At 61.5% G+C, this 56388-nt stretch carries 54 protein-coding genes (2 of these 54 cut by a window edge); 26 read left to right on the plus strand and 28 right to left on the minus strand.

What is annotated here, in order from left to right; all coding sequences use genetic code 11:
• The 3 genes from CO671_RS06080 to CO671_RS06090 form a co-directional block, all read left to right on the plus strand.
• Positions 1–1179, plus strand: partial view of a HAMP domain-containing methyl-accepting chemotaxis protein gene (locus tag CO671_RS06080; RefSeq protein WP_097605192.1) — the 3' portion only. It extends 699 nt beyond the left edge of the window; only the last 1179 of its 1878 coding nucleotides appear in the window; the start codon falls outside the window, past its left edge; it ends in the stop codon at positions 1177–1179.
• Between the two features lie 59 nt (positions 1180–1238).
• A complete protein-coding gene (locus CO671_RS06085; protein WP_097605193.1) occupies positions 1239–1820 on the plus strand; it encodes a hypothetical protein in 582 nt (193 codons plus the stop codon).
• Between the two features lie 342 nt (positions 1821–2162).
• A complete protein-coding gene (locus CO671_RS06090; protein ID WP_097605194.1) occupies positions 2163–3230 on the plus strand; it encodes a 3-deoxy-7-phosphoheptulonate synthase in 1068 nt (355 codons plus the stop codon).
• Positions 3231–3463: 233 nt separating this feature from the next.
• Here the strand turns inward: CO671_RS06090 and CO671_RS06095 are convergent, their stop codons facing one another.
• A complete protein-coding gene (locus CO671_RS06095) occupies positions 3464–4030 on the minus strand; it encodes a hypothetical protein (RefSeq protein ID WP_097605195.1) in 567 nt (188 codons plus the stop codon).
• Between the two features lie 404 nt (positions 4031–4434).
• Between CO671_RS06095 and CO671_RS06100 the strand changes: the two genes are divergently transcribed.
• On the plus strand, positions 4435–4890 hold the full coding sequence (locus CO671_RS06100) for a hypothetical protein (protein WP_245424953.1): 456 nt from the start codon (positions 4435–4437) through the stop codon (positions 4888–4890).
• 60 nt (positions 4891–4950) lie between these two features.
• On the opposite strand, the gene CO671_RS06105 is transcribed toward CO671_RS06100, so the two are convergent.
• Both CO671_RS06105 and CO671_RS06110 read right to left on the minus strand, forming a co-directional pair.
• Positions 4951–5781, minus strand: coding sequence for a TolB family protein (locus CO671_RS06105; protein ID WP_097605197.1), 831 nt, complete (start codon positions 5779–5781; stop codon positions 4951–4953).
• A 64-nt stretch (positions 5782–5845) separates the two neighbouring features.
• On the minus strand, positions 5846–7525 hold the full coding sequence (locus tag CO671_RS06110) for an NAD+ synthase (protein WP_097605198.1): 1680 nt from the start codon (positions 7523–7525) through the stop codon (positions 5846–5848).
• A 190-nt stretch (positions 7526–7715) separates the two neighbouring features.
• On the opposite strand from CO671_RS06110, the gene CO671_RS06115 reads away from it, so the two are divergent.
• On the plus strand, positions 7716–8246 hold the full coding sequence (locus CO671_RS06115) for a DUF1003 domain-containing protein (RefSeq protein ID WP_097605199.1): 531 nt from the start codon (positions 7716–7718) through the stop codon (positions 8244–8246).
• Between the two features lie 99 nt (positions 8247–8345).
• Here the strand turns inward: CO671_RS06115 and CO671_RS06120 are convergent, their stop codons facing one another.
• A complete protein-coding gene (locus CO671_RS06120) occupies positions 8346–8744 on the minus strand; it encodes a GFA family protein (RefSeq protein ID WP_097605200.1) in 399 nt (132 codons plus the stop codon).
• Between the two features lie 295 nt (positions 8745–9039).
• On the opposite strand from CO671_RS06120, the gene CO671_RS06125 reads away from it, so the two are divergent.
• Positions 9040–10875 (plus strand): ABC transporter ATP-binding protein, encoded by a 1836-nt coding sequence (locus CO671_RS06125; RefSeq protein ID WP_097605201.1) that lies wholly within the window; start codon positions 9040–9042, stop codon positions 10873–10875.
• 438 nt (positions 10876–11313) lie between these two features.
• Here CO671_RS06125 and CO671_RS06130 read toward each other — a convergent pair whose 3' ends face one another.
• Positions 11314–12687, minus strand: coding sequence for a 3-deoxy-7-phosphoheptulonate synthase class II (locus tag CO671_RS06130; RefSeq protein ID WP_003579666.1), 1374 nt, complete (start codon positions 12685–12687; stop codon positions 11314–11316).
• A gap of 227 nt (positions 12688–12914) precedes the next feature.
• Here CO671_RS06130 and CO671_RS06140 point away from each other — a divergent pair, with 227 nt between their 5' ends.
• Positions 12915–14198, plus strand: coding sequence for a pilus assembly protein TadG-related protein (locus CO671_RS06140; protein ID WP_097605202.1), 1284 nt, complete (start codon positions 12915–12917; stop codon positions 14196–14198).
• Between the two features lie 11 nt (positions 14199–14209).
• Here the strand turns inward: CO671_RS06140 and gor are convergent, their stop codons facing one another.
• Entirely contained in the window at positions 14210–15595 is a 1386-nt protein-coding gene (gene gor / locus CO671_RS06145) for a glutathione-disulfide reductase (protein WP_097605203.1), read from the minus strand.
• A gap of 228 nt (positions 15596–15823) precedes the next feature.
• On the opposite strand from gor, the gene CO671_RS06150 reads away from it, so the two are divergent.
• A complete protein-coding gene (locus CO671_RS06150; RefSeq protein WP_097605434.1) occupies positions 15824–16042 on the plus strand; it encodes a hypothetical protein in 219 nt (72 codons plus the stop codon).
• Positions 16043–16092: 50 nt separating this feature from the next.
• Here the strand turns inward: CO671_RS06150 and CO671_RS06155 are convergent, their stop codons facing one another.
• The 3 genes from CO671_RS06155 to rpiA all read right to left on the minus strand — a co-directional run bounded on the left by CO671_RS06155 (position 16093) and on the right by rpiA (position 17736).
• Positions 16093–16374, minus strand: coding sequence for an acylphosphatase (locus CO671_RS06155; protein ID WP_097605204.1), 282 nt, complete (start codon positions 16372–16374; stop codon positions 16093–16095).
• A gap of 90 nt (positions 16375–16464) precedes the next feature.
• Positions 16465–17022: a DUF2059 domain-containing protein gene (locus CO671_RS06160; RefSeq protein WP_097605205.1), complete on the minus strand. Its 558-nt coding sequence runs from the start codon at positions 17020–17022 to the stop codon at positions 16465–16467.
• Positions 17023–17037: 15 nt separating this feature from the next.
• Positions 17038–17736, minus strand: a complete 699-nt coding sequence (gene rpiA, locus CO671_RS06165) for a ribose-5-phosphate isomerase RpiA (RefSeq protein ID WP_012484046.1) — start codon at positions 17734–17736, stop codon at positions 17038–17040.
• Between rpiA and CO671_RS33655 the strand changes: the two genes are divergently transcribed.
• Positions 17735–17887: a hypothetical protein gene (locus tag CO671_RS33655; RefSeq protein WP_170964936.1), complete on the plus strand. Its 153-nt coding sequence runs from the start codon at positions 17735–17737 to the stop codon at positions 17885–17887. The genes rpiA and CO671_RS33655 overlap by 2 nt on opposite strands.
• 82 nt (positions 17888–17969) lie before the next feature.
• The gene (locus CO671_RS06170) at positions 17970–18680 is read left to right on the plus strand and encodes an HAD family hydrolase (RefSeq protein WP_097605206.1); all 711 of its coding nucleotides are present in this window, start codon (positions 17970–17972) and stop codon (positions 18678–18680) included.
• A 156-nt stretch (positions 18681–18836) separates the two neighbouring features.
• On the opposite strand, the gene CO671_RS06175 is transcribed toward CO671_RS06170, so the two are convergent.
• Positions 18837–20744 carry a murein L,D-transpeptidase gene (locus tag CO671_RS06175; RefSeq protein WP_097605207.1) on the minus strand — a complete coding sequence of 636 codons (1908 nt, stop codon included), beginning with the start codon at positions 20742–20744 and terminating at the stop codon, positions 18837–18839.
• 75 nt (positions 20745–20819) lie between these two features.
• Positions 20820–21056, minus strand: a complete 237-nt coding sequence (locus CO671_RS33280) for a hypothetical protein (protein ID WP_141514336.1) — start codon at positions 21054–21056, stop codon at positions 20820–20822.
• 91 nt (positions 21057–21147) lie between these two features.
• Between CO671_RS33280 and fumC the strand changes: the two genes are divergently transcribed.
• Positions 21148–22539, plus strand: coding sequence for a class II fumarate hydratase (gene fumC / locus CO671_RS06180; RefSeq protein WP_097605208.1), 1392 nt, complete (start codon positions 21148–21150; stop codon positions 22537–22539).
• 347 nt (positions 22540–22886) lie between these two features.
• Here fumC and CO671_RS06190 read toward each other — a convergent pair whose 3' ends face one another.
• Positions 22887–23714 (minus strand): VCBS domain-containing protein, encoded by an 828-nt coding sequence (locus CO671_RS06190; protein ID WP_097605210.1) that lies wholly within the window; start codon positions 23712–23714, stop codon positions 22887–22889.
• Between the two features lie 253 nt (positions 23715–23967).
• Between CO671_RS06190 and CO671_RS06195 the strand changes: the two genes are divergently transcribed.
• Entirely contained in the window at positions 23968–25575 is a 1608-nt protein-coding gene (locus tag CO671_RS06195) for a fumarate hydratase (RefSeq protein ID WP_097605211.1), read from the plus strand.
• 33 nt (positions 25576–25608) lie between these two features.
• On the opposite strand, the gene CO671_RS06200 is transcribed toward CO671_RS06195, so the two are convergent.
• Complete coding sequence (locus CO671_RS06200; RefSeq protein ID WP_097605212.1) at positions 25609–25788, minus strand: hypothetical protein; 180 nt, start codon at positions 25786–25788, stop codon at positions 25609–25611.
• A 349-nt stretch (positions 25789–26137) separates the two neighbouring features.
• Between CO671_RS06200 and CO671_RS06205 the strand changes: the two genes are divergently transcribed.
• Positions 26138–27205, plus strand: coding sequence for a GGDEF domain-containing protein (locus CO671_RS06205; protein ID WP_097605213.1), 1068 nt, complete (start codon positions 26138–26140; stop codon positions 27203–27205).
• Positions 27206–27211: 6 nt separating this feature from the next.
• On the opposite strand, the gene CO671_RS06210 is transcribed toward CO671_RS06205, so the two are convergent.
• Positions 27212–27823, minus strand: a complete 612-nt coding sequence (locus tag CO671_RS06210; RefSeq protein ID WP_010034875.1) for a pyridoxamine 5'-phosphate oxidase family protein — start codon at positions 27821–27823, stop codon at positions 27212–27214.
• Positions 27824–27860: 37 nt separating this feature from the next.
• Positions 27861–28832: an alpha/beta fold hydrolase gene (locus CO671_RS06215; RefSeq protein WP_097605214.1), complete on the minus strand. Its 972-nt coding sequence runs from the start codon at positions 28830–28832 to the stop codon at positions 27861–27863.
• Positions 28833–28877: 45 nt separating this feature from the next.
• On the opposite strand from CO671_RS06215, the gene CO671_RS06220 reads away from it, so the two are divergent.
• Entirely contained in the window at positions 28878–29348 is a 471-nt protein-coding gene (locus tag CO671_RS06220; RefSeq protein ID WP_010034872.1) for a MarR family transcriptional regulator, read from the plus strand.
• 2 nt (positions 29349–29350) lie between these two features.
• Here the strand turns inward: CO671_RS06220 and CO671_RS06225 are convergent, their stop codons facing one another.
• Together CO671_RS06225 and CO671_RS06230 are read right to left on the minus strand one after the other, a co-directional pair.
• A complete protein-coding gene (locus CO671_RS06225; protein WP_097605215.1) occupies positions 29351–30541 on the minus strand; it encodes a low temperature requirement protein A in 1191 nt (396 codons plus the stop codon).
• Between the two features lie 30 nt (positions 30542–30571).
• Complete coding sequence (locus tag CO671_RS06230; RefSeq protein WP_010034859.1) at positions 30572–30946, minus strand: DUF971 domain-containing protein; 375 nt, start codon at positions 30944–30946, stop codon at positions 30572–30574.
• Positions 30947–31125: 179 nt separating this feature from the next.
• Between CO671_RS06230 and moaA the strand changes: the two genes are divergently transcribed.
• Positions 31126–32172 (plus strand): GTP 3',8-cyclase MoaA, encoded by a 1047-nt coding sequence (gene moaA, locus CO671_RS06235; protein ID WP_097605216.1) that lies wholly within the window; start codon positions 31126–31128, stop codon positions 32170–32172.
• 263 nt (positions 32173–32435) lie between these two features.
• Here moaA and CO671_RS06240 read toward each other — a convergent pair whose 3' ends face one another.
• Positions 32436–33221, minus strand: a complete 786-nt coding sequence (locus CO671_RS06240) for a methyltransferase domain-containing protein (protein ID WP_097605217.1) — start codon at positions 33219–33221, stop codon at positions 32436–32438.
• A gap of 115 nt (positions 33222–33336) precedes the next feature.
• Between CO671_RS06240 and CO671_RS06245 the strand changes: the two genes are divergently transcribed.
• Genes CO671_RS06245 through CO671_RS06255 form a run of 3 tightly spaced genes read left to right on the plus strand, consistent with a single transcriptional unit; the run spans position 33337 to position 36296 of the window.
• Positions 33337–34473 (plus strand): ABC transporter substrate-binding protein, encoded by a 1137-nt coding sequence (locus CO671_RS06245; protein WP_097605218.1) that lies wholly within the window; start codon positions 33337–33339, stop codon positions 34471–34473.
• A gap of 6 nt (positions 34474–34479) precedes the next feature.
• Positions 34480–35550, plus strand: a complete 1071-nt coding sequence (locus tag CO671_RS06250) for an iron ABC transporter permease (protein WP_097605219.1) — start codon at positions 34480–34482, stop codon at positions 35548–35550.
• A complete protein-coding gene (locus CO671_RS06255) occupies positions 35544–36296 on the plus strand; it encodes an ABC transporter ATP-binding protein (RefSeq protein ID WP_097605220.1) in 753 nt (250 codons plus the stop codon). Before CO671_RS06250 ends, CO671_RS06255 begins: the two co-directional genes overlap by 7 nt.
• Positions 36297–36405: 109 nt before the next feature.
• On the opposite strand, the gene CO671_RS06260 is transcribed toward CO671_RS06255, so the two are convergent.
• From CO671_RS06260 to CO671_RS06275, 4 genes are all read right to left on the minus strand, one after another.
• Positions 36406–37356 carry a sugar-binding transcriptional regulator gene (locus tag CO671_RS06260; protein WP_097605221.1) on the minus strand — a complete coding sequence of 317 codons (951 nt, stop codon included), beginning with the start codon at positions 37354–37356 and terminating at the stop codon, positions 36406–36408.
• A gap of 21 nt (positions 37357–37377) precedes the next feature.
• Positions 37378–38844 carry an FGGY-family carbohydrate kinase gene (locus CO671_RS06265; protein WP_097605222.1) on the minus strand — a complete coding sequence of 489 codons (1467 nt, stop codon included), beginning with the start codon at positions 38842–38844 and terminating at the stop codon, positions 37378–37380.
• A gap of 70 nt (positions 38845–38914) precedes the next feature.
• Positions 38915–39871: a transketolase family protein gene (locus CO671_RS06270; protein WP_097605223.1), complete on the minus strand. Its 957-nt coding sequence runs from the start codon at positions 39869–39871 to the stop codon at positions 38915–38917.
• Positions 39871–40680 carry a transketolase gene (locus tag CO671_RS06275; protein WP_097605224.1) on the minus strand — a complete coding sequence of 270 codons (810 nt, stop codon included), beginning with the start codon at positions 40678–40680 and terminating at the stop codon, positions 39871–39873. The genes CO671_RS06270 and CO671_RS06275 overlap by 1 nt, the downstream gene beginning before the upstream one ends.
• A 209-nt stretch (positions 40681–40889) precedes the next feature.
• Between CO671_RS06275 and CO671_RS06280 the strand changes: the two genes are divergently transcribed.
• From CO671_RS06280 to CO671_RS06300, 5 genes are all read left to right on the plus strand, one after another.
• On the plus strand, positions 40890–41870 hold the full coding sequence (locus CO671_RS06280) for an ABC transporter permease (RefSeq protein ID WP_012484068.1): 981 nt from the start codon (positions 40890–40892) through the stop codon (positions 41868–41870).
• A gap of 116 nt (positions 41871–41986) precedes the next feature.
• Positions 41987–42916, plus strand: a complete 930-nt coding sequence (locus CO671_RS06285; protein WP_097605225.1) for a sugar ABC transporter substrate-binding protein — start codon at positions 41987–41989, stop codon at positions 42914–42916.
• 134 nt (positions 42917–43050) lie between these two features.
• Positions 43051–44529, plus strand: a complete 1479-nt coding sequence (locus CO671_RS06290) for a sugar ABC transporter ATP-binding protein (protein ID WP_097605226.1) — start codon at positions 43051–43053, stop codon at positions 44527–44529.
• 22 nt (positions 44530–44551) lie between these two features.
• Positions 44552–45340, plus strand: coding sequence for an SDR family oxidoreductase (locus tag CO671_RS06295; protein ID WP_097605227.1), 789 nt, complete (start codon positions 44552–44554; stop codon positions 45338–45340).
• Between the two features lie 231 nt (positions 45341–45571).
• Positions 45572–46354: a glucose 1-dehydrogenase gene (locus CO671_RS06300; protein ID WP_097605228.1), complete on the plus strand. Its 783-nt coding sequence runs from the start codon at positions 45572–45574 to the stop codon at positions 46352–46354.
• On the opposite strand, the gene CO671_RS06305 is transcribed toward CO671_RS06300, so the two are convergent.
• From CO671_RS06305 to CO671_RS06325, 5 genes are all read right to left on the minus strand, one after another.
• Positions 46344–48101, minus strand: a complete 1758-nt coding sequence (locus CO671_RS06305) for a biotin carboxylase N-terminal domain-containing protein (RefSeq protein ID WP_097605229.1) — start codon at positions 48099–48101, stop codon at positions 46344–46346. The two genes, CO671_RS06300 and CO671_RS06305, sit on opposite strands and share 11 nt — an antisense overlap.
• 10 nt (positions 48102–48111) lie before the next feature.
• On the minus strand, positions 48112–49743 hold the full coding sequence (locus CO671_RS06310) for a 5-oxoprolinase/urea amidolyase family protein (RefSeq protein WP_097605230.1): 1632 nt from the start codon (positions 49741–49743) through the stop codon (positions 48112–48114).
• A 7-nt stretch (positions 49744–49750) separates the two neighbouring features.
• Positions 49751–50557, minus strand: a complete 807-nt coding sequence (locus tag CO671_RS06315) for a putative hydro-lyase (RefSeq protein ID WP_097605231.1) — start codon at positions 50555–50557, stop codon at positions 49751–49753.
• 20 nt (positions 50558–50577) lie between these two features.
• A complete protein-coding gene (locus tag CO671_RS06320) occupies positions 50578–51342 on the minus strand; it encodes a 5-oxoprolinase subunit PxpA (protein ID WP_097605232.1) in 765 nt (254 codons plus the stop codon).
• Positions 51343–51467: 125 nt separating this feature from the next.
• On the minus strand, positions 51468–52724 hold the full coding sequence (locus CO671_RS06325) for an NRAMP family divalent metal transporter (RefSeq protein ID WP_097605233.1): 1257 nt from the start codon (positions 52722–52724) through the stop codon (positions 51468–51470).
• 417 nt (positions 52725–53141) lie between these two features.
• Between CO671_RS06325 and CO671_RS06330 the strand changes: the two genes are divergently transcribed.
• On the plus strand, positions 53142–53804 hold the full coding sequence (locus CO671_RS06330; protein ID WP_097605234.1) for a GntR family transcriptional regulator: 663 nt from the start codon (positions 53142–53144) through the stop codon (positions 53802–53804).
• 141 nt (positions 53805–53945) lie between these two features.
• Here the strand turns inward: CO671_RS06330 and CO671_RS06335 are convergent, their stop codons facing one another.
• Positions 53946–54713: an SDR family oxidoreductase gene (locus tag CO671_RS06335; protein WP_097605235.1), complete on the minus strand. Its 768-nt coding sequence runs from the start codon at positions 54711–54713 to the stop codon at positions 53946–53948.
• A 341-nt stretch (positions 54714–55054) separates the two neighbouring features.
• Between CO671_RS06335 and CO671_RS06340 the strand changes: the two genes are divergently transcribed.
• Both CO671_RS06340 and mobA read left to right on the plus strand, forming a co-directional pair.
• Positions 55055–55963, plus strand: a complete 909-nt coding sequence (locus CO671_RS06340; protein WP_097605236.1) for a DMT family transporter — start codon at positions 55055–55057, stop codon at positions 55961–55963.
• A gap of 9 nt (positions 55964–55972) precedes the next feature.
• Positions 55973–56388, plus strand: the 5' portion of a protein-coding gene (gene mobA / locus CO671_RS06345) for a molybdenum cofactor guanylyltransferase MobA (RefSeq protein WP_097605435.1). Its footprint extends 214 nt past the window's final position; 416 of the gene's 630 nt are visible here — the first part of the coding sequence; the start codon lies at positions 55973–55975; its stop codon lies off the right edge, out of view.

Here is a 56388-nt window from a genome sequence, read left to right on the forward strand (position 1 = left end):
GGCTTTCTCGCGCGGGCGCTGGAGGTCTTCCGTCACGAGGCGATCGCGAAGGTCGAAAGAGAGCAGGCCGCTGCCGAGCAGAGCGCCTCGTTCGACGCCGAACGGGCACGCAACGCATCATTGACGGAAGAAGCCAGCAACCGGCAGCGGCTAGTGATGACCACCCTAGCCAATGCATTGGAAAAGCTCGCCGCCGGCGACTTCTCGGTCCAGCTTGCCGATCTCGGTCCCGAATTCGATAAGTTGCGGCAGGATTTCAACAACATGGTCCAGGCCGTTGCGGCCGCGCTGACGGAGATCAAGATCGCCTCTGTCGCGGTTGAAGGCGGATCGAGCGAACTGGCCTCCTCCGCAGATCAGCTCGCCAAGCGGACCGAGCAGCAGGCGGCAGCACTCGAGCAGACCGCCGCTGCACTGGATGAAGTGACCACGACGGTCAAGACATCATCGCAGCGCGCTGAAAAAGCCGGAGAATTGGTCGAAGAGACGAAGCGCAGCGCCCACGTATCGGCGACAGTCGTGCGCGACGCAATCGGAGCGATGGACAGAATCCAAACCTCCTCCAGCCAGATCGGCCGCATTATCGGCGTCATCGATGAGATTGCATTCCAGACGAATCTGCTGGCGCTGAATGCCGGCGTCGAGGCGGCGCGCGCCGGCGAGGCCGGCAAAGGTTTCGCGGTTGTCGCCCAGGAGGTTCGTGAACTCGCGCAGCGGTCGGCGAATGCGGCAAAGGAAATCAAGAACTTGATCAATGTGTCGGGCCAGGAGGTTGCCGCCGGCGTCGGACTGGTGAACGAGACCGGCGATGCCCTTCTGAAGATCGAGGAACAGATCAACCGCATCAGCGACAGCATCGCTTCCATTGTTCAGTCCTATCGCGAACAGGCGACGGGATTGCAGGAAATCAATGGAGCGATCAACCAGATGGATCACGCGACCCAGCAGAATGCGGCGATGGTTGAGGAAACCAATGCCGCCTGCCAGGAACTGCTCTCGCAAGGCCGCCAGCTGCAGGATTCGGCCGGCAGGTTCGTCGTCGCTGCGTCTGCGGCAAGCCAGGCCAGGCCCGTTTCCCCAAGTGCTCGTCACTCTCGCCCCGAGCCGAGAGCCGTCGCGCCGCGGCATGCAGGAAATACCGCCGTCGCCACCGCTCCCGGCGCCTGGGAGGAATTCTGACGTCATCCGCGCCGACAAGCTTTATTTCTCAACAACTGAATCACAGGAAGGGAACAGTTATGAAAAGAGTTGTGACCGCATTGCTTTTCGCCTCTGCCGCATTCACCGTGCCCATGGGCGTATCCATGGCCGAGGATGCCAAGCTTGCTCCGATCGCCGATTACGTGAAGAGCGACGTCAAGCCCTGGCTCAACGATCCCGCCATCATCGAGGCTATCAAGGCGCAGGACGCTGCGAATGCCAAGCTGAGCGAAGCCGACATCGACGCCCTCGATAAGAAATGGCGCGCCGAAGTCGATGGCTCCGATCACGCGATGATCGACGGCGTTCTTGGCAATGCGCTGTCGAAATTCCTTCAGGAAAAGAAGGAGTCCTCAGGCGGCAAGATTACCGAGATCTTCGTCATGGATGCAAAGGGGCTGAATGTCGGTCAGAGCGACGTCACCTCCGACTACTGGCAGGGCGACGAGGCGAAATTCCAGAAGTCCTTCGGGGCCGGCAAGGATGCCATTTTCGTCGACGAGATCGAAAAGGACGAGTCGACCCAGACATTGCAGTCGCAGGCAAGCGTCACCATTTCCGACGATGCGGGAACGCCGATCGGCGCCATCACGATCGGCGTCAACGTCGACGCCCTGTGATCGCAGAAGCGGCCTTCATTTTGCGGCAATTTGGACTTGTCGCCCAGAAGCTGCGTGCTTCGGGCGACATATTTTAAGCCCGTCTCCCGCAGAAGCGATGGCCGCCCTCCGGGATGTCCGATTTCAGGCAGAAAATTCTGCGTGACAACAGACAGCCGCGACGCTACATACGCCTGATGTCGACGACTTCAATCCACGCCTCGCGATTTTATTGGTACCGCTGCTCCCAGCGGATGCGGGTCCATGCGTAACTGAAGTCGACGCGACGACAACCCGAACAGCCGCTAGTCTACCTGGCGGCTTTTTTGTTTCCGCACGGTATGACCAAACAGGAGCCACACCGTGTCCGATACCATCGACGATCTGCGTATCCTCGAGATCACCCCGCTGACCAAACCCGCAGATATCATCGCGGAAATCCCCCGAACCGCTGCTGTCAGCGAGACGGTGACCAGCAACCGTCATGCAATCCATAAGATTCTCGAGGGAGACGACGACCGCCTGATCGTCGTCATCGGTCCCTGCTCCATCCACGATCCTGCTGCGGCGCGCGAATATGCCGAGCGGTTGGTGCAACAGCGGCAGCGCTTCTCCGGTGATCTCGAAATCGTCATGCGCGTCTATTTCGAAAAGCCCCGCACCACCGTCGGCTGGAAGGGTCTGATGAACGACCCGCATCTCGACGGCAGCTACCGTATCGAGGAAGGGCTGCGGATTGCCCGGCGCCTGCTGCTCGACGTCAATGCGATGGGCCTGCCCGCCGGCGTCGAATTCCTCGAGACGATCACGCCGCAATACATTGCCGACCTCGTCAGCTGGGGGGCGATCGGCGCGCGCACGACCGAAAGCCAGATCCATCGCCAGCTCGCCTCCGGCCTCTCCTGCCCGATCGGCTTCAAGAACGGCACGGATGGCGGCGCACGCGTCGCGCTCGATGCCATTCTCGCCGCCTCGCAGCCGCATCACTTCCCCGCCGTCACCAAGGACGGGCAGGCTGCCGTCGCCTCAACAAAGGGCAACGAGGACTGCCACATCATCCTGCGCGGCGGCAAACAGCCGAACTATGAAGCGGCCGATGTCGAATCTGTGGTCGGCGAAGCCGTCAAGCTTGGCGTGACCCCGCGCATCCTGATCGATGCCAGCCATGCCAACAGCAGCAAGGATCCGATGAACCAGCCGCGCGTCGTCAAATCCGTGGCCTCGCAGATCGCCGCCGGCAATCGCCACATCAAGGGCATGATGATCGAGAGCAATCTCGTCGCCGGCCGCCAGGACCTCGTTCCCGGCAAACCGCTGGTCTACGGCCAGTCGATCACCGACGGCTGCATCGACTGGGACATGTCGGTCGCCGTACTGGAAGACTTGGCGAAATCCGCCCGCGAGCGGCGCAAGGCAGCCGTCGCAGCCTGATAGACAGCATCAAGCGCGGCGGGCAGACACCCGCCGCCCAACAGGGCGGTGGGAGCCAACCCGGTTATCTCACGGGTACGCCTACCGGATACGGCTTCATAACTCACGCCCGGATGATCCATCCAAGTTCCGATTTGAAAACTCGTACGAGCAACGTGGGGTTACTAACCCACCGCCCCGCCATCATGGGTGGAGCCCGGGCCGGATCACCAGCACGTGGAATACGAGCAGATTTAATAGCGCAGCCGTGGATCCATTGAATCGGGCTCGTGTTCAGTCGCGACCCTGTAATAGGTACGCATATCGTCGCGCTCTTTTTCGTAAGTCCACTTCAAGCCCCATCTGCATTCGTCCGTCATGCACTCGCGGCTCTTCGATTCGAACATATCGAGTTGAAATGCCTCCCCATTGATTTCGCCGGTAATCGAGCCGGTTTTCCCCTTATCCTTCGATATGAGTTCAAACACCCCTGCTCGACCATCCAGACAGTAGATCTTCCCGCGATAGATTCGCTCGCCGGTCTCCAGCTTCCAGAAATTTGTCTTCACCTGCGATACGCTGTAGCGCCCCTTGCATTGCTGCCTTTCGGCCGAGCCGATCTCAATCGTTCCCCCCATCTCCTCACTCTCGTTCCTCGCAGTCACCTTTCCGAGCACCGGAGTACCCGTTGCGAGGTAGCTTCCCTCGACACCACGGACAAAAATATATGAACATCCTGCAAGCGCGAAACCCATTGCCACTACGGAGCCGGCGATCGTGAAACCACGCAGCGTCCACGCACATCTCAAGAGAGCCAGCAAGTCTATACCTCCAGGTTCATCTTCATGTTTGCGGATGCCAAAAGAGCGAGCAGGAGCAGTGGGCGACCAGTCGTTACCAGCCAGAAGCACTGATATTCAGGTCACAATATTTCCCCACAACGAGGAAGATGAATAAATGCCACAGCTCATCTTGAAATAGAATACCCCGTCCGCTTCGGCGAGGTGCACGGAACTGGAGGCAGCTGCTGCAATCAAACCTTGGCAGTCCCCTAATCAACCACCCCTCAAAAGCGTGCGCATCAGCAATTCGAAGATGAGGCTTGGCGCGACGTTGTCACGCGCACTTTGACGTGCAATCCTGCCGAATAAGCTTTTAGATAGGGGGCGCATGCCTAGAAACTCTTCCATCTCCACCTTGGTGGAGAGTAGCGATTGCGTTGATCGTGGTTCCCTTAATCGCGTCCTTCGCATACGCTCTTTACAGCCCGCTGTATCAGGGCCTGCCGGATATGACCGAGCGCGTTATCCGAACAACTCAGGCCGTCGCGCTCATTGGTGCGTATCCGCCAACTGCTGTGTTGGGGATTCCATTGCTATTCTATTTCAGGCGACGTGTAGGGCCGTCCCTTGCAAATTGCGCGATGGTTGGGGCCTTTGTTGCGACGTTCCCCTGGATGTGCCTAGTTGCATTTTTCGGCCCTGACGAAGCTTATACTGGTGACCACATCACTTACCAAAACGGCATGATGACATGGTGGGGATTGCTGGAGACCCTCAAATTCCTCGCAGTGACAGCTGTATTCGGCTTTGCTGCTGGTGGACTGTTCTGGCTAATGGCCGCCGCTGGCGTTAAAAGACAGCCCGTTTCTGAAACGGTTCCCAGCAAGGTGTTCGAGTAGGCGGTCTCTCGATATCATCAGATGCCCACCACACGATCACAAAATGGCGGTGCGTCGCTCTCAAGAGTTCACCGGGAAATACCGCACATAGGCAAACTCGTCACCATCTGGTGACCAGCAGGGCACGTTGATCGTGCCCTGCCCACCGAACAGCTCGAACAACGTCTTCAGATTGCCGCCATCCATGTCCATCAGCCGCAGCCGCACATCGAGATCGCGCGGATGGTCGAAAACCGAGGGGTCGTAGGACAGGATCAGCACCTTGTCGTTCCTGGGCGACGGATGGGCGAACCAGTTGCCCTGATTGTCCGACGTCACCTGCTCCAGCCCGCTGCCATCGGGATGGATGCGCCAGATCTGCATCAGCCCGGTACGGCTGGAATTGAAATAGATCCATTGCCCGTCAGCGGAATAATCCGGCCCGTCGTTACGGCCCTCGCCATGCGTCAGCCGTGTTTCGACACCGCCGTCGACCGAGATCGTGTAGATGTCGAAGAGATCATCGCGGATGCCGCAATAGGCGAGCTGGCGCCCATCCGGCGACCAGCCGTGCCAATAGGAGGGCTGATTTTCCGTAACGAGCCGCGGCGTGCCGCCTTCGATCGGCAGGATATAGATCGCCGACTTGCCGAACTCGGTCTTGTCGGAAATGACGATCTCGGTGCCGTCAGGCGAGATGCCGTGATCATTGTTGCAGTTGACGGCAAAGCCGGTATCGACCTGAACAACCTCGCCGCCATCGAGCGGCAGCCGATAGAGCAGCCCGTCGCCATTCAACAGGAGATAGGAGCCGTCGGGAGCAAAATTCGGCGCTTCCACCAGCCGATCCGTCTGCCACACCTCACGTGCCCTGCCCGTCCTGACATTGTAGATCTCGACCGAGCTGCGCATCGATGTTCCTCCTGACATCTCGATCGCCTCGGCGATCTCGATTGTGCTAGCGATCTCGATCGCTTCAGCGATCCCGGAACCGGTTGGTGATGGGATAACGCCGGTCGCGCCCGAAATTCTTCTTGGTGATCTTCACGCCCGGCGCCGACTGCCGGCGCTTGTATTCGGCGAGATAGAGCAAGTGCTCGACGCGGTGAACGGTGGCGACGTCATGGCCGTGCGCGACGATCTCTTCGACCGCCATCTCCTTCTCGACCAGGCATTCTAGAATATCGTCGAGAACAGGATAGGGCGGCAGCGAATCCTGGTCCTTCTGGTCGGGGCGCAGTTCTGCCGAGGGCGCCTTGTCGATGATATTCAGCGGGATCACCTCGCCCGACGGCCCCAGCGCAGTCGGCGGCACGTTTTCGTTGCGCCAGCGGGCCAGCGCATAGACCTGCATCTTGTAGAGGTCCTTGATCGGGTTGAAGCCGCCATTCATGTCGCCATAGAGCGTGGCGTAACCGACCGACATTTCCGACTTGTTGCCCGTCGTCACTACCATCGCGCCGAACTTGTTGGAGATCGCCATCAGGATGACGCCGCGCGCGCGGCTCTGCAGGTTCTCCTCGGTGATGCCGCTCTCCGTACCCTCGAAGAGATCGGAAAGCGCGCTGCTGAAGCCCGTCACCGGCTGCTCGATCGGCACGATGTCGTAGCGGCAGCCGAGCGCCTTGGCGCAATCGGACGCGTCCTTCAGCGAATCCTCCGAGGTATAGCGGTAGGGCAGCATGACGGTGCGCACCCGCTCCTCGCCGAGCGCATCGACGGCGATGGCCGCGCAGATTGCCGAGTCGATGCCGCCGGAAAGGCCGAGTACGACCGTCTTGAAGCCGTTCTTGTTGACATAATCGCGAAAGCCGAGCAGGCAGGCGCGGTAATCAGCCTCCTCACCCTCGGGGATACGCGCCATCGGCCCTTCGGCGCAGTGCCAGCCGCTTTCGCCGCGCTTCCACGTCGTCACCGCAAGCGCCGTCTCGAACTCGCTCATCTGGAAGGCAAGCGACTTGTCGGCATTGAATGCGAAACTCGCGCCGTCGAAGACGAGCTCGTCCTGGCCGCCGAGCTGGGCGGCATAGATCAGCGGCAGACCGGTCTCGATCACCTGCTTCAGCACCACCTGATGACGGATATCGACCTTGCCGCGGTAGTAGGGAGACCCATTCGGCGACAGCAGGATTTCCGCGCCGCTTTCGGCCAGCGTCTCGCAGACGCCGAGCTCGCCCCAGATATCCTCGCAGATCGGAATACCGAGCCTCACTCCGCGGAAATTGACCGGCCCGGGCATGGCGCCCTGATGGAAGACGCGCTTCTCGTCGAACTCACCGTAATTCGGTAGGTCGACCTTGTCGCGCACCGCGATGACTTTGCCGCCGTCGAGCACGGCGACGGAATTATAACGCCCGTTCTCGTCCTGCCGGGGAAAACCGATGATGACGCCCGGCCCGCCATCGGCAGTATCGGCGGCCAGGCTCTCGACCGCCTTCCAGCAGGCGCGGATGAAGGCCGGCTTCAGCACCAGATCCTCCGGCGGATAGCCGGAGATGAAAAGCTCGGTCAGGACGAGCAGATGCGCGCCCTCCCGGGCGGCATCGGCGCGCGCTTCGCGGGCCTTGACGAGATTGCCGGCGACGTCGCCGACCGTCGGGTTGAGCTGGCCGACGGCAATGCGGAAGATATCAGAGAGAGCGTTTTCCTGTGTCATGTCATTTATTTAGCTTGCAGCATCCGCAACGGCAACATGTTCGCGACGAAAGCTGCATCCTGCGGTGACGAAATTTTCATGACCGGACGCGCCGCGGCCTCGCGGCATAGACACTCATTGCAATTTGCCGGAGGAGCGGAATACTGCGCCAAAAGGCGACTGCATCGATAACGGACACCGGAAACAGGCCATGTCTAATATTTCGAACTTCATGCACCATCATTTCGACAAGCCGGCCGATGAACTCGGCGACATCGAAAAACGCGTGCTGGCGAAGACCCATGAGCGCAAGGTCATCTCGACCGACGTCAATGCCGCCTTCTCCGCCGAAGCTTCGTTCGGCGAGCGTGTCGCCGACGGCATCGCCCGCGTCGGCGGCTCCTGGTCCTTCATCATCGCCTTCCTGGCATTCCTCGCCGTCTGGACGATAATCAACACCATACTCCTGGCGACCAGCGCCTTCGACCCCTACCCCTTCGTCTTCCTGAACCTGATCCTGTCGATGCTCGCCGCCATCCAGGCGCCGATCATCATGATGTCGCAGAACCGCCAGGCCGAGCGCGACCGCTTCGAGGCCGCAAAGGATTACGAAGTCAATCTCAAGGCCGAACTCGAAGTGCTCTCCCTGCATCAGAAGATCGATATGCACGTGCTGACCGAGTTGACGGCGTTGCGCGAGGACGTAGCCCGCCTCAGCGCCGCGCTTTCCGCCAGAAGCTAAAGCGTGTCGCGATCTTTCAGATTCGCTTTCACGCTTTAGGTCTTTGTTTTTACGCATGTCTTTATCGCAAAACCGCTACACACTTTTGCGAGACATGCTCTAGACAGGAAACCTGTCATATTGCGGCAGGCCATCCGTGATCTCGTAGAAATCGCCCTTGTCAGTGCAGTAAATGTGGTGACTGAAGGAAAGGCCGGTCGGCTCGTCGAAGCTTCCGGCCAGGACCGAAACCTCCGGCGATTCGTCGCCCTGCCAGAACAGTGCCGAGCCGCAATTCCCGCAAAAGCCGCGCTGCGCCTCGCCGCTCGACCGATACCAGCGGACCGCTTCGGCGCCCTCCACCGAAAGAGCGCCACGCGGCACGTTGGCCGCGGCATAATAAAACCCCGTCTGCCGCCGGCACTGCGAGCAATGGCAGCCGACGACAGGTCCGGGCTTGCCCGCAATCGAATATCGCACGGCGCCGCAAAGGCAGCCGCCTGTATGCCGTTCGGTCATCACCACTCCTCCATTTCGCAGGAGGTTGCCGCCGATCGCTGCGGGCGTCAAATCCATTCCGTTCAACGAGAGATCAGAAAACTTGAAGCACGCTCGCTTCGCATGGACATGGCCGGCACGACCTTCCGCTGTTGCCTGTCGACAACACCGACCGATCTCCTCACGTCACCAAGTTGAATTGATCCGGCTTCTCGGCGATACTGAGGGTTCAATTCATTCAACCCTGGGGAGACTGTCATGAGAGCGATCCTGTCCAAACAGAAAGGAAACATCGCCCACAAGGACATTCTGCCTCATGAATATTCCGTTCTCCCGCGCGAGGAAAAACGCGCGACGCCATAACGCCTTCCTCACATTCTTCCTGGACGACCCCGCCGCTGACCGCGGCCGGCGCTGGTCGCGCATGCGAAAATTTCTTTCCTACTACCGCCCGCATCTGCCTCTGCTGCTGGCGGATCTGCTTTGCGCTATCCTCGTTGCCGGCACGGCGGTCGCCCTGCCGCTCTGCGCCAATATCGTCACCAGCCGCCTTCTGGCCCTGCCCGATGCGCCGCAGGCCTTCACCCAGATCCTGGTGATGGGCGGCGTCATGCTGGCCGTTCTGGCAGTCCAGATCGCCGCGATCTTCTTCGTCGATTATCGCGGCCACGTCATGGGCGCCCGTATCGAAGCGACGGTGCGGCAGGAACTCTTCGAGCATTGCCAGAAACTCTCCTTCAGCTTCTACGACCGCCAGCGCACCGGCCAGCTGATGAGCCGCATCACCAACGACTCCCTCTGGCTCGGCGAACTCTTCCACCACGGCCCCGAGGATCTTGCCATCGCCGTGCTGAAATATGCCGGCGCCATGCTGGTGCTCTTCTTCATCGACCCGCCCTTGGCAACCCTGATCCTGCTGCTCACGCCGGTCGCGGTCGCTTATGCGCTCTATTTCAACCGGCGGATGAACCGCGCGCTCGAAGCCAGCAAGCGGCAGATCGCCGCCGTCAACGAGCGCGTCGAGGACGCTCTGGCAGGTATCCGCGTCGTCCAGTCCTTCGCCAACGAGGCGCTGGAAAGGCAGCGCTTCGACGAACAGAACCAGCGCTTTCTGCAAAGCCGCGCGGAGGGCTACCGAAGCGAAGCCTGGTTTTCGGTCGGCACCGAAACCTTCGCCCAGCTCGTGACGATATTGGTGATCATCGTCGGTGGCCTGCGCATCCTGTCAGCGGATCTCACCGTCCCCGATATGCTGACCTTCCTGCTCTGTGTCGCCGTATTGGTCGATCCGGTGCAGCGGCTCGCCAATTTCGTGCGGCTCTGGCAGGAGGGCTATACCGGCTTCATCAGGGCTATGGAAATCCTGGAGATCGCGCCCGATATCACCGATCGGCCGGACGCCCGTCCGATGCCCGTGCCTAAGGGCGAGATCAGCTTTTGCGACGTCGCCTTCGGCTACGAGGCCGATGGCCCCAGCGTTCTGGAGCGGCTGTCACTGACCATCGCCCCCGGAGAGTTCGTCGCTCTGGTCGGCCCCTCCGGCGTCGGCAAGAGCACGCTCTGCGCCCTCATCCCGCGCTTCTACGATGTCGCGGCCGGGGCGATCCGGATCGACGGCACCGATATTCGCGACGTGACACTCGCCTCGCTTCGGCGCCATGTCGGCGTGGTTCAGCAGGATGTCTATCTCTTCGCCGGCACAATTGCGGAAAACCTGCGCTACGGTAGGCCGGACGCGACCGATGCCGAGCTCGAAGCGGCTGCCCGCGCCGCCAATGCGCACGATTTCATCATGGCCTTGCCCTATGGCTATGACACCGATATCGGCCAGCGCGGCGTAAAACTTTCGGGCGGCCAGCGCCAGCGCATCACCATCGCCCGCGCCTTCCTCAAGGATCCTGAGATTCTGATCTTCGACGAGGCGACCAGCGCGCTCGACAATGAGAGCGAACGGGCGGTGCAACAGGCGCTGCTGAGCCTGGCGAACGGCCGAACCACCCTGGTCATCGCCCACCGCCTGTCGACCGTCCGACATGCCGACCGCATCCTGGTCCTGACGGGCGACGGCATCGTCGAACAGGGCACGCATGACGATCTGATGGCGCAAGGCGGCGTTTACGCCAACCTGCACAGCGTTCAGGCCAGCATTTGAGTGCAGCAAACGGCTGTCGGGGAGAAAGCGTATGCCGCATGCCTCTTCGTGCCGCGTACGCTTCTCATCCGGGCCACCTGCATTCGGCATGTTATGCCGATCTGCCCGGTGGAGGATCTGGCGAAAGCGTCCTCACACACTCCCTCATTCCTGTGCCTGTCACAGGAATCCAGCCACGGCGCGTCTGCGCCGTGATTGAATCAATACCCAAGGAAAAGAGTCTTTCGCGCCCAAGGACTTGGGCGCACTGGATTCCTGTGACAGGCACAGGAATGAGGGAGAAGATAAGCAGCGGGCATACGGCACCGATCTGCTTTGCCGAGGACACGTCCCATTTCCCGCAAGGGAGTACCCGCAGGAAAGCGCAAGACGAGTAGACCAACTGTCAACAAAAAAGCCCGGGCGAACCGGGCTTTTCTCCATCCATATCAACCGGCCTCAGCCGTTGGCGACCATGCGCTTCTCGTCGCGGCCGCCCTTCATGCGCTCGGCAAGCAGGAAGGCGAGTTCGAGCGCCTGGTCGGAGTTAAGGCGCGGATCGCAATGGGTGTGGTAGCGATCCTGCAGATCGTCGGCGGTGACGGCGCGGGCGCCGCCGGTGCATTCCGTCACGTCCTTGCCGGTCATTTCGACATGGATGCCGCCGGGATGCGTGCCTTCGGCGCGGTGGATCTGGAAGAAGCTTTCGACTTCCGACAGGATCCGCTCGAAGGGACGGGTCTTGTAGTTGTTGAGCGTGATCGTGTTGCCGTGCATCGGGTCGCAGGACCAGACGACCTTGCGCCCCTCGCGCTCGACGGCGCGGATGAGGCGCGGCAGGTTTTCGGCGACCTTCTCATGGCCGAAACGGCAGATCAGCGTCAGCCGCCCGGCTTCGTTAGCCGGATTCAGGATATCGATCAGCTGCAGCAGATCGTCGGCCTGCAGCGATGGGCCGCATTTAAGCCCGATCGGGTTCTTGATGCCGCGGCAATATTCGATATGCGCATGGTCGGCCTGGCGCGTGCGGTCGCCGATCCAGATCATGTGACCTGATGTGGCGTACCAGTCGCCCGAGGTGGAATCGACGCGGGTCAGCGCTTCCTCGTAGCCGAGCAGCAGCGCCTCGTGGCTGGTGAAGAAATCGGTCTCGCGCAGGCTCGGGTGGTTTTCCGAGGTGATGCCGATCGCCTTCATGAAATCCATGGTTTCGCTGATGCGGTCGGCCAGCTTGCGGTACCGCTCGCCCTGTGGGCTGTCCTTGACGAAGCCGAGCATCCACTGATGCACGTTTTCGAGGTTGGCGTAGCCGCCCATCGCGAAGGCGCGCAGAAGGTTGAGCGTCGCGGCCGACTGGCGATAGGCCATGGCCTGGCGTTCCGGGTTCGGGATGCGCGACTCCTCGGTGAATTCGATGCCGTTGATGATGTCGCCGCGATAGGCCGGCAGCGTCACGTCGCCCTGCTTCTCGACGTTCGATGAACGCGGCTTGGCGAACTGGCCGGCAATGCGGCCGACCTTGACGACCGGCAGCTGCGCGCCGAAGGTCAGCACGACGGCCATCTGCAGGAAGGCGCGGAAGAAGTCGCGGATATTATCGGCGCCGTGTTCGGCGAAGCTTTCGGCGCAATCACCGCCCTGCAGCAGGAAACCGTTGCCTTCGGCGACATTGGCGAGATGCTTCTTCAGCCGGCGCGCCTCGCCGGCGAAGACGAGCGGCGGATAGCTGGCGAGCGTTGCTTCCGTTGCCGCCAAAGCGGCTGCATCCGGATATTCGGGAACCTGCAGGATCGGTTTCTGCCGCCAGCTGCTCGGGGTCCAATTCTCTGCCATGTCACTCACCTGTTCTCGCCCCAGTTCCTGGAATGCGGCCTAGCCTTGATAATCCGGCGGCTTATAGACCTTTAGATCCGGCTTGCAAAGATCAATCGCCCAAAGCGTCTCGTCTGGCCGCCGCAGTCGGCCAGTGCCCGGTTAAACCGGCATATACCATGTCGATTTCCCCATATTTTAGACTTTGAATGTAGAACCGGAAAGAGTTTCAACATCGGGGACATGGCATGGCGATCCTTCCGCCCGGTTTCATATCGGACCGCTCGGGCAATTTCGGCATCATGACGGCATTGCTGATGGTGCCGCTTGTCGGGACGGCAGGCATGGCGGTGGACTTCGCCCATGCGCTGAGCCTGAGAACCCAGCTCTATGCCGCAGCCGACGCCGCCGCCGTCGGTTCGATCGCCGAAAAATCCAGCGCGGTCGCAGCCGCGATGGCGATGAACGGCAACGGCACGATCTCGCTCGGCAAGACCGACGCGCGCAACATCTTCATGTCCCAAGTGTCGGGGGAACTGGCCGAGGTTCACGTCGATCTCGGCATCGACGTCACCAAGACCGCCAACAAGCTGAATTCGCAGGTTTCCTTCACAGCGACGGTGCCGACGACCTTCATGCAGATTTTTGGCCGGGACTCGATTACGATCTCCGGCACGGCGACTGCCGAATACCAGACCGCCGCCTTCATGGATTTCTATATCCTGCTCGACAATACGCCCTCCATGGGCGTCGGCGCGACGCCGAGCGACGTTTCAAAGCTGGAGGCCAAGACAGGCTGCGCCTTTGCCTGCCACCAGATGGACAAGAGCACCAACAACTATACCATAGCCAAAAGCCTCGGTGTCGCCATGCGCATCGACGTAGTGCGCCAGGCGACCCAGGCGCTGACCGATACGGCCAAGACCGAGCGCATCAGCAGCGACCAGTTCCGTATGGGCGTCTACACTTTCGGCACCAAGGCCGAGGACGCCAAGCTGACGACGATCTCCGGCCTCACCTCCGACCTGACGAAGGTGAAGAACTATACCGACGCGGTCGATCTGATGACCATTCCCTATCAGAACTACAATAACGACCAGATCACCAACTTCGACAGCGCCATGACGCAGATGAACACCATCATCGACCCGGCCGGTGACGGCACGTCGAACACCAGCGCCGAAAAAATCCTGTTCTTCGTATCCGATGGCGTCGGCGACAGCTACAAGCCGTCCACATGCACCAAGAAGACGACCGGTGGCCGCTGTCAGGAGCCGATCGACACCTCCTTCTGCAAGCCCCTGAAGGATCGCGGCGTCAAGATCGCCGTGCTCTATACCACCTATCTGCCGTTGCCGAGCAACAGTTGGTACAATACCTGGATCAAGCCCTTCCAGAGCGAGATCCCGACGAAAATGCAGGCATGCGCCTCGCCCGGTTTCTATTTCGAGGTGTCGCCGACCGAAGGTATCACCGATGCGATGAAGGCGCTTTTCCTCAAGGTCATCCGCGCGCCACGGATCACCAGCTAAAGAACTGGGACTTAGACGCGCTTTCCCTCGCGAATCCGATAGCTCGGCGCATACATGGTGACCAGCTCCTCGGCTGCCGTCGGATGCAGCGCCATCGTCTGGTCGAAATCATCCTTGGTGCAGCCGGCCTTGAGCGTGACGCCGAGCAACTGCGCCATTTCCCCGGCATCGTGGCCGAGGATGTGGGCGCCGACCACCTTCCGGCTCGCCGCATCGACGATCAGCTTCATGATCATCCGCTCGGACCGGCCCGAAAGCGTGGCCTTCAGCGGCCGGAACTGGGCACGATAAACCTCAAGCTCGCCGTAACGCTTGGCCGCCTCCTCTTCCGAGAGACCGACGGTGCCGATCTCCGGCTGCGAGAAGACAGCGGTCGGGATCAGCTCGTAGTCCGGCCGCGTCGGATTGTTCTTGTACTCGGTTTCGATGAAGCACATTGCCTCGTGGATCGCCACCGGCGTCAGCTGTACCCGGTTGGTGACATCGCCGAGGGCATAGATGTTTTCGATGTTGGTACGGGAATAGTCGTCGACGATGATGGCGCCGCGCTCGTCGACAGCGACGCCGGCCGCCTCTAGACCGAGCCCCTCGGTGTTGGGATCGCGCCCGAGCGCCAGCAGGACGACGCCTGCCTGCAGCGTGCCATTATTAATCGTCTCGAGAGTGAGCCCGTCCTCGCCTTTGGAGACCTTCTGCAGCGTGTCGTGGCAGAGAATGCGTATGCCCTTGGCGACCATCGCCTCGTGCAGCCCGCGCCTCAGATCCTCGTCGAAACGCGACAGGATTTCAGCGCCGCGATAGATCAGCGTCGTCTCGACGCCGAGACCATGGAAAATATTGGCGAACTCGACGGCGATATAGCCGCCGCCAGCGATCACGATCGATTTTGGCAGCTCTTCGAGATGAAAGGCCTCGTTGGAGGAGATGCAGAATTCGTGACCGGGAAGGGCCGCATGCGGGTTCGGCCTTCCGCCGGTGGCGATGATGATGGTCTTGGCCGTCACCGTCTGTCCGGTTTTCATCAGCCGGACCGTATGAGCATCGACCAGTTCGGCGCGCGTTTCCAGGATGTCGGCATTGGCGCCGCTGAGGCCCTTCTTGTAGAGGCCTTCCAGCCGCGCGATCTCGGCATCCTTGGCCGCGACCAGCTTCTTCCAGTCGAAGCTGCTTTCGCCGACCGTCCAGCCAAAGCCCTCCGCATCCTCGAAATGTTCATGAAACTGCGAGGCATAGACGAAGAGCTTCTTCGGCACGCAGCCGCGGATGACACATGTGCCGCCATAACGATATTCCTCGGCGATCGCCACCCTCTTGCCGAGCGAGGCGGCAACGCGGGCGGCGCGCACCCCCCCGGAACCGCCGCCGATGACGAAGAGGTCGTAGTCGTAGGAAGACATGAGGAACTCCGGAAGGGAATCGCAGGAAAGGACGTTCCTGATATAGGGGCGATCCTCATGAAAACAAAAGCCCCGCCCCTGCCTCTTCCCGCTCTCCATTGCCGAATCTTGATCTGAACCCTCGCTCACCGTTTACGGTTGAGCACGGTCACCGTTTCCGGTTGACCCGGCCAGCTGAGGCTGGCAGGGCAATGGTTGTTGAGACGGAAAAGGATGCCGGAGCAAAAGATGGATCAAACTCTGTTCGCGAAGCTGTGCAAGGCCGGCAAATTCAAGGAGGCGCTCAATCTCGCCATCGAGGGCCACGAAGACGAGAAATTCACGCCGAGCCGCTTTGCGATGGACAAGAAAACCGGACTGCCGATTTTCTACCGCGGCAACAAGCGCGTCGAGCCGGACGAGACAGGCGCATGGCAATTGGCCAAGACCTCGAAGGATTGGGGCTGAGCGTCAGGCGCATCGGCATAAGCCCGTCCCTTGCCGGATTACCGCTGTCATCAGGTGATGCGGAAATCTGTCGGCATCTTCTCAAGCCGGGTCGCTTCCGTCTCCACGCCAGAAACCGATGCTCCTGCAGGCCCGCGTCTCAAGCGCTCGATCATCGTCGAGATCGCATTGTCCGGCCCTGCGACCAAGGCAGCGACGGATCCGTCCGCCTCGTTGCGCACCCAGCCGGTCAGCCCGAGCCGCAGCGCCTCATCGCGCGTCCACATGCGAAAACCCACCCCTTGGACCCTGCCTGATATTCGTACTCGCACAGCCTCGTAACGATCGGACATATCTGCCTCACCTTCGGCATCATGCTCTGGTGCATCATAACAAAAAAGCCCGGACGATGCCGGGCTTTCGCGAATTCTGGCGGGCAGTCGTTACTGCTGGGCGGCCGGTGCCGGAGCAACCGGGCTGTCGGTTGCCGGCGGCGGTGCCTTGATAACCTTGGAAAGCTCGGCGTTGCTCTGCTTTTCCAGATCGCGGGAAATGCCCTGACCCCAGATATCGGCGGCCTTCCCCATCTCGCGCAAGGCGACCGGGCCGTCACGCAGCAGCTTCTTGCCGACGTCGGAATTGTAGAAATCGGCGATCGTCTTCAGCTCTTCGAGAGTGAAGGTCTTGGCATAGATAAGTGCGGCTTCCTTCTCGAGATCGCCGCGACGCGGCGCCAGTGCCAGCGCCTGCGCATCGACCGTCGACGAGATGATGTCCTGGTAGTTCGGCGAGTCCTGAATCAGGCCGGCCTTCAGGCGCTCGGCCAGACCCGGCAGGATGTTGTCGAAGGCGGCGGTGGCGCCGATCGAAGTGACAGCGGCGCGCGCGGCCTTCAGCTGCTCGTCGGAAACCTCCTGCGCCTTGACGGCGGAGCCGAAGGCAAGCCCGGAAAGAACGATGGTCGCAGCGGCAAAACGGCCAAGACCTGCAATGTTCATCATGAGTGTATGCTCCTGTTATCTGTTTGCCTGCAGCGTGCGCGCACCCGCAGGACCGGCAATGATCGCAAGTGCCGCCATATTGATAAAGAGCCCGTGTTCGACGACGCCGGGTATGGAATTCAGCTCGCTCGAAAGCGCCTCTGCATCAGGAATGCGGCCAAAAGATGCATCGATGATGTGATGGCCGCCGTCCGTGGTAAACTCTCCGTCACCCGACTGGCGCAGGCTGAGTTCGCCGGAAAGGCCGAGCCGGGCCGCGACTTTCTCGATCGCGATCCGCGTCGAGACGAGGCCGAACGGATTGACTTCGATCGGCAGCGCGTAGGCGCCGAGCGTATCGACCAGCTTGCTTTCGTCGGCGATGACGATCATCCGCTCAGAAGCGGCGGCGACGATCTTTTCGCGCAGCAGTGCGCCGCCGCCACCCTTGATCAATCTGAGCGCCGGATCGACCTCGTCGGCACCGTCGACCGTCAGATCGAGCGCCGGCAATTCGTCAAGCGATTTCAGCGGCACGCCGAGTTCGACACAGAGCCGCGCGGTTCGTTCGGACGTCGGAACACCTTCGACCCTGAAGCCGCCCGCAACCTTTTCCGCCAGCAGCCGGACAAACTCTTCCGCCGTGCTGCCCGTCCCGATCCCGAGGCGCATCCCGTCTTCGACATGGGCGAGTGCGGCCTCGGCGGCCTTGATCTTCATTTCGCGGGCATCCATGCGCCGCCAGCTCCGATTTATTGCGTTGGATGTGCTGTTTACACGGCTCGCCTGGCAAACGAAAGTCAAAATCATCACGGAAAATGAAAAGCCGAAACAAATGCCTGCGGCCGCCCCCGGCCATCACAGGACGTTGCTTTCCGCCGCGTGATCGCCTACCTCAGGCACGATCCCTCGTCCCCGGGCGCGACCCGTCGCCTTCCGGAAGACCCATCGCTCAAAGAGGCAAGCCCTTGACCCCTGCCCCCGTTCGCCCGGCGCTCATCGTCTTCGATCTCGATGGCACGCTTCTCGATACCCATGCGGACCTGGTCGAAAGCCTGAACTATACGATCGCAGCCCTCGGCCTCGAGCCGGTCAGCTATGACGACCTCACCCATCTCGTCGGCCAGGGCGCGCGGGTGATGATCGAACGCGCCTGCCGGCTGCGCGGCCATCCGCTCGAAAGCGACGCCGTCCCGCCGCTGGTCGAACGTTTCGTCGCCCATTATGCCGGCAACATGCCGGGCCACACCGAACCCTATCCCGGCCTCGTCGCCGCAATGGACCGGCTGAAATCAGCCGGCTACCGCCTCGCCGTCTGCACCAACAAGATGGAAAGCTTGGCCTTCGGCCTGCTCGACAAGCTCGACCTCGCCGGCTATTTCGATGCCATCACCGGCGGCGATACTTTCGAATACCGCAAACCCGACGCCCGCCATCTCACCGGCACCATCGACCGCGCCGGCGGCGACATCGCCCGCACCGTGATGATCGGCGACAGCATCAACGACATCGCGGTGGCGAAGAATGCCGCCGTCCCGTCGATCGCCGTTCCCTTCGGTTACTCGGATGTGCCGGTTTCAAGCCTCGATCCGGATGTGATCATCATGCATTACGATGAGTTGATGCCGGAGCTGGTGGAGCGGTTGTTGCGAGAGTATCCGGAGAAAGTCGCGGTCTGAGGAGTCCGCTCATTTCTCCCCCTCATTCCTGTGACGTGCAAAGGAATGAGGGACGAGTTTGTGGCGCCAGTCTGCCAAACTCAACACTCCGCTACTCGCCCCAAAACAAAACGGGCGGCCCGAAGACCGCCCGTTCCAAAACCCGTAAAACCTGCGTCAGATCTGCGCGCCGCGCGCCTTTGTCGTCGCGTCGAAGGCCTTTTTGACATAGGTGTCGCGGCCGTAGACGTCGTCAAAATATTCCACGACGCCGTCCTTGTTCGGCCAGGCGGTGAAGTAGGACACGTAAACCGGGACCTTCTGCGGCACCTTCACCGCATGGTTCTGCCCGTTGGCGATCTGCTTGGCGACATCGTCGACGGTCGTGCCGAGCACGGCCGCTGCCATCGCGCGCGGATTGGAAAGACGCACGCAGCCGTGGCTGAGAGCGCGCATATCACGCTTGAAGAAACTCTTCGACGGCGTGTCGTGCATGTAGATCGCATGGCTGTTCGGGAACAGGATCTTGAGTTCGCCGAGGGCATTGTCGCTGCTTGGCGGCTGGCGGACCGAAACATTGTCGGTCGAGCCGTACCAGTCGACGCTGGACGAGGCGACGGCATGGCCGTTCACCTCAACCTCATAGCCGAGCTGGTCGAGATAGTTCGGATCCGAGCGCAGCTTCGGCAGCATTTCATTGATAATGATCGACTGCGGCACGCCCCAGAACGGGTTGAACTCCACCGTCTCGATCTCGTCGTTGAAGAAATAGGTCTGATTGTTCTTGCCGCCGACGACGACACGCATCGACAGCTGTTCCTTGCCGTCGTTGTGGTAGTAGGCCATGTAGGCCGGCTGGTTGATCATGACATAGCGCGAACCGAGATCTTCCGGCAGCCAGCGCGCCTGTTCCATGGCGACGGCGAGCTTGTCGATTTTCGAGGCATTGGTGTCACCGCCGGTCATGGCGCGCACCGTCGCCTGACCGATGACGCCGTCGGCCTTCAGCCCGCGCTCCTTCTGGAAATCCTCCACCAGCGCGACGATATCCGGCGAATAGTCGCTGCTGCCCGCGTAGGCTGCAAAGGTCGCGGCGTGATCGGTCCTCAGCGTCTCGGAACCGTGCTTCTGGACGGCCTTGACGATATTGGCGATCTCGGGCGAGCTGTCGCCGGGCTTCAGCAGGCCGCTGAGCGAAACCACGATCTGCTCCTCGTTGCCGCCATCGGCGGCGTGAAGCTTGGCAAGCTCCGCCTTCAGCGCCTCGAACTGCGGACTATCGGGCGAGCGGCTGGCGATATAGGCGCCGGCATCGGGGCTCATGCGGGCAAGCTTCAGGACCGGCGCCAGATTGACCACCTTGCGCTGGAAATCGTGATAGCCGGAAATCTTGTTCGGATCGATGCGGCCGCGCACCGTGTCCTGCACGAAGGCCAGCACCTTGGCCGAGAGTTCGAGTTCGAACTGGGTCAGCGCCCGGTCGCGGACGGCCGGATCGGGATTGGCCGGATCAATTGCCGGTGTCTGGATGGCGTAATCGGCGGGATCGAGGCCGACGGAGGCCGCATCGGCAAGTGCGCCCATCACCGATTTGGCGCGCTCGTTGATTCCATTGCCTTCGACCCAGACGAGCGGATTGCGGCTGTCACCGTAATAGGCCTCGAGCGCCTTGGCGACGTCGGCATTGGCGCGCACCTTGGCCTGCGCCAGCAGGCGGCGCTGCACGACCGGTTCGGCGCCGGCCTCACCGCTCGGCGAAACCTCGGCGACCGCGCCGGTGACGACGGGATCGGCAAACTTGCTGGTGTCGACGAACTGCAGCGTTTCGGCTTTATAGGTGTAGTAACGCGGACCGCTGACCTTCGGCAGCGGCGCCTCCGGATCAAGCCCGCCGAGCGAGCCGCCGGCGGCGCCACGCGGCACCGGTCGGCCCGGCGCCTGATCCATGAAGATGGTGCTCTGGCTCCGCTGCCTGTCGCCCCGCAGCATATCCATCAGCGTGTAGGCATGTGCGGGAGCGGCCATCACTGCCAGGCCGCAGGAAACTGCCAATGCGGATACCGCGCTTTTCAAAACGAACGTCATATATATTCCAGTCCCGATGTCATGCTGTTCTCAGCTCAAATCCCGCGAAACTCACGCAGCGTAGGGCCTCATTGATCAGAAACCGGCCTTCGCCGCCAGCGCCGGCGGACTCACTTCTCTGTGACGGAAATGCTGCACGGCGCCGCCCAGCAGTTCACACAAAATTATGAAATTATTAGTTAATTTTTTACTGAATTTTTGCCGCCAGACCAGTGCGGCAAAAACCTGCCGATGCATAATATTTTCAAAGTGGCCGAAAAAGCACGGCCGCCAGCCGGCGCAAACCTGACTGGAATTTTCAATATTTCGCACGGCATCCGGTTTTCTTGTCCTGGTTTCCCACCTATAAAACCTCATCTTTCGAAAATGCCCGAAACAGCATGTGACAGGAAGGCAAACCCCAATGACCGCAACCCGCACCGAAACCGATACTTTTGGCCCCATCGACGTCGCCGCCGACCGATATTGGGGCGCCCAGGCCGAGCGTTCGCTCGGCAATTTCAAGATCGGCTGGGAAAAGCAGCCGCTCTCGATCGTGCGCGCACTCGGCATCGTCAAGCAGGCCGCGGCACGCGCTAACATGGCGCTTGGCCAGCTCGATCCTGGCCTCGGCAAAGCCATCGTTGATGCGGCCCAGGAAGTGATCGACGGCAAGCTCGACGACCATTTTCCGCTGGTCGTCTGGCAGACCGGCTCCGGCACGCAGTCGAACATGAATGCCAACGAAGTCATCTCCAATCGTGCCATAGAAATGCTGGGCGGCGTCATGGGTTCCAAGAAGCCGGTGCATCCGAACGATCACGTCAACATGAGCCAGTCGTCCAACGACACCTACCCCACGGCCATGCACATCGCCTGCGCCGAACGTATCGCGCATCACCTGCTGCCGGCCCTGAAACACCTGCATGCCGCTCTCGACATGAAGGTCACGGAATTCAGCCACATCATCAAGATCGGCCGCACCCACACCCAGGATGCGACGCCGCTGACGCTCGGCCAGGAATTTTCCGGTTACGCCGCCCAGGTCGGCTCCGCCATCAAGCGCATCGAGATGACTTTGCCCGGCCTCTGCGAGCTCGCCCAGGGCGGCACCGCCGTCGGCACCGGCCTCAACGCGCCGGTGGGCTTTGCCGAAAAGGTTGCCGGCGAGATCGCCGCTATTTCGGGCCTGCCCTTCGTCACCGCGCCGAACAAGTTCGAGGCGCTTGCCTCACATGACAGCATGGTCTTTTCCCATGGTGCCATCAATGCCGCAGCGGCCGCTCTCTTCAAGATCGCCAACGACATTCGTCTCCTCGGCTCCGGCCCGCGCGCCGGTCTCGGCGAACTGGCGCTGCCGGAAAACGAGCCCGGCTCCTCGATCATGCCCGGCAAGGTCAACCCGACCCAATGCGAAGCGCTGACGCAGGTCTGCATCCACATCTTCGGCAATCACGCCGCCCTGACTTTCGCCGATAGCCAAGGCCATTTCGAGCTCAACGTCTACAATCCGATGATGGCCTATAATTTCCTGCAGTCGGTACAGCTGCTTGCCGACGCCGCCGTCTCCTTCACCGACAATTGCGTCGTCGGCATCGAGGCGCGCGAAGACAACATCAAGTCCGGCCTCGAACGCTCGCTGATGCTGGTGACGGCACTCGCGCCGAAGATCGGCTACGACGCTGCCGCCAAAATCGCCAAGACAGCGCACAAGAACGGCACGACGCTGAAGGAGGAAGCGCTCGCCAGCGGCCTCGTATCAGCTGAGGATTATGATGCGATCGTCCGCCCGGAAACGATGATCGGCCCGAAATAGGACGGTTGAGGCGGGCCACACGCACGCCGTCCATCGTTGCCCTTCGCTTGCGCTCAGGCTCTTCTCTCCGCTGGGGAGAAGAGGCAATTGGTGACGCCGCATGCCTCTCTCTCATCCGCCAAGAGCGAGAGGAAGAGGACAGCTAGCCACTTGCTCCCTCATTCCTGTGCCTGTCACAGGAATCCAGCCACGGCGCATCCGCGCCGTGAATGAATCAACACTTCAAGAGAAAGAATCTTTCGCGCCCAAGGACTTGGGCGCACTGGATTCCTGTGATGAGCACAGGAATGAGGGAGAGTGTGTTGGCGCCTCCCCCAAATTTTCTGCCGACGCACACTCACCAAACCTCACACCAACAGCGAAAAATTGTCCATCACGACAGAATTGCCCATAAAGTCGAAGCGGACTTCGTCGATATCTTCGATGCTGACCTCGAGACTGGGACCGGTGACCTCAAGCTCCTGCTGATAGACAATCTGGCCGTCGTTCAGGGCAGTGAGCGTCAGGTGAAAGGGCGATGCTGACAGTTCGGCGATCGAGACGCTCTGAAAGGTGAACTCCCCGCCATCGACCATTTTCAGGGTTACGGGCGCAGAACCCGGGGATAGTACGGTATCGCTGAAGCCGTCCTCGGTGATGGCGTCGACGCCCGGGATGGTATCGTAAACAATACCATTCAGAAGCGTCAGTTCCTGACTGCCGTTCACGGAGAGCGCAAAGCCCCGATAGTCGGGAAGGAAGAAATTATCCGCCCTCGACGTGACGCCCATATCATCGAAATCCAGGACTTCGTGGTATTTTTCGTCTTCGTTGACGCCGTCGATCGCAAGGGTCAACACGCCGAGGTCCGTGCCCCCCGAGCCATCCGACATCTTGTAGCTCAGCGTTTCGATGAGCTGATCGTACTTGCCCAAATTCTTCACCACGTCGAGCGTATGGTCCAGCTCGTATGTGAAGTGGCCGTCAGGTTTCACTCTGAAGGTTCCGTACTTGCCCTCAATGATCGTTTCATGGTCAGACCCATGTTTGGCGTCGATACGGATGCCATTGACGAAGCGAGCATACATGTCCGCTCCTTCGGGATCGCTGGCGAGGCGCAGCAGATCGCCCCTGATCCAGTCGTGTTCGAAAAAAACGAGAAGATCGTCGACAGCAGTTGGCTTTGCATTTGTCACTGGAAGCCCCGGCAGGTTAACGCTGCCGGGAATATGAACCGGGCTTGAACTGAAGGCAACCTGAGGTCGGTCGTTTCGCGACAAATGTCGATATCCCCTTCTTTCACTCGCTTATCGCGTGTGACATGCCGACTACAAAATGCGGCACGACATGGCCCCACCTCCAAACTCGCCGCATGCAGATTGCTTTTGCCCGACAGGAGATTTAGACCGGTTCCAATTTCTCGACGCGCCCACCAGAAAGGTCACTTCGATGGCTGACGATCTCTTTCCGCTCGGCAAGGATGCCACCCTCTATCGCAAGATCAGCAGCGATTACGTCTCGGTCGATAGCTTCAAGGGTCAGGAAATCCTGACCGTCGAGCCGGAAGGCATCCGCCTGCTCGCCGAAACCGCCTTTGCCGATATCAACCATCTGCTCCGGCCCGGCCATCTGAAGCAGCTCGCCTCGATCCTCGATGATCCAGAGTCGACCGATAACGACCGCTTCGTCGCCTACGACCTGTTGAAGAATGCCAATATCGCCGCCGGCGGCGTGTTGCCGATGTGCCAGGATACCGGCACGGCGATCATCATGGGCAAGAAGGGCCGCAGGGTCTGGACCGAGGGCGGCGATACGGCAGCGCTCGCCCGCGGCGTCATGGATGCCTATGAGAAGAAGAACCTGCGTTATTCGCAGCTCGCGCCGGTGAAGATGTTCGAGGAGAAGAACACCAGGAACAACCTGCCGGCGCAGATCGACATTTACGAGGAAGGCACCGACGCCTACGAATTCCTCTTTGTCGCCAAGGGCGGCGGCTCGGCCAACAAGACCTTCCTCTATCAGGGCACGCCCTCGCTCCTGACGCATGACAGGATGATCGACTTCCTCAAGGAGAAGATCCTGACGTTAGGGACGGCGGCCTGTCCGCCCTATCATCTGGCGATCGTCATCGGCGGCACCTCGGCCGAGATGAACCTGAAAACGGTCAAGCTCGCCTCGACCCGCTATCTCGACGAGCTGCCGACTGAAGGTTCGGAAAGCGGCCACGCCTTCCGCGACCTCGAGATGGAAAAGGAAATCCACAAGCTGACACAGCAGATGGGCGTCGGCGCCCAGTTCGGCGGCAAGTATTTCTGTCATGACGTGCGGGTCATCCGCCTGCCCCGCCACGGCGCCTCGCTGCCGATCGGCCTCGGCGTCTCCTGTTCCGCCGACCGCCAGGCCAAGGGCAAGATCACCCGCGACGGCATCTTCATCGAACAGCTGGAAACCGATCCGTCGAAATACATGCCCGAGATCGACGAGGCGAAACTGTCGGAATCGACCGTCCGTGTCGACCTCAACCGGCCGATGGCCGAGGTGCTTGCCGAACTGTCGCGGCATCCGGTCAAGACGCGCCTGTCCTTGACCGGGACGATCATCGTCGCCCGCGACCTCGCCCACGCCAAAATCCGCGAACGGCTGGAAAAGGGCGAAGGCATGCCCGATTACTTGAAAAACCACCCGGTCTACTACGCCGGCCCGGCCAAGACGCCGGCCGGCTACGCCTCCGGCTCCTTCGGCCCGACGACGGCCGGCCGCATGGACAGTTACGTCGACCAGTTCCAGTCCTTCGGCGGCTCTATGGTGATGCTCGCCAAGGGCAACCGCTCGCGTGCCGTGCGCGAGGCCTGCAAGAAGCATGGCGGTTTCTACCTCGGCTCGATCGGCGGCCCCGCGGCCCGCCTCGCGCAGGACTGCATCCGCAAAGTCGAAGTATTCGAATATCCCGAACTCGGCATGGAAGCGGTCTGGAAGATCGAGGTCGAAGACTTCCCCGCCTTCATCGTCATCGACGACAAGGGCAATGATTTCTTCCAGGAATTGAACCTGGGGTGATTGCGGCAGGCTCGATGGCCGCGGGCGGACTTTCTACCGCATTGTTCCGCCCGCAATATCCGCAGCATTCACCACATCGCCGTCATCCACCCTTGCCAGGATTTCCGTGCGGAAAGCTCCGGCAAGGAAGCCGGTATGGTTCATCAGCAAGGCGCCGGCGGTGATGGCGGCGACGGCCATGATGGCGAAGGAAGTGTGACGAGACCTTCCCATAATCTTACGCCTGAATTTGCAGACTGCGACCGGGTCGGCCGTCAGGAAGTATCGTTGCAAAATACTCGTTCTGAAATAGCGGGCGCCCAAAACCAACTGTCGACAAGATGAATACGATCCCCAGCACAAGAAGAACTGTAAGTTTTTCAGACACCATTCCCGCACAACGGGTATGCATTGTCTCGCTAAAAATGCGTTTTTTGATGAAGAATCATAGGCCTGCAGGAAGTATTGCTCCACCGGGAACTTGTCATATGTAATCTTTGGTATATGTCGCTTTAATCTTTTCCCAAGAAATTTAAGCTAACAACTAAAATATTGCCTTTGAATATATGAGGAGTATCGCCGGATGAATACGGCTGTCGCGCCCAAGGTGCAGGTTCCCGATGTCGCGGGTCAGATCACCTATGCCATGCGCTCGATGGGCGTTGCCCCGATACCCCGTAACTACGAACTCTTCTACGAGGCCTATATCGGCTCCAATCCTGCCCTTACCCGAGAGCTTGCGGCCCTCGGCGCCCATGCGACACAGGCCGAACTCGACGCGCTCGGCGCGCAATATTTCAACACGAGCCCGGCCCGGGTCTTCGACGACGCCCACACCCGCATATCAGGCGAACTCGACGGCTTGCTGCGAATCCTGAGGCAGGAGCAGAGCTCGCTCGAAAGCTATACCAGACTGCTCGGCGAGACCCACAAGCGAATCACCTCCAAGAGCAATGCCAGCGTCGAACTGATCGAAAACGCGATTGAGCTTTTAAGCCAGGCGACTGGCGATACCATGGCGCATGGCGAACGCACCGTCGAGGACGTCGTCCAGCGCTCTCAGGAAATGGATCAAGTCCGCAAGGAACTCGACGAATATAAGCGCATCGCCAACACCGACTCGCTGACGCGCCTTTCCAACCGCCGCGCCTTTGACGACCGCCTTGCTGCCGTTTTCAACAATCCAGGCATGCGGCCGGTGACGGCCCTGCTGCTCGCCGACATCGACAATTTCAAGAAAATCAACGACACCTACGGCCATCCCGTCGGCGACAAGATCCTCGCCACAGTCGCCTCGGTGATCCGCAGCAACGTCCGGCGTGACGTCTTCGTCGCCCGTGCCGGCGGTGAGGAATTCGCGCTGATCATCGAGGGCAACACAGTCGAGGAAGTGACGGCGATCGCCGAACGCATCCGCCGCACGCTGGAAACCACCCCGTTCAAAAACTCCCGCACCCGGGTGAACTACGGCCCGATTACCGCCTCGATCGGCATCTGCATGGCCTCGAATGCCGAGGATGCCGGCGAGCTTTACAGCAAGACCGACATCGCCCTTTACGGCGCCAAGAATGCCGGGCGCAACTGCATCGTCCTCTATCAGGACGGGATGCAGAAGGACTTCAGCAAGAGCTGGCTGATCTACAAAGCCTGACGGCCTTCACCACATCGTCTTCGCCGCGCGACCGGGCCATTCCCGGTCGTAGGTTTCCTGGTCGAAATCGCCGACGGCCGCCTTCAGCATCTGTCCCGGCGTCGGCAGGCCGGCGGGATCGGTGAACTGTTCGACGTTCCACAGTTCGGCCCGCATCACGGCGCGCGCGCACTGGAAATAGACCTCGTCGATCGAGATGACGACGACCGTGCGCGGATGTTTGCCGTCCATCTCAAAGCCCCGGAGCAACGTCTCGTCATTGGAGACGACGCCGCGGCCATTGATGCGCATCGTCGTGTTCGAGCCGGGGATCAGGAACATCAGCGCAAGCCTGGGATCACGCACGATGTTGGAAAGCGAATCGACGCGGTTGTTGCCGCGCCAGTCCGGCAGATGCAGCGTCTCGTCGTCGACGACACGCACCACGCCGCCGAGATCGCCGCGCGGCGAACAGTCGAGCCCCTCCGGCCCGACGGTCGCAAGCGCGGCAAAAGGCGAGATCTCGATCATCTGACGGTAAAGCGGCGTCAGTCGCTTGGTCACCTTGTCGACCGAGGCCTGCGACAGGCCTGCGCCATAGATCGTATTGAGCTCTTCGATGCTGCTGATGATTTTCATGGGGCGTCCCGCCGCGGCTTGATCTTCGCGCCGGACGCTACAATGCCGCGCGCCGCGCCGGAAGCTCAAAAATCGGAATGATCTCCGCATCTTTTTTGATGCATTCGAGCTCCTTATGCGCCTCCTCTTCGAGGAAGGCCGCGACTGCTCCAAGGACTGGAGCCGCGCCGACGATGCGCCGGTGCCCGAAGCCGTTCGCCCAGAACAGCCGTACACGCTTGCCCGCCGCACCATAACGCCTGGCATGCGCCGACGATACTTCCTTGTCGTCCTCCGCGTGAACCACCAGCACCGAACTCGAGATCGTACCTGCCGTATTGCCGGCGTCGAAATCCTCGAGTCGCCGCCCGGTGACACGTTGAACCTCATTCTCCAGCGCCGCCTGCGCAGCGGCGCCAAGGCCGATCAGCCGGCCGAAGTCGGTGAACAGCCAAGCCATCTCGCTGGGCGCGCCGATCAGCACCAGTCGCTCGCCAGTGACGGATGCCGCATCTGGCAGGAGGGCGGCGGCCGAGACCATCAGCGCTGCACCGCCGAAGGAATGGCCGATCGCCGCATCGAATGCCCCGAACCGCTCCCCTGCCGCCGCGATCGCCTCGACAGCAAGCCCCATATGCAGGAAGCGTCCGCGCGCACGACCGTGACCGGGAAAGTCGAGCGCCACGACCTCGGCACCCGTTGCCGCCAACGTCGAAACGAGATCGGCCATATAGATCGCACTGGAACCCCAGCCATGGGTGACGAGATAGCGCTTGCGCTTCCCCAGCGCCCCGCCATTCAGCCGGTAAGCATGGGCTTTGGCGCCGCTGGAAAGCTTGAGGACGAAGCGCTCGGCGCCCGCAAGCCGTGCCGCACCAGCCGCATGCGCCGCCTTCGCCTTGCCGCCCTTCGGACGCTGCGATGGCGTGCGGCAGAACAGCAGAAACGCCGCCCTGCCCGCCAGCTGGGGAGAAACCGCTTGCAGAACCGAAAATCCTAGGCGGATGACCTTGAGCGCGAAATTTGCCATAGTGGGAATCCAAATACGTTCAACACTGAACAATAAAGTACAACGATGAACAAAAATCAATCCCTTCCCTGGGATCATCCGCGTTTTCGCAGCTGGATCGCGGTGGCGCGCGCCTGCCAGCTGATGCAGCAGTCGCTGACCCGCTCGCTGGCCGATCTCGACATCAAGCCGCCGCACCTCGACATTCTGGTCAATCTCTACCGTTTCGAAGGCATCTCGCAGCAGGAGCTGGCGCGCAAGCTCCTGGTCGGCCGCTCCAATATGAGCATGCTGCTGCCGCAGATGGAAAAGCGTGGGCTGATCGAGCGTCGCGGAGACGCGCGCGACAAGCGCGTGCTGCGCCTTTATCTCACTGGGGAAGGCCGCCGGCTGACCGAGGCGGCGATGGCGATTCAGACCGATCTCATCGAACGCACGCTCTCCGACGAGCCGATCGAGCAATGCATGGCGACCGCCGATTCAATGGAGCGCATTATCACCGTGCTGCTCAAGGATCTCAGCGACGACGACGATTGATCTCAATGCAGCGTCGGCGCAGCCGATGTGCCGGTCAGCGAGCGGTATTCCCAGGCCGCGACAATGATCAGCACCAGCGTCGCCAGAATGCCCAGCAGATAGAGCTCGATCAAGGGTGCTGCGAAGGCAAGCAGGATCACGACCACCAGACCGGCGAGATGCGACAACGGCATCCGCCCGCTGGTCGCGCCCTTGAACCAGAGATTGCCGATCAGGAACAGGCCGGAGCCGCCGAGCACCGCCGCGGCGATGCCGAGATCGCCCGTCTCATGCGGATGCGAGAACATGAATTCGACCGCCACCGCATGCACGATGATGCCGGCAAGGATCGGGATGTGCCCATAGGTGAAGGCCAGCCGCGCCAAAGCTCCCGGCGTCTCCTCATGTTCGATGCGATGGGCGGCGCGCCCGTGGCCGAAGCGGAAATAAAGCCACCACATGGCAACCGTGCCGACGAAGCCGGTGACGAAAACGATGCCCGTCAGCCCCGACACCGGCAGCTCCGAAAAAGTGCGGCCGGACACGAGGATCGCCTCGCCGAGGCAGATGATGACGAAGAGCGCGCAGCGCTCGGCCATATGCGCGCCAGACACGTCCCAGTCGCTAGGCCTCGAGCGGCCGAGCCCGGGCACGGCAAAACCGGCCGCCGGACCGGCATATTCGATCGCCAGCGCGATCACCCAGGCGATCAGCCGGGCTTCATGCTCGAGCAGCCCGCCGGCGATCCAGAAGACGCCGGCCACCGCGAGCCAGGTGCTGATGCGGATGAAATTCAGCGTGTTGGCGCGGTCGACGCGCGTCATCGCGTAGGTCGTAAACAGCGAGCGCCCGACCTGCATCGCGACATAGGCGCCGGCAAAAAGCAGCCCCTTGTCGCCGAAAGCCTCGGGAATGGAGGCTGACAGCACAAGCCCGAGCATCATCAGCGTCACCAGCATGCCGCGCACCGGCATCTTGTCGGGATCGAGCCAGTTCGTCACCCAGGCGGTGAAGATCCACACCCACCAGACGGCAAAGGTCATCAGCGCCGCTTCGGCCGCACCGAGCGGCGTGTAATGGGCGGCAAGCGCATGCGAAAGCTGCGAGATCGAAAAGACGAAGACCAGATCGAAGAAGAGCTCGAGGAAGGTCACCTTGCTGCCGGCGGAGCTGCCTTTGGCGCGCAGCCAGTTCTTGCTATTCGCTTTCGCCATAACTCCCCCGACGGCCGGTTATTTTTCAGTTCAGCGCGGCTTTTCCGCCGTGTCGCGGTTCATACCCTTTTCCCTGAGCTCGTCCTCATAGGCCGAAAACAGCTCCGCCCCGCGTTCGCCGAGCTCACGCAGATAGGTCCAGGTGTAGATGCCGGTATCGTGCATGTCGTCGAATCCGATCCTGACGGCGTAATTGCCGGTCGGCGTCATCGAGATGATTGCCACGTTGCGCTTGCCCGGCACCGTCACCTTCTGCCCCGGCCCGTGGCCCTGCACCTCGGCCGACGGCGACAGCACGCGCAGGAGTTCGGCCGACAGGTCGAAGCTCCGGCCGTCGTCGAAGGTTATCGCCAGCCTCTGCCGGTCTTTCGAAACACGAAGTTCGCTCGGCCAGGTATCGCTCATCTCTATCACCCTCTTTCCCCTGGAGAAGTAGGCGTTCGCCTTTTTCGAGGCAAGCGCAAATTAGCGTGTGCGAAATCCGTTTCCCTTGACGGCGCAATCACATATGCACAGATAGAAAGATATCGCTTGAAAACAGGCATTCGATCTGGCGCGTTTCAGATCCGCTAGCGGAGGAATTGGTGAATACGAGAGTCGGAACGCTAGGCAACGCAGCGCCGCTGGCGGCGGATGCACATCCGATGATCGACCCTTTCGGCCGGGCGGTCACCTATCTCCGCGTCTCCGTCACCGACCGCTGCGATTTCCGCTGCACCTATTGCATGGCCGAGAACATGACCTTCCTGCCGAAGAAGGACCTGTTGACGCTGGAAGAGCTCGACCGGCTCTGTTGCGCCTTCGTCGCCAAGGGCGTGAGGAAGATCAGGCTGACCGGCGGCGAGCCGCTGGTGCGCAAGAACATCATGTATCTGGTCCGCCGGCTCGGCGAGAAGATCGGCTCCGGCCTCGACGAGCTGACCCTGACCACCAACGGCTCACAGCTGTCGCGCCATGCCGAGGAACTTTATGAGTGCGGCGTGCGCCGCATCAACGTCTCGCTCGATACACTCGATCCCGACAAATTCCGCAAGATCACCCGCTGGGGCGATTTCGCCAAGGTCATGGAGGGTATCGATGCCGCTCAAAAGGCCGGGCTGAAGATCAAGCTCAACGCCGTGGCGCTGAAGGATTTCAACGATACCGAGATGCCCGATCTCCTGCGCTTCGCCCATGGCCGCGGCATGGATCTGACAGTCATTGAAACCATGCCGATGGGCGAGATCGACGAGGACCGCACCGACCAGTACCTGCCGCTCTCCGAGTTGCGCGCGGATCTGGAGAAACAATTCACGCTAACCGATATCGACTACCAGACCGGCGGCCCGGCGCGTTACGTCAGGGTCTCAGAGACGGGCGGCCGCCTCGGCTTCATCACGCCGATGACCCATAATTTCTGCGAGAGCTGCAACCGTGTGCGCCTGACCTGCACCGGCACGCTCTATATGTGCCTCGGCCAAAACGACGCCGCCGATCTGCGCGCCGCACTGCGCGCCACCGAAGACGACGCCCTCCTCCACGCCGCCATCGACGAAGCCATTACCCGCAAACCCAAGGGCCACGACTTCATCATCGATCGCACGCATAACAGGCCGGCCGTGGCGCGGCATATGAGTGTCACCGGTGGGTGATGGATCTCCCTTCTCCCCAGCGGGGAGAAGGTGGCCCGAAGGGTCGGATGAGGGGGCCACACGGCACGCCATTAATTGCCCCTTGCTTGCTCAGGACACGCGGTCTTGCCATTGGGCACCCCCTCATCCGGCTGCCGCCACCTTCTCCCCGCTGGGGAGAAGGGACATGCGGCACCGTTGCCCGGCCCTTCGCTTGGGCTCAGGGCGTTCGACACTGCGATCGATTCACTGGATCGATCGCTCCCGCTTCGCGGGACCGTGTCTCACCCAGGCTTGCGCGCACAGATCGCAAACCGCTCCTGCACCATACGCTCAAGTCCACGCAGGAACGGCATCTTGCGCGCCTGCGCCCAATGAATGTCGCCGAGCTTGCGGTCGACCACGATGTCCACGAAACCGGCCTTACGCAGAAGATCGACGACCGCTTCGGCCGGCATCTCATGCGAAAAATGCACGCGCGACCGGATCTTCTGGTGCCGCGCCATCATCTCCGGCGACATATGGCTTGCCGCAGCCTTACCGGTGATCTTCGTCCAGAGCTTCTGCAGACCCTTGACCCAGGTCTCCTTGCCCATATTGCCGTCGAGGATCAGCACCTTGCCGCCCGGCTTCAGCACCGCGAACCATTCCTTGAAGGCCGAAGCCGGATCGACCAGCGTCCAGACGAGATGCCGGTTAGTGATGACATCGTAGCTGTCGCGCGGCTCCATCGTGTTTTCGGCGTCGCCGGAAACGAAACGAATATCGGTGCCGCGCCTCTTCGCCTTGGCGCGCGCCTGCGCCAGCATCGCATCCGACCAGTCGAGCCCGGTGACCTTGAAACCGACATCGTTCATCAGATGCGAGATCACGGCGGTGCCGCAGGCAAGATCGAGCGCCGCGCGTCCCTGCCCCTCGCCGAGATGCTTCCGGATCAGCCGCTGCCAGCCCTTCCGCTCGCCTTCCGAAAAGATTTCATGGCCGACGCTCTGGTCGAAGGTCGCCGCCCTCTCCGACCAGAAATCGCGGATTTCATCGCGGATCGAATAATTTGTATTCATCGAATTCATCTCAAGTGCCCCGACATCGGATCAGTTTGGAAACGCTCTAAAACATATAACTTGATTCATAAAGTCATATTTCCTATGCCTGCGGACATTATTCAGACGTCAGGGGAATTTCCAGATGAATTTCGTGAAAATGCTCGCAGTTTCCGCCGCTGCGATTGCCGGCTTGATGCCGCTTTCGGCCTGGGCGCAGTCCTTCACCATCAAGGATGTGGCCGGCCGTGAAGTCAGCTTCGAAAAGCCGGTCGAGCGTGTGATCCTTGGGGAAGGCCGCATGCTCTACGCCGTCGCGCCGATCGAGAAGGAAGATCCCTTCGCCAAGATCGTCGGCTGGCGCAACGACCTCTGGACCACAGACAAGGATGGCTTCAATGCCTATGTCGAGAAGTTTCCCAAAGGCAAGGACCTGCCCTTTCTCGGCAACCTGACCGACGGCACGCTGCAGGCCGAGACGGTCGTCAAGCTTGATCCCGACGTGCTGCTGCTGCCGATCGGCAACAAGACCGCCGCCGACGAAGTCAAGCTCGAAGAGATGCTCGCCGGCATCGGCGTGAAGATCGTCTATATCGATTTCCGCGAGCATATTCTCGCCAACACCGAGCCGAGCCTGAAGATCCTCGGCAAGCTCTTCGGCCACGAGGACCGCGCCGATGCCGTCGCCGCCTACTGGAAGGAGCAGATGGCGCGTGTGACCGACAAGCTCAAGGCCGCCAACCCGCCGAAGCCGAAGGTCTTCATGTACCGCGCAGCCGGCTTGGTGGAGTGCTGCGGCACCTTCGGTCCTGACAATTTCGGCCTGATGGTCGATTGGGCCGGCGGCCACAATCTCGGCTCCGATTTCCTGCCGGGCTATACCGGCTCGATCAACGCCGAACAGGTCGTCGCCTCCAATCCTGAGGTCGTCGTCGTCACCGGCTCCAACTGGAGCCAGACCAAGAATGCCAAGGACTATGTGAATGTCGGCCCGAGCGCTGCGTCTACCCTCGGCGACAGCCGTAAGGTGCTGAACACGCTGATGGAAAACCCGGCCTTCACCGGCTCCAAGGCGGTCGCCGGCGGCAATGTCCATGCGATCTGGCACCAGTTCTACACCAGCCCCTATCAGTTCGTCGCCGTCCAGCAGCTGGCAAAGTGGTTCCACCCGAACCTCTTTGCCGATCTCGATCCGGATGCCACCTTCAAGGAATTCCATGAAAAGTTCCTGCCGGTCGCCTATCAGCCGGGTTACTGGGTCGACGCCAAGGCGAGCCAGTAGTCGGAAATGGCCGAGATCGCCGCCACATCGATTGAAGCCGAAGCCGGGAGGGAGCGCTACCGCGCCCTCGCCCGGCGCAAGCTGCTGATCCTTGCCGCCATGACGGCGGCGCTCTGTCTATCCTTTGCTGTCGATCTCGCCTGGGGGCCGGCCCGCTACAGCCTCGGCGAGGTTGTCGCCGCCCTCCTCGACCCCTCCTCGGTCTCGGATCAGGTGCGGGCCGTCGTTTGGAATATCCGCATGCCGGTCGCCGTCATGGCGATCGTCGTCGGCGCCTCACTCTCGGTTGCCGGCGCGCAGATGCAGACGATCCTCGCCAATCCGCTCGCCAGCCCCTTCACGCTCGGCATCTCGGCGGCTGCAAGTTTCGGCGCGGCGCTGGCGATCGTCACCAGCGTTCCGCTTCTGCCTGTGGCAGCCGGCCTGCTCGTGCCGGTCAATGCCTTCATCATGGCGCTGATCGCCACGCTCTTCATCCATTTCGTCTCGCAGGCCCGCGGCGTATCGGTGCAGACGGTCGTCCTGCTCGGCATCGCGCTGGTCTTCACCTTCAATGCGTTGCTCGCCTTCCTGCAATATCTCGCTTCCGAACAGGCGCTGTCGGCCGTGGTCTTCTGGACGATGGGCAGCCTGACCAAGGCGACATGGCCGAAAATCTGGGTGACGCTCGCCGTTCTGCTGATCGCTTTGCTGCTCTTTGCCCGCAATGCCTGGGCGCTCACCGCCATCCGCCTCGGCGAGGACAAGGCCGCAAGCTTCGGCGTCAATGTCCGCCGCATCCGGCTGGAAACCATGCTTGTCGTCTCGTTGCTTGCCGCAGTCCCCGTGAGCTTCGTCGGCACCATCGGTTTCGTCGGCCTCGTCGGCCCGCATATCGCCCGGATGATCCTCGGCGAGGATCAGCGCTTCTTCCTGCCGGGCTCGATCCTCTCGGGCGCGCTGCTGTTGTCGCTGACCTCGATCGTCTCGAAGTCGATCATCCCGGGCGTCGTCTTCCCGATCGGCATCATCACCGCGCTGGTCGGCGTGCCCTTCTTCTTCTCGCTCATCCTCTCGAACAGGAGCCGGTCATGGTAGCGCTTCAGTTGCAATCGGTCGGCGCCTATCACGGCCGCAAGCTCTTCGTCGAGAACGTAACGACGCCGGTGATGAAATCGGGTGAGATCGTCGCGGTCATTGGCCCGAACGCCGCCGGCAAGTCGACGCTTTTCAAGCGCATCACCGGCCTGCTCAGGGGCCCGGGCGATGTGGTCGTCGAAGGCTCGAAGGCAAAAAACGCCATCAGCTACATGCCGCAGGATACCTCGGCCAATGCAGTGCTGACCGTCTACGAGTCCATCCTGCTCGCCCGCAAACAAGGACAGTCCTGGGCGGTCGGCGATGGCGACCTGCGCTTCATCGACGAGATCATGGCAGCTCTCGATATCACCGCGCTGGCCTTCCGCGATCTCGGGGCGCTGTCCGGTGGCCAGCGCCAGCTCGTCTCGATCGCCCAGGCGCTCGTCCGCGAGCCCGAGATCATGCTGATGGACGAACCCACAAGCGCGCTCGACCTCCACCGCCAAGTCGAGGTCCTCGATTTCATGCGGCGCCAAGCGCGCAGCAAAGGCATGATCGTGCTCATCGCCATCCACGACCTCAACCAGGCGCTCCGCTTCGCCGACAAAGTCCTCGTCATCGCCAATGGCCGTATGCACGCCTGCGGCGCCCCAAGGGACGTCGTCACCGCCGAATTGCTGCGGGAAATCTACAGGGTCGAAGCCCGAGTGGAGAGGTGCTCGATGGACCACGATCATGTCATCGTGGATGGGACCGCGCATTGACGCGAGGGAGCCTATCCTGAGGCGCCAATACCCAAGAGAGCCTCATCCTGAGGCGCGTAGCCCATAGGCGAAGCCTCGAAGGACGAGGCGGGCGCTCCACCTGCCCTCTTCAGTCGATCAATCGCTGCGCCGTAAACTTGTCCGTAACCAGCATGTCGATGACCCCCACCCGGAGCGCGCCCGAAATAGCGTCGGTCTTCTTCGCTCCGCCGGCAAGGGCGATGACCCGGTCCACCCGTTCGAGGTCCTCGAGTGGAAGCCCTATGACCCGATCGTCCAGGGGTGTTTTGACCGGCTTGCCGTTTTTATCGAAGAAGCGAAGCGAGATATCGCCGACGGCGCCCGCTTCTGCGAGATCAGAGAGTTCGCGCGACGAGAAGATATTCCCGGATCGAGCGAGAAGTTCGGAGGGTTCGACGGCCCCGATGCCGACGATCGCCAGCGTTATGCTGCCGAACAGGTCCATCGTCTCGCGGACGAACGGGTCGGCCTGCATCAGAAGTTTTGCCTCTCTGGATGTCGTAACACCCTGCACGGGCAGCAGTTTCGGCTCGGCGCCGGTCAGCCGCGCAAGCCGCGTGGTCAGCTGCGTCGCATGCGTCTGCACGGAAGGATCGCCCATGCCTCCCAGGGTCTGGACGACGTACTTCGCCTGAGCGCTCTTCTGCGGATGAATGTTCTCGACCATCTTGAAGATGGTCTGGCTCCAGCTCGAAACGCCGATAATCTCCCCCGGCGCAAGCGTCACCTCCAGGAGATGTGCGGCCGCCTCGCCGATACGGGCCATGATGGCTCCGTCCCGATCTTCCGTGCATTCGACGACGATCGCCTCCGGCAGATCGTATTTTTCGCGAAGCGCGCTCTCGAGCTCGCTGTAGGTGCCGACGGGAGGGATCACGCTCGTTCGGACGATATCTTCAGCTTCGGCACGCTTGAGCATGCGCGATACCGTCGCCTGCGACAGGCGAAGGTGTTGTGCGATCTCCGCCTGCCGCCGTCCCTCGATATGATACATCTGGGCGACTCTTGAAATGAGGCGGAGTTCGTTGAGGCGAGTCATCGCTAATCCCAGAGTGAATTTTTATTCACCTTTAGCCTGTGTTTCGCGGGACGTCGAGCGGGCAAGCGCATCATTCCAGGTCTCGAGAAGAACCGCTCGATCCACGGGTTGCGGCTCAATGATTTGGGTGTTCCGCGGCAGCTCCGAGACAATATGGAGATCGCTCCACAAGCCGAGTGACAGCCCCGCCAGATAGGCAGCGCCCAGAGCCGATGCCTCGGGGGCTTCGCATTGGATCACGGGATGGTCGATGAGGTTCGAGACGCATTGCATCAGGAAACGGTTCTGGCTCGGCCCCCCATCCACATAGAGCGCGCCGAGTTCGCCGCCGCTCTGTGCCCGCATGGCCGCGATCACGTCATGCACCTGCAAGGCGATGGAATCGGTTACCGACCGCGCCATCTGCGCCCGTGTCGTATTGAAGTTGATCTGAGAGAACAGAGCACGGGCGTTCGAATTCCAGTAAGGCGCCCCCAGTCCGACGAAGGCCGGCACGAAACCGGGTCCACCCGGCGCAGCGCTCGCCGCAAGTTCGACAAGGGCCGCCACATCTTCAAGGCCGAGAATATCCGCCATCCAGGGAAGGCTGGCGGCGCAAACCAGAATATTGCCTTCGAAAGCGAAAATCGGCTTTCCCCCGATGCGCCATGCAACGGTGGTTGTGATGCCGTTGCGCGGGGCAATGAATTGCGGCAGCGTCGTCATGACAGAAGAGCCGGTTCCGAAGGTCACCTTGCCGTCGCCCGGCTTGAATGCTCCATGGCCGAACAGGGCTGCGTGGCTGTCTCCGATCGCGGCCATGATAGGCGTGCCATCCGGCACCCCTGGCAATCCTTGCGTTCTGCCGAAATCGGCAGAGCTGTCGAGCACCCCGGGCAGGAGCGCGATATCGACGCCGAAGATCTCGCCAAGCTCCTCGCTCCATCTCTGTTCCCGGAGATCGAACAGCTGGCTCCTGGCGGCATTCGAAGCGTCGCAGACATGCCGGCGCCCGCCCGTCAGGCAGTGGACGAGCCAACTGTCGATCGTTCCCAGCCGCACCGGCCGCCCGGCCGGAATACGGTCGAGCAGCCATCGGAATTTCGAACCCGGGAACATCGGATCCAATGGCAGGCCGGTCAGCGCCTGCACACGGTCGAGGCGGCCTTCGGCGATCAGATGTTCGCAATCCTGCGCCGTTCGACGGCACTGCCAGCTGACCACCGGTCCGAGCGCCTCTCCGGTTTCGGCGTCCCAGGCGGTAACGGACTCGCGCTGGTTGGAAATGGCGACCGCCTCGATGCTCACAGCCGGGCCGGCCTTCAGGCAGGCGTCGATCGCTTCGCAGACCGAGGCGTAGAGCCGGCGTGGGTCTTGCTCGACCCAGCCCGGCTTCGGATAGGAGATGCCGACAGGAGCCGAACCCCTTCCGATGATGTCTCCCTTTTCGGAAACGAGAACTGCCTTTGAATTGGTCGTGCCCTGGTCGATTGCCAGAATTGCCCGCATTCTATCCTCCACAGATCAGGCGGCGGCCGCGGCGCCAAAATGCGCCCCGGCCGCTTCACGCGATCCCCAGTTACTTGCGCTTGATCAGCGCCTGTGCAGCGTCGGCGATGGCCGACGGCGCCATTCCGTATTCGTCGAGCAGAAACTCTGCCGAACCGGTCGGGGCGTAGACGCCGGGAACGCCGAGACGCTTCATCGGGACTGGGGCATAGTCGACCACCACTTCGGCCACCGCGGAGCCGAGCCCGCCAAAGATCGAATGCTCTTCGGCCGTAACGATCGCCCCGGTTTCCCTAGCCGCGGCGATGATGGCCTCCTCGTCGATCGGACGAACCGTTGCGAGGTTGAGCACCCTGGCATCGATGCCGCGTTCTGCGAGAATCTCGGCAGCCTTCACGATGCGATGGGTCAACGTGCCGTTGGCGATCAGGGTGACGTCGGAACCCTGACGAAGGAGATTTGCCTTGCCGAGTTCGAACCTGTGGCCTTCCGGAAGGAGATCGGGCACACCGACGCGTGACAAACGCAGGAAACAGGGGCCGTTGTAGGTCGCTGCCCACGCAACGGCAGCAGCGGTTTCGATGCGGTCACAAGGTGCAATGACCGGAAGGTTGGGCAGAACCCGCGTCCAGGCGAAGTCTTCGATCGAGTGATGCGTCGGACCGAGTTCGCCATATGCCATTCCGGACGAGATCCCCACCAGCTTGACGTTGGCGTTCGAGTAGGAAATGTCGGCCTTGATCTGCTCCAGCGACCGCCCCGTGAGAAACGGAGCAGCGCCGCACACGAACGGAAGACGTCCGCCGTTGGCGAGGCCTGCTCCAACGCCGACCATGTTCTGCTCTGCGATGCCGACGTTGACGAGGCGTTCCGGAAACCTCGACTTGAAGCCGCCGAGCTTGGAGGAACCGACGGAGTCGTTGCAGACGGCAACGATCGTTTCGTTTTCGGCTGCCAGCCGCTCGAGCGTGGAGGCGAATGCGTCGCGGCAATCGTGAAGCTTGGGTGGGTTTACTGGCGCGTTCATTACAGTGCCTCCGACAATTCTGCCAATGCGATTTCGTATTGTTCCTTGCTCGGCACCTTATGGTGCCACTCGACCCGGTCCTGCATGAACGAGATTCCGTGGCCCTTGTTGGTATGGGCGACGATGCAGTGCGGTCTTAACCCCCGGTATTCGAGGGCCGGAACGATTTCGCGCATATCGTTGCCGTCGATCTCGGTGACTTCCCAGCCGAACGCTTCGAGCTTCGGGCGAAGTGGAGCGAGATCGTTGGTTTCGGCAAGCGCAGCACCCTGCTGGAACCTGTTGTGATCGATGATCAACGTCAAGTTATCGAGCTTGAACTGAGCTGCCGCCATGATCGCTTCCCAGTTGGACCCTTCCTGCATCTCACCATCGCCGGTGACGACGTAGGTGTGATATCCAGCGCCCGAGAGCTTGGCGGCTTTCGCCATTCCCACGGCAACAGGAAGGCCGTGGCCGAGCGGACCGGTATTCGTTTCGACGCCAGGAACCTTGTTGCAGTTCGGATGCCCGTTCAGCCTCGAATGCGGCTGCAAGAAGGTGGAAATCTCCTCCTCCGGGATGAAGCCGCGTTTTGCAAGCGTCACATAGAGAGCGCAAGCCGTATGTCCCTTTGAAAGGACAAACCTGTCACGGCCGGGATGTTTTGGCTGATCCGGCCAGACATTCAGCACACGAAAATAGAGCGCCGTCAAAATGTCGATGACCGACATTTCCCCGCCAATATGGCCGGCGCCCGCTTCAAAGACCGCTTGGAGATCGCGCAATCGGATCCCGCGGGCGATGCGCTCAAGTTCTGTCGTGTCCATTGGTTCCTCTTGCATAAATATTCACTAATCAATATTTTTGCACAACATGCCGATTAGTCAAGCCTCTAAACGAGACTCCGGCAAGGCTATGCCAGAGCAAATCCTGTTGACAGCCGGAAAGCAAGTTGTTAATGAATTTTCCAGCAGATGTGAATAATTATTCTAGACTGCGCAAATATCGGATACAAGCCTAAGCATAGGGAGGAGCAATGGTGGCGCTCGATATCAATGAACACAGGCTTTCGTCCGGCGCTTGGCTCGGTAAGCTCAAGGGAGCCACCGGTCCGCTCGTGGGATTGCTCGCGCTGTGCATCTTTCTGAGCTTCAGCACAGACACGTTTCTTTCGGTTCGAAACGGCCTCAATATCCTCGACCAGATCACCGTCCTCGGCATCATGGCGGTTGGAATGACCTTCGTCATCCTGATCGGCGGCATCGATCTCTCCGTCGGCTCGGCACTCGCCCTGGCGATGATGGTCATGGGCTGGACCGCCAACGTCGCCGGTCTGCCGCTGCCTGTCGGGATCGCCTTTGCCCTGATTGCCTCGGCTATTTCGGGCCTCATCGTCGGGCTTCTGGTGACGCAGTTCAGGGTTCCAGCCTTCATCGCCACGCTTGCGATGATGTCGGCGGCGCGCGGCGTTGCCAACATGATCACCGACGGCCAGCAGATCGTCGGCTTCCCCGACTGGTTCATGATGTTGGCAATCGATCGCCATTTCGGCGTCATGACTGCCACGGTCTTCCTCATGCTCGCGGTTGTTCTTGCGGCCTGGCTCTTCCTGCACTTCCGCTCCGAAGGCCGCATGCTCTATGCGGTGGGCGGTAATCCCGAAGTCGCGCGGCTCGCCGGCATCAACGTCCCGCTGGTGACGATATCAGTCTATGTCGTGAGCGCCGTCCTTGCGGGGCTTGCAGGCATCGTGCTCGCCGCCCGCCTGGATTCCGTCCAGCCGTCCAGCGGCCTGGGCTATGAACTGGACACCATCGCCGCCGTCGTCATCGGCGGGACATCGCTCTCCGGCGGCGCGGGCGGCATCGGGGGAACGCTGATCGGCGTCCTGATCATCGGTGTGCTTCGCAACGGTCTCAATCTTCTCAACGTCTCGCCCTTCCTTCAGCAGGTGATCATCGGGATCGTCATCGTGCTCGCGGTCGGCGCAGAGACCATTCGTCGGCGTCGCGCCTGACGCGCATGGGCCGCCGCGTTGGCGGACACGGAATTCCGTCCCGGAAATTCGGGGCGGATCAATAACCCAAGGGGGAGGACATACCCTAGGGTCCATCAAACAACGGAGGAACTACAATGAAAATTGCGCGCACCATGCTCGCGTCCGCTGCACTGCTCGGCCTCACGCTCGGTCCCGTTCACGCGGCGGAACTGAAGAAGCTTGGCCTGGCTGTTGCCAACCTTCAGGCAAACTTCTTCAACCAGATCAAGCAATCAGTCGAGGCCGAAGCCAAGAAGCGCGGCATCGAGGTCATCACCGTCGACGCAAAGGGTGACGGGCCGACGCAGGTCAATCAGATCCAGGATCTTCTGACCCAGAAAATCGACGCGCTGATCTACATTCCGGCAGGTGCGGCAGCGGCGACCGTTCCCGTCAAGCTCGCGAAGAACGCCGGCATCCCTGTTGTCAACGTCGACCGCAACGCCGACGGCGCGCCGGGCGATACATTCCTCGCAACCGATTCCGTCGCGTCTGCCAAGGCGGTGTGCGACTACATCCTGAAGGAAGCCGGCGGCAAGGGGAAGATGGTCATCATCCACGGCCAGAAGGGCACGACGCCGGAAGTCGATCGCTCCAAGGGCTGCGGTGAGTCGCTCAAGGCCTATCCTGATGTGAAGGTTGTCGCCGAGCAATATTCGAACATCTGGAGCCAGGACGAAGGCTTCCAGATCATGCAGAATATGCTGCAGGCAAATCCTGATGTCTCGATCGTCTTCGCACAGGCCGATGGTCTCGCGCTTGGCGCCGCTCAGGCAATCAAGGTCGCAAATCCCTCGCAGAAGATCGTGGTCGGCGGCTTCGATGGAGACACCGCGGCTCTCGAAGCCCTCAGCAAGGGCGTCTTCAACGTGACGGCGACGCAGCAGACGCAGAAAATGGGCCGCGATGCAGTCGAAAACGCCGCCAAGCTTGTCGCCGGTGAAAAAGTGCCGCCGGTACAGCTCTTGGATGCCACGCTGACAACCAAGGAAAACGTCGCAGGCTTCATCGCCAACCATCCCTAACGCATCGACCCGAAAATCGGGAACGATTTTCGGAAAGCACGATGCGAGGATTGAAAGTGTTAGAGCGTCCTTTGTACGTCCGAAAGGACGCACGGCGCTCTAATGATGAAGTTGAGGTCTTGAGGAGGTGTGCCGTGACTGATCCGGTTCTTTCCCTGAGGGGCATATCCAAGTGGTATGGTCCGCTCCAGGTTCTGAAGAATGTCAGCCTGGACGTCTATCCCGGTGAAGTGGTTGCACTTCTCGGTGAAAACGGAGCGGGCAAGTCGACGCTGTCAGGCATCATCGCCGGCTCACGCACACCCTCCGAGGGATCGATGACATGGCTGGGGCAGCCTTATGCCCCGGCCACCCCACGCGAAGCGATCGACAAGGGCGTTGTCCTGATCCATCAGGAACTGCAGCTTCTGCCGCAGCTGTCGATTGCGGAAAACGTCTTCATCGGACGCTGGCCGATGAAGAACGGCGTCGTTGATCGTGCCCAGATGGTTCGCCGGGCCCAGGACCAGCTCGCGCGTTTGAACCTCCATATACCGGCAACACGAATGGTCGCCGGTCTTTCCACGGCAAATCAACAGCTCATCGAGATCGCCAAGGCGCTGGCTCTCAACGCCAAGCTGCTGATCCTCGATGAACCGACGGCCGCCCTTGGCGGCGCGGAGACGGAAGCTCTGTTCGAACAGGTTCGCAAGCTTCGCTCGGAGGGTGTCGGCATCGTCTACATTTCCCACCGCATGGAAGAGATCAAGCAGATCACCGACCGGATCGTCGTTCTTCGCGACGGGGAGCGGGTGCAAGAATTCTCAGACAGCGCCACCCCGGTGCGAACGATCGTCGAGAGCATGGTCGGACGCCCGCTTGATCGCCTGTTCCCTACCCTGCCCATTCCGACGGACCGCCCGGTCCTTGAGGTATCAGGGCTCAGCTCGCCGGATGACTCTTTCCGCGACGTGACCTTCGAGGTGCGGGCCGGCGAAATTCTCGGCATCGCCGGACTGGTCGGCGCCGGTCGCACCGAGCTGGTGCGTGCGATTTCGGGAGCAGATCCAATCAGTGCAGGCTCGATCAAGCTCGAAGGCGAGGAGCTCGGGCTGCGCGACCCGGCCGACGCGATCGCCAAGGGCATCGTGATGGTTCCGGAAGACCGCAAGGCGCAGGGTCTGATTGTCGGGCACCGGATCAGCGAGAACATTATCTACGCCAATCTCGATAAACTCGGCGGTGGCTGGATTACGCCGCGCATCAAGCGCTCCTTCGCGGAAAAGGCAGTTGCCAAGTTCGGCGTGAAGGGCCGCGCCGAGCAATTCGCCTCCGATCTTTCCGGCGGCAACCAGCAGAAGGTCGTGATCGCGAAGTGGCTCTTGCGCGAGCCCAAGGTCGTGGTCCTCGACGAACCGACGCGAGGCATCGACGTCGGCGCCCGCGCGGGCATCTACGACATCATCGTCGACCTTGCCAAACAGGGTGTGGCGGTCATCGTCGTCAGCTCCGACCTCGAGGAAGTTCTCGGCATTTCCAATCGCATTCTCGTGCTTGCCCAGGGCAAGCAGGCAGGCATCCTCGATCGTGACCAGGCAAATGACGTCTCGGTCATGGAGTTAGCGACCATCTAAACAGACAGAGAAAGGAAGAGCGGTGTCTGACATCACTCTGAACGCCCCGAAGCTTTTCGACCTCAGCGGCGGGGTTGCCATCGTAACCGGTGCCGGGAGCGGCATCGGGCAGCGCATTGCCATCGGCCTTGCGCAATGCGGCGCCGACGTGGCGCTGCTCGACCGTCGAACCGACGACGGACTGGCCAGGACGGCTGAGCATATTCGCGCCGCCGGCCGCCGCTCGATCGAGATCGCGGCTGACGTTACGAGCAAATCTTCCCTCGCAGAGGCAGTCGCACGCACCGAAGCGGACCTCGGCGCCTTGACGTTGGCCGTCAACGCTGCAGGCATCGCCAACGCGAACCCGGCGGAGGATATGGAAGAGGATCAGTACCAGACGTTGATGGATATCAACCTGAAAGGCATATTCCTGTCCTGCCAGGCCGAGGCCCGCGCCATGCTGAAGAATGGAGGCGGCTCCATCGTCAACATCGCCTCCATGTCGGGCGTCATCGTCAACAGAGGCCTCAGCCAAGCGCATTACAACGCCTCCAAGGCGGGCGTCATCCATATGTCGAAGTCGATGGCGATGGAATGGGTCGGCCGCGGCATTCGCGTCAACACCATCTCCCCCGGCTATACGGCAACGCCCATGAACACCCGCCCGGAGATGGTTCACCAGACCAAGCTCTTCGAAGAGCAGACACCGATGCAGCGCATGGCAACGGTCGACGAAATGGTAGGGCCGGCGGTCTTCCTGCTGTCGAATGCGGCAAGTTTCGTGACCGGCGTCGATCTTCTCGTCGACGGCGGCTTCTGCTGCTGGTGATGGATAAGAAAGCGCGCATTGCCGGCAACTGAAAATGAACCGGTCTCGCTTCCTCCCTGGCTGAGATCGAGGCGCTGAAGGGACCAACGGGCAAGACGGCGCACGATATCGCCGCCTGCCCGCCCTTCACGCTGATCGAACGCTGTCGCAGCCGCTTGAGCTTCAACAATGATCGCAGGGCAGGTCGCGCCCAGATTTGCTGTTTATCGACGGATACCGGAAGGAAAGACCATGAAACGCTTCGAGCAAAAGACTGTCGTCATCACCGGAGGCAGCCGCGGCATCGGCGCAGCGATCGCCAGGCGCTTTGCGCGCGAAGGCGCCAATCTCGTCGTCTCGGCCAATGAGGATCTCGTCCACGGCGTCGCCGAGGGCATCCGGGCAGAAGGCGGCAAGGCGATCTCCTTCATCGGTGACGTCACCGACAAGGCAAGCGTCGTCGCCCTCTACGATGCAGCTGAGAAGGAGTTCGGTTCTGTCGACGTCTCGATCCAGAATGCCGGCGTCATCACCATCGCCCGCGTCGAGGACCTGACCGAAAACGAGTGGGACAAGGTCATGGCCGTCAACACCAAGGGCGTCTTCCTCTGCGCTCAGGAGGCGATAGCGCGCATGCGCAAGCACAAACGCGGCGGCCGCATCATCAACACCGCCTCCGGCCAGGCCCGCGACGGCTTCATCTACACCCCGCACTATGCCGCCTCAAAAATGGGCGTCGTCGGCATCACCCAGAGCCTCGCCAAGGAAGTCGCGACCGAAAACATCACCGTCAACGCCTTCTGCCCCGGCATCATCGAAACCGACATGTGGGCCTATAACGACCAGGTCTGGGGCAAGCTGCTCGGCAATTACGGCCCCGGCGAACTGATGAAGGAATGGGTTGAAGGCATCCCGATGAAGCGCGCCGGCTCCGGCGAGGACGTTGCCGGCCTGGTAGCCTTCCTCGCCAGCAACGACGCCGCTTACATCACCGGCCAGACGATCAATGTCGACGGCGGGTTGATCATGTCGTAGGTGGAGCAGAGGACACCGGCTCCTCGAAGCGGGCGATTTCCGCTCCCGCCTGAAGATATCCGCCAACCTCTGCCTTGATCCGAATCTTGCCTGCCCGCGATGCCGTGACCTGGGTTTCCATCTTCATCGCCTCCATGACGGCGATGAGATCACCGACAGCAACCTCCGCGCCATCTTCGACCTTGAACGCCTGCAGCGTGCCGGAAATCGGTGCGGTTATGGTCGCTGCGTCGTCGGTCTTTGCCCCTGTCGGACCTCCGCTACCCGCGCCTGCAAGTCCGCCGAGACCGGCAAGGAGCGCCGCGGGAATGCCGAGTTCATGTCGCTTGCCATCGATCTCGACGTGGGTGCGGATCAGGTGGCCATCGGCAACCGGCTCGGGTCGGGCGACGGCCGAAAGCCGATCGGCGAAGCCGGTCTCGATCCAGCGCGTGTGCACCTTGAATCCTGTCTCGCCGATAAATTCTTCTGTCTCGATCGCGGCGCGGTGGAAGGGAAGGACCGTTGCGACGCCCTCGATCCTGAACTCCTTCAGAGCACGGCGGGCGCGGCTCAACGCCTCCTCACGGGTACTACCCGTGACGATCAGCTTCGCCATCAGCGAATCGAAGGTGCCGGGAACGGTCGAGCCCACGCCGACGCCGGTGTCGAGACGGATGCCGGGACCGGAAGGCGCGTCGAAAGCCGTGATCGCACCGGGTGTCGGCAAGAAGCCACGGCCGGGATCTTCGGCGTTGATACGGAACTCGATCGAGTGGCCACGCGGGGCAGGCGTTTCGGTGACGCGCAGCGGCAGGCCATCGGCGATGCGGAACTGCTCGATCACGAGATCTATGCCGGTCGTCTCTTCGGTTACCGGATGCTCGACTTGAAGGCGCGTGTTCACTTCGAGGAAGGAGATCGTACCGTCGACACCGAGCAGGAACTCGACCGTTCCCGCCCCCGAGTAGCCGGCCGCCGCACAGATCTTCTTCGCGGCGTCGTGGATCGACTGGCGCTGAGCGTCGGAAACAAACGGTGCCGGCGCCTCCTCGACGAGCTTCTGGTTGCGCCGCTGTAGCGAGCAGTCACGGGTGCCGAGAACCAGCACATTGCCATGTTTGTCAGCCAGCACCTGCGCCTCGATGTGGCGCGGACGATCGAGGAAACGTTCGAGGAAACACTCGCCGCGGCCGAAGGCGGCCTTGGCCTCACGCACGGCGGATTCGTAGAGTTCCGCCACCTCCTCCATCTTCCAGGCGACCTTCAGGCCGCGTCCGCCGCCGCCATGCGCCGCCTTGATGGCAACGGGCAGACCGTGTTTCTCAGCAAAGGCGGTGACTTCCGCAGCGGTCTCGACCGGACCGTCACTGCCAGCGACGAGGGGCGCCCCGACACTCAGCGCAATGCGCCGGGCCTCGACCTTGTCGCCAAGCGCTTCGATGACATGCGGATCCGGTCCGATCCAGGTGAGGCCTGCATCGATGACGGCTCGGGCGAACTCCGCACGCTCGGACAGGAACCCGTAGCCGGGATGAACGGCGTCGGCGCCCGAACGTTTGGCAATGTCGATCAGCTTGTCGATATCGAGATAAGTTTCCGCCGGACGGCTGCCGGAGAGCCCGTAGGCTTCGTCCGCCAGCTTGACGAAGAGCGCATCCATGTCCGGATCGGCATAGACGGCGACCGATTGCAGGCCGTGGTCGCGACAGGCCCGGATGATGCGCACCGCAATCTCGCCTCGGTTGGCGATCAGGACTTTCTGCATGGATGTCTCCTCACTTATTTCTCGGTGGCCGGGCTTTGGTGTCGCGCACGTGCGGCCGAACATCGGCAAACCTCGTCACGGGCCGGAAGCGTATCTGGGCATTGACCGGGATCTGCCCGGCGAGATCGAGATGATATTCGGCGACCGTGCCGATGACCGGGTAACCGCCGGTCAACGGATGGTCCGCAAGGAAAAGCACCGGCTGGCCGCTATGCGGCACCTGGATCGCGCCGGTCGCGGTTCCCTCGCTCGGCAGTTCCGTCTTGTCCTTCCGCTCGAGCGCGATGTCGCCGGAAAGACGGATACCGACACGATTGGACTGTGGGGTCACCTGCCAGAGTTGACCCGAGAAACTGGTGATGCCGGCCTCGGTGAACCAGTCGCTGCGTGGTCCCATGATCACGTCGAGCGTCACGATCTCGCCGGAAGCCGGAAAGGCGAAGGCCGGCGCTTCGGAAAGCGATACGCTGCCGAGAAACTGCGTCGCCGTTTGCAGTGTCAAGATCGTCCCTGCCGTGACCGGGTCCGGGCCGATGAAGGCAAGCGTATCGGTCGAGGCGCTGCCGAGCACCGGCTCGACAGTGAGACCGCCGCGGATCGAAAGATAGCTTCGCATGCCGCGCGGCGCATGGCCGAGCGTCACCACATCGCCGGGCTCCAGCGAGATGGGCTGATAGGTTTCGGCGGCAATGGTGCGCCCTGAGGCATCGCGGATCGATATCGGACAGGGCGCGCCGGTCAGTGCCATCACCGCCCGGCCCGACGCCTCGAAAGAAAATCCGCCGAGGATGATTTCGAGGCACGGGGTGCCCGCAGCATTGCCGACGACGCGGTTGGCAGCCTTGAGTGCCCCTCGATCGAGCGCGCCTGAGGAGGACACGCCCTGGCCGGTCTTGCCGAAGCGGCCGAGGTCCTGAAACAGTGCCGGCATGGGTGCGGCCAGGACCTTTAGTGTCACAGCCTCTCCGGTGAACTCGGCCGGGCCTGGATCTACGACCTTCGTCGCCGGAGTGGAAATCGCAACCGCCCGCTTTTCGAGATCGAAGAAGCGCACGCGGTAGCCGGGTTGGAACAAGGCCGGCGGATCGCGCGACAGGTCCCACATTTTTTCCAGCGTCGTGCCGATGATCTGCCAGCCGCCGGGACTTGCCTGCGGATAGACGCCGGAAAAGGCGCCAGCAAGGGCGACCGAACCTGCCGGAATCCGAGTCCGCGGGCTTTTGCGCCGCGGCACCTGCAGCGCGGGATCACCACCGACAAGATAACCGAAACCGGGGGCAAAGCCGCAGAAGGCGACGGTGAAGGTGCTCTCGGTGTGACGACGGATGACCTCTTCGACTGACAGACCGGTCAGTTGCGCCACATCGGCAAGATCTTCGCCGTCATAGTGAACCGGGATTTCGACGAGCTGGTCGGACGGCGCGATGCGGGCCGAAAGGTCGCGGGTGGCGATCTCGCCGGCAAGCCGTTCCGCGGTGAGCCTTTCTGCGCGAAAACCGATCATCAGCGTGCGTGCGGCCGGCACTATGTCTTCGATGCCCTCTACTGGATCGGTTTCGAGCGAAGCAAACAGCGCCAGCGTCTGGTCGAGATCGTCGAGTTCGACCAAAAGGGTCGTCAGGTTGACGGGCAGGAAGCGCATCGGATCCTCAGGCGTGATAGGCGGTGTCGGGAATGTCGGTGATGAACATATGCCCTGGCGCGTGGGTGATGGCAAAGGGCACGCCGGATGCCATCACGGCGGCCTGCGGAGTCACACCGCAGGCCCAGAACACCGGGATTTCACCCGGCTCGACACGCACCGGATCGCCGAATTCCGGCTTCGACAGGTCTCGGATGCCGATTTCTTCCGGCGCGCCGATATGGATGGGCGCGCCATGCACCGCCGGGAACCGGCCGGAGATTGTCGCAGCATCGGCAACGCGGCTCGCCTTGATCGGCCGCATCGACACGACCAGGTTGCCGCGCAGCCGGCCTGCCGGGCGGCAGGCGCGGTTGGTCAGATACATCGGAACGTTCGACTTGTCGGTAATATGCCGGATCTCGATGCCCGCCTCGGCCATCGACGTTTCGAAGGTGAAGCTGCAACCGATGAGGAAGCTGACGAGGTCGGCGCGTTCCGCCCAGGCCTTCGTCGCGTCCGCGATTTCCTCGGCGAGCTTGCCGTCGCGCCAGATACGATAGAGCGGCAGATCCGTGCGAAGGTCGGCCCCCGGAGCCAGAAGCGTCATGTGCGAGCCGGGATCGGAAACGTCAAGCAATGGGCAGGCCTTCGGATTGCGCTGCGCAAAGAGCAGGAAATCGAAGGCCCAGTCGCGCGGCAGGACGAGCATGTTTGCCTGGGTAAATCCCGGCGCCACACCCGACGTCGGCTCGGCACTACCGGCCCGATAGCGCCGGCGCGCGAGGCGCGCCGCTTCGGCATCGATGTGGCCAAGGTTCTCAATCGCAATCATGGTTTCCTCCAAATATTTGCTCACGCCGCCAGAAACGAGCGAACGGTGATCCCGTCGGTCTCAAAGGCCTGACGAATCGCCTGGGCGATCGCTACGGCACCGGGGCTGTCGCCATGGACGCAGATCGACTGAGCATCGACCTTGATGGTCGAGCCGTCGATCGCTTCGATCGTACCCTCGTGAGCAAGTTGCAGCATGCGACGGGCGATCACGGTTGTGTCGTGCACAACTGCGCCCGGTTCACGACGCGAAACGAGTTCCCCGCCGGGCGTATAGGCGCGGTCGGCGAAGGCCTCGGCCACGGTCTTGAGGCCGGATTTGTGCGCGAGTTTGAGGATGGGTGCTCCGGCCAGGCCCATTAGAACCAGATCCGGATCGATCGCCTTGATGCCGTCGATCACCGCCTGGCCCTGTATTGGGTCGTGGGCAATGCGGTTGTATAGCGCGCCGTGCGGCTTAACGTAGCCGACTACGACGCCGGCAGCAGTGGCGACGCCTTTCAGCGCGCCTATCTGATAAATGACGTCGGCGGTCAGTTCCGCGCTGGTGACGCCCATGTCGCGCCGTCCGAAGCCGACGCGGTCGGGATAGGAAACATGGGCTCCGACCGAAACGCCCCTTTCAGCGGCGGCTTTGACAGTCTTCAGAATGCCGAGCGGATCGCCGGCATGGAAGCCGCAGGCGATATTGGCGCTGGAGACGATGGCCAGCATAGCCGCGTCGTCGCCCATGCGCCAGGCGCCGTAGCTTTCGCCGAGATCGCTGTTCAGATCGATGGCAGTCATGTCAAATCTCCCCTGTGAATCACGAACGATGTCGGCCGGGCTGCCCGAACCGAAAGCGTGATTAATTCAAAAAGTCAGAGCGGGGCCCGGGCTTAAAGGCGCGCCCGCGCCCTCCTCGTCCCGCGTTACGCGGCAAGCAGCGCGAAGATCGGGCCGATCGACTTGTAGCCCATGTACCAGGTCAGTGCGCCGACCAGTACGCCGAGCACCAGCAGCCAACGCGGATAGCGATAGCCTCCCATCAGGTCGGACCGGGCCCAGGCCGCATAGATGAAGATCGACAGGCCGATCGGCAGAATCAGTCCGTTCAGCCCCCCGACGAAGATCAGCATCTGCGCCGGCGGCGTGGTGATGATCACGTAGAAGAACAGCGACACGGCAATGAAGATGACAGTCGCGATGTTGCGCGCCCGTTCGGTGATGTCTCTCTTGAAAATCGTGACGAACGAGACCGAGGTGTAAGCGGCGCCGATGACCGAGGTGATCGCAGCAGCCCAGAGGATGACGCCGAAGATGCGCAGACCAATGTTGCCAGCGGCGGCCTGGAAAGCCTGGGCAGCCGGATTGGCACCTGCGCCGGAAACATCGATGACGGCTCCGCCCGCAACCACGCCGAGGACGGCCAGGAAAAGCACGTAGCGCATGAGGCCGGTGACAGCGATGCCCGTCAGTGCTGCACGGTTGACCGCACCGAGATTCTCGATGCCGACCGTGCCCTTGTCGAGCAGTCGGTGGGCGCCGGAATAGGTGATATAGCCCCCGACCGTGCCGCCGACGATGGTGGTGATAGTGGCGAAATCGATGGTGGACGGCAGAAAGGTCTGGAACAGCGCGTCGCCGACTGGCGGAGCCGATGCGAATGCAACATAGACGGTCAAGGCGATCATCAGGATGCCGGCCAGGACAATGAAGCGATCGACCGCCATGCCGGCACGCTTCGACAGGAAGATGCCGATCGAAAGCAGCGCGCTGATCGCCCCGCCAAGCTTCGGATCAAGGCCGATCATCGCATTGATGCCGAGGCCTGTGCCGCCGATGTTGCCGATGTTGAAGAATAATCCGCCGACGATGACGAGAATTGCGAGCAGATAGCCGGAGCCCGGGAGGGCCGCATTGGCGAGATCGGAAGCCCGCATCTTCGTCAGCGTCACGATCCGCCAGATGTTCAGCTGAACGACGAAATCGATCAGGATAGAGGCAAGGATCGCGAAGGCGAAGGCCGCACCGAGTTTTGTTGTGAACGTCGCCGTCTGGGTGATGAAGCCCGGACCGATGGCAGACGTGGCCATCAGGAAGATGGCCGCCATTAGCGCAGCGCGGCGCGACTTGGCCGACATCCGCGCCGGCGCAACGGTTGTCATCGAAATTGCTGACTGTTCCATGAACCCCTCCTTATGTGCAGACCGACGCCGAGATCTCGGCAGGCTGCCTAGGTTTGTTGACAGGCATCACGGTGACACGTTTTACAATTCTGTCAATATTGTTCAACGATTCTGCTGTATCGTTCTACCAAACAACCCCAATTCGACCGCAGCAAACTCACTTGGGCGAGATGTCATTGATTGTTGCAAGTTCCGGCCACATCCGAAGTGGATCTTGCCTCCTTCCGTGCATCAACGATAAGTAAGCGGTTGCGGGGCCTTTCATTTTCTGTCTGCCCGATGGGCCATGTACGGCGTCTGGCGTTGCCCCGGTCCGCTGCTCAAGCCACTCCTCTTATGGCTCCCGGAGATGCAAACCGCTATACCGGTGCGCAAGGGCGCGGAGGTTTCATTCGTGTCTGCGTATTAGGGGATTTGATGGTCGAACAAAATATCACATCGGCGCTTGCGCCGCGCCTGGCGGAGGAAATCCGCGACAAACTGATTGCTGGCGAATTGAAGCCGGGCCAGCGCCTTTCCGAGGCAGCGCTAAGTGCCGGTCTGGATGTGTCGCGCAACTCTTTGCGTGAGGCATTCCGGCTCCTGACAAAAGAAGGGCTCTTGCGGCACGAGCCCAATCGCGGCGTTTTTGTCGCCACACCCAGTATGGCCTCGATCATCGACATCTATCGCGTGCGCCGTGTGATCGAATGCCAGGCGCTCGCCAAGGCGTATCCCAACCATCCGGCGGTGGCACGAATGCGCGCGGCAGTCACGCGTGCCAAGCTCGCGCGCGAGGCCAAGGATTGGGGTATGGTCGGCAGTGAGAACATGGTCTTTCACGCGGCGATCGTAGATCTCGCCGACAGTCACCGTCTGAACACCTTCTATGCGCAGATCGCCGCAGAGCTGCGTCTCAGCTTCGGCCTGCTCTCCGATCCCGAGCTGTTGCACGCTCCTTACGTCGACCTTAATGCGGCAATCCTTGAAAAGCTTGAGGCAGGGAGGACGGCCGAAGCCTCAGCGGCACTTGAGGCGTATCTGATGCAGTCCGAGCGCACTGTTCTGGCCGCTTTCTCGCGAATTGGTGGCGCCAAATGAATTGCACGCTCGGCCGCGCCTTTCGATGCCGCTTAGAGGACGATTCGTCTCTGGTCGCAAAAATAGCCCCGCGGCGCATGGTCATCGGTGGCGGATGGACAGGTCCGCGGCCATCGGGTGCCGATCCTGCCCTCGCCCATCCTACGTCCGGCTGATCGAAACCCCACCATCGGCGAGCATCGCCGTCCCCGTCACGAAGCTCGACAGATCAGACGCAAGGAAGAGCGCCGCATTGGCGATCTCTTCCGGCTGCGCCATGCGCTTCAGCGCATGCAACCCCTCCACAAAAGCCAAGACTTCCGGCGTAGCATCCGGCGCATTGGTGATGCTGGCAGGCGTGTCGGTGCCGCCGGGAAGCAGGGCGTTGGCGCGGATGTTCTGCCGCCCGAGTTCGGCGGCGAGCACCTGCACGAAGCCGATCAGCCCCGCCTTGCTCGCCGCATAGGCGGCCATGCCGGGCATGCCGGCGGTGTGACCGACGAAGGTGGAGGTGAAGATCAGCGATCCGCCGCCTTGTCCCATCGCAGCCGATTGATGTTTGGCGCCGAGGAAGGCGGCGATGAGATTGGTCTCGAGCGTCTCGCGCCAGCCGTCCAGCGACAGCCCGGCGACCGGCCCCATCTCGCCGAGGATGCCGGCATTGTTGAAGCCGATATCGAGCCGGCCGAAGCGCGAGACTGCCGTATCGGCAAGCCTTGCCTGCAGCGCCTCGTCCCTGACGTCGCCCGATATCGCGACTGCCTGCCCACCCTCCGCCTCGATTTCGCCGACGACGGCATCGAGCGCCGTCTGTCGCCTTCCGGTGACCACGAGCTTCGCACCTTCCCGCGCAAAGAGTTTCGCCGCCGCGCGGCCGATGCCGGAGCTTGCGCCGGTGATGATTGCGACCTTGTCGTTCAGAAGTGTCATGTCCGTTTCTCCTCAGTTGTCGAGGCATCCCAAATCTCAAACATCAGGCGACGCAGCCACCCGTTTCCCGCGCGGGCAAACGAAAACCGCCGGCAATCGATGCTATCGGCCGGCGATCAACTGAATTGCCGAGCAGGACGGGAGCTTCCATCGACGCATTGGAAATATCGGAATTCGCATTGTAAAACGTTCACTTGCCGCGGTTTCCAAACATGCACTTGCCGCGACGTCAGCACCATTGTGCGCCGCATCATCGATTTATCCCGGGTGTGACATTCATCCGATTCCCTTCATGGTTCTTCCCGACTAAGAAGGGGCGCACAGGTAAAGGGAATCTCTTCATGTCGCGGTCACGCAATACTGAGGGCGCCATCTATATGAGCATGGCGATGGCTGGCTTTTCCGCGAGCGATGCTCTCTCCAAATCGGTGATCGCCCATATGAACGCAGGCGAGATCATGTTCCTGCGCGGCCTCTTCACCAGCCTGCTCGTCTATCTGATCGCCAGGAAAATGGGCGCCCTGCGCTCCTGGCGCATCGTGCTCAAGCCGGTCATCATCCTCCGCATCATCTGCGAAATGTTTTCCGCCGTCACCTATATCACCGCGCTCGGCATGATGCCGATCGCCAACGCCTCGGCGATCCTGCAATCGCTGCCGCTGGTGGTCACCTTCGGTGCCGCGCTGTTCTTCCGCGAGCCGGTCGGCTGGCGGCGCTGGTCGGCGATCCTCGTCGGCCTCGTCGGCGTGATGATCATTATCCGTCCCGGCCCGGAAGGTTTTACCGCCGCCGCCCTGCTCTGCGTCGGCGCGGTGCTGACGACGGCCGGCCGCGATCTCGCCACCCGCTCGATCGATCCGGAGATTCCCTCGCTGATGATCACCGTCATCACCGCCATTTCAATCTCCTTCTTCGGTGCTTTGCTCATCCCGGTGCTCGGCGGCTGGCAGCCGGTCAGCGCCACGTCGCTCGGGCATCTGCTGCTCGCCTCGGTGCTGGTGCTCGTCGGCTACCAGTCGGTCATTCTCGCCATGCGCACCGGCGAAATCTCCTTCGTCGCGCCGTTCCGCTATACCAGCCTGATCTTTTCCTCGCTGCTCGGCTTTTTCTTCTTTGCCGAAGTGCCGGACAGCCTGACGCTGCTCGGCGCCGCGATCGTCATCGCTTCCGGCCTCTATACGTTCTATCGTGAAGCCAAGCGCCGGGTGCCGCCGATCGCGCAGGAATCCGCGCCGCGCTCACCGGTTTGAGGCAGGATGATGACGGAGTTCTCGCTCGACAGATCCGATATAGCAGGCATCGTGCTGGCCGGCGGCCGCTCACAGCGCATGGGCCGCGACAAGGCGAGCGTGATGCTCGGAACCGAAAGCCTGTTGCACCATGTCCTGAGCCGCCTCGCGCAGCAGGTCGCCGCCGTCGCCGTCAACGCCGATCTCGCCACGGAAGATGTGCCTGTCGTCCCCGACCGTTTTCCCGGCAAGGCCGGGCCATTGGCCGGCATCCATGCGGCCATGCTCTATGCCGCCGGCCTTCCCGGGATCACCCATGTCGTCACCGTCTCGGTGGATTGCCCGTTCTTCCCGGCCGATCTCGTCGCCCGGCTGGCGGCAGCGATCGAACGCCCGTCGCAGATCGCCATCGCTGCTTCCGAAGGCCGCAGCCATCCCGTCTTCGG

It is taken from the genome of Rhizobium sp. M10, from assembly GCF_002531955.1.
In the GTDB taxonomy this organism is placed as follows: domain Bacteria; phylum Pseudomonadota; class Alphaproteobacteria; order Rhizobiales; family Rhizobiaceae; genus Rhizobium; species Rhizobium etli_C.

What these genes read in the sequence shown, in the direction of transcription:
- CO671_RS06085 (WP_097605193.1), top strand. Translation starts at nt 1,239, where the DNA reads ATGAAAAGAGTTGTGACCGCATTGCTTTTCGCCTCTGCCGCATTCACC.
- CO671_RS06105 (WP_097605197.1), bottom strand. Translation starts at nt 5,781, where the DNA reads ATGCGCAGCTCGGTCGAGATCTACAATGTCAGGACGGGCAGGGCACGT.
- CO671_RS06110 (WP_097605198.1), bottom strand. Translation starts at nt 7,525, where the DNA reads ATGACACAGGAAAACGCTCTCTCTGATATCTTCCGCATTGCCGTCGGC.
- CO671_RS06115 (WP_097605199.1), top strand. Translation starts at nt 7,716, where the DNA reads ATGTCTAATATTTCGAACTTCATGCACCATCATTTCGACAAGCCGGCC.
- CO671_RS06120 (WP_097605200.1), bottom strand. Translation starts at nt 8,744, where the DNA reads ATGACCGAACGGCATACAGGCGGCTGCCTTTGCGGCGCCGTGCGATAT.
- CO671_RS06125 (WP_097605201.1), top strand. Translation starts at nt 9,040, where the DNA reads ATGAATATTCCGTTCTCCCGCGCGAGGAAAAACGCGCGACGCCATAAC.
- CO671_RS06130 (WP_003579666.1), bottom strand. Translation starts at nt 12,687, where the DNA reads ATGGCAGAGAATTGGACCCCGAGCAGCTGGCGGCAGAAACCGATCCTG.
- CO671_RS06140 (WP_097605202.1), top strand. Translation starts at nt 12,915, where the DNA reads ATGGCGATCCTTCCGCCCGGTTTCATATCGGACCGCTCGGGCAATTTC.
- gor (WP_097605203.1), bottom strand. Translation starts at nt 15,595, where the DNA reads ATGTCTTCCTACGACTACGACCTCTTCGTCATCGGCGGCGGTTCCGGG.
- CO671_RS06150 (WP_097605434.1), top strand. Translation starts at nt 15,824, where the DNA reads ATGGATCAAACTCTGTTCGCGAAGCTGTGCAAGGCCGGCAAATTCAAG.
- CO671_RS06155 (WP_097605204.1), bottom strand. Translation starts at nt 16,374, where the DNA reads ATGTCCGATCGTTACGAGGCTGTGCGAGTACGAATATCAGGCAGGGTC.
- CO671_RS06160 (WP_097605205.1), bottom strand. Translation starts at nt 17,022, where the DNA reads ATGATGAACATTGCAGGTCTTGGCCGTTTTGCCGCTGCGACCATCGTT.
- CO671_RS33655 (WP_170964936.1), top strand. Translation starts at nt 17,735, where the DNA reads ATGCGCCGCCAGCTCCGATTTATTGCGTTGGATGTGCTGTTTACACGG.
- rpiA (WP_012484046.1), bottom strand. Translation starts at nt 17,736, where the DNA reads ATGGATGCCCGCGAAATGAAGATCAAGGCCGCCGAGGCCGCACTCGCC.
- CO671_RS06175 (WP_097605207.1), bottom strand. Translation starts at nt 20,744, where the DNA reads ATGACGTTCGTTTTGAAAAGCGCGGTATCCGCATTGGCAGTTTCCTGC.
- fumC (WP_097605208.1), top strand. Translation starts at nt 21,148, where the DNA reads ATGACCGCAACCCGCACCGAAACCGATACTTTTGGCCCCATCGACGTC.
- CO671_RS06195 (WP_097605211.1), top strand. Translation starts at nt 23,968, where the DNA reads ATGGCTGACGATCTCTTTCCGCTCGGCAAGGATGCCACCCTCTATCGC.
- CO671_RS06200 (WP_097605212.1), bottom strand. Translation starts at nt 25,788, where the DNA reads ATGGGAAGGTCTCGTCACACTTCCTTCGCCATCATGGCCGTCGCCGCC.
- CO671_RS06205 (WP_097605213.1), top strand. Translation starts at nt 26,138, where the DNA reads ATGAATACGGCTGTCGCGCCCAAGGTGCAGGTTCCCGATGTCGCGGGT.
- CO671_RS06210 (WP_010034875.1), bottom strand. Translation starts at nt 27,823, where the DNA reads ATGAAAATCATCAGCAGCATCGAAGAGCTCAATACGATCTATGGCGCA.
- CO671_RS06215 (WP_097605214.1), bottom strand. Translation starts at nt 28,832, where the DNA reads ATGGCAAATTTCGCGCTCAAGGTCATCCGCCTAGGATTTTCGGTTCTG.
- CO671_RS06220 (WP_010034872.1), top strand. Translation starts at nt 28,878, where the DNA reads ATGAACAAAAATCAATCCCTTCCCTGGGATCATCCGCGTTTTCGCAGC.
- CO671_RS06225 (WP_097605215.1), bottom strand. Translation starts at nt 30,541, where the DNA reads ATGGCGAAAGCGAATAGCAAGAACTGGCTGCGCGCCAAAGGCAGCTCC.
- CO671_RS06230 (WP_010034859.1), bottom strand. Translation starts at nt 30,946, where the DNA reads ATGAGCGATACCTGGCCGAGCGAACTTCGTGTTTCGAAAGACCGGCAG.
- CO671_RS06240 (WP_097605217.1), bottom strand. Translation starts at nt 33,221, where the DNA reads ATGAATTCGATGAATACAAATTATTCGATCCGCGATGAAATCCGCGAT.
- CO671_RS06245 (WP_097605218.1), top strand. Translation starts at nt 33,337, where the DNA reads ATGAATTTCGTGAAAATGCTCGCAGTTTCCGCCGCTGCGATTGCCGGC.
- CO671_RS06250 (WP_097605219.1), top strand. Translation starts at nt 34,480, where the DNA reads ATGGCCGAGATCGCCGCCACATCGATTGAAGCCGAAGCCGGGAGGGAG.
- CO671_RS06255 (WP_097605220.1), top strand. Translation starts at nt 35,544, where the DNA reads ATGGTAGCGCTTCAGTTGCAATCGGTCGGCGCCTATCACGGCCGCAAG.
- CO671_RS06260 (WP_097605221.1), bottom strand. Translation starts at nt 37,356, where the DNA reads ATGACTCGCCTCAACGAACTCCGCCTCATTTCAAGAGTCGCCCAGATG.
- CO671_RS06265 (WP_097605222.1), bottom strand. Translation starts at nt 38,844, where the DNA reads ATGCGGGCAATTCTGGCAATCGACCAGGGCACGACCAATTCAAAGGCA.
- CO671_RS06270 (WP_097605223.1), bottom strand. Translation starts at nt 39,871, where the DNA reads ATGAACGCGCCAGTAAACCCACCCAAGCTTCACGATTGCCGCGACGCA.
- CO671_RS06275 (WP_097605224.1), bottom strand. Translation starts at nt 40,680, where the DNA reads ATGGACACGACAGAACTTGAGCGCATCGCCCGCGGGATCCGATTGCGC.
- CO671_RS06280 (WP_012484068.1), top strand. Translation starts at nt 40,890, where the DNA reads ATGGTGGCGCTCGATATCAATGAACACAGGCTTTCGTCCGGCGCTTGG.
- CO671_RS06285 (WP_097605225.1), top strand. Translation starts at nt 41,987, where the DNA reads ATGAAAATTGCGCGCACCATGCTCGCGTCCGCTGCACTGCTCGGCCTC.
- CO671_RS06300 (WP_097605228.1), top strand. Translation starts at nt 45,572, where the DNA reads ATGAAACGCTTCGAGCAAAAGACTGTCGTCATCACCGGAGGCAGCCGC.
- CO671_RS06305 (WP_097605229.1), bottom strand. Translation starts at nt 48,101, where the DNA reads ATGCAGAAAGTCCTGATCGCCAACCGAGGCGAGATTGCGGTGCGCATC.
- CO671_RS06310 (WP_097605230.1), bottom strand. Translation starts at nt 49,743, where the DNA reads ATGCGCTTCCTGCCCGTCAACCTGACGACCCTTTTGGTCGAACTCGAC.
- CO671_RS06315 (WP_097605231.1), bottom strand. Translation starts at nt 50,557, where the DNA reads ATGATTGCGATTGAGAACCTTGGCCACATCGATGCCGAAGCGGCGCGC.
- CO671_RS06320 (WP_097605232.1), bottom strand. Translation starts at nt 51,342, where the DNA reads ATGACTGCCATCGATCTGAACAGCGATCTCGGCGAAAGCTACGGCGCC.
- CO671_RS06325 (WP_097605233.1), bottom strand. Translation starts at nt 52,724, where the DNA reads ATGGAACAGTCAGCAATTTCGATGACAACCGTTGCGCCGGCGCGGATG.
- CO671_RS06330 (WP_097605234.1), top strand. Translation starts at nt 53,142, where the DNA reads ATGGTCGAACAAAATATCACATCGGCGCTTGCGCCGCGCCTGGCGGAG.
- CO671_RS06335 (WP_097605235.1), bottom strand. Translation starts at nt 54,713, where the DNA reads ATGACACTTCTGAACGACAAGGTCGCAATCATCACCGGCGCAAGCTCC.
- CO671_RS06340 (WP_097605236.1), top strand. Translation starts at nt 55,055, where the DNA reads ATGTCGCGGTCACGCAATACTGAGGGCGCCATCTATATGAGCATGGCG.